Genomic DNA, 57,671 nt, shown 5'->3' on the forward strand with positions numbered 1-57,671 from the left:
CAATCCGCAGAATGAATTTCCCTCCCCGATGGCGGGCGTAAAGCCAGTTGAACACAGCGGTACGGGCAGTCCCAATGTGCAGATTTCCTGTCGGACTCGGTGCTAAACGAACACGAACTGTCACTGCTGACCTCGAATACAAAAATCGCCCTTTCAATCCTACCCCATTGGCTGAAAAGCTTCTAGGCAAGGGTATAGGGACGATTCAGCCGCTCCAACTGCTGCACCATCAGGCTGAGGAACAGTCCCACATCGGTGACCACGCCCACGGATTCCACAGAACCCCGATCCGCTAGTTTAGTGACGACCGCTGGGTTAATATCCACACAGACGAGCTTCACCCCAGCGGGGGTCATATTGCCGACACCAATGGAGTGCAGCATCGACGAGAGCATCAAAATCATGTTTGCGCCCTGAATCAGGCGGGCATACTCCCGCTGCGCCTCAATTAAATCCATGAGGGTATCGGGCAGTGGGCCATCATCACGGATTGACCCCGCTAGGACAAAGGGCACATTATTCTTCACACACTCATACATCACGCCACTGGTGAGGATGCCCTGAGCCACGGCGTTGGCAATGCTGCCACAGCGACGAATGGTATTGATCACTTTCAGGTGGTGACGGTGACCGCCCCGCACAGGAACGCCTCGCTGCATATCCACCCCCAAGGAGGTGCCCATGATGGCTTGCTCCATATCGTGCACCGCGATCGCGTTACCGCCGAGGAGTCCTTGGACATAGCCTTCACGGATCAGCTTGGCTAAATGCTCACCACCGCCGGTGTGGATAACCACTGGGCCGGCCACCACAATCACTTTGCCCCCCTGATCGCGGATGCGCCGCAGTTCCCAAGCAATTTGTTCCACCACCAGTTCGACGCGGCGTTCACTGGAGACCCCTGATCCCATGAAGGTGAACTCTTGGGTGCTGCGCTGGCTTTCCGTTTTCCGAATCGTGCGGATGCCTTCGACGCCCACGACCACGCGATCGCCCACCTCTAAATCCCGCAGAATGCGACACTCCGCCACCGTGCCTTCCGGGGTTGAGCGCACCACAATCGCCCCATCCATGCGTTGGTTTTGAACCCGAACCCACTCGCCGGCAACTCGTACCTCTGTGGGATAAATCGTGGTTACATAGAAGTCATCCGGGGCAACCCCCGCTTGGGTGACGGTTTCGAGGGTCGCATCACACACCTCTGAGGGCGGTAAAATCGCACCGAGGGTGATCAACTGCGCCATGATCGCATCCATGACCTCGGCATCGGGCGCCATGACCCGAATATCCGCTTGGGAGGGACTTTGCCGTTGTTCGCCAAGATTAAATTGCAGGACTTGGAAACTGCCGCCACTTTCCACAATTGTGTCTAGGACACGGTTCACAAGGCCAGAGTCGAGGAGGTGTCCCTCCAGATGAATGACCCGACTGGGAATTGTCGCCGTGGCATGGAGTTCTTCGCGCACGGGTTCGGTCACCCGCAAGGTCAAGCATTTAGCTGCACCCCCCGCTTTGAGAAATTCTGTCAGGGGCGTTTCCACCACCTCAAAGCCCACTTGGGCAAGGGCGGACTTCAATTCTTGGCTGGCACAGTTGAGAATCACCGTGCGATCGATATTGACGGCATTGCAAGCAAAGTTGACCGCATCAGCCTCTTTAACGGCAATTCGTTTATCCGCTGGTACCCGCAGTTCAATCAGGCGGTTGGAGTAGGCATCAAAGGCGGGAGGATAGTAAAGTAAGTAGCCATCCGTGAGCGGACAAAAACATGTGTCAAGGTGGTAGAAACGCTCATCCATGAGCCGCAGGGAGAGGACTTCAATATCCAGCCACTTCGCCAAATAGGCATGGGAATCCAATTCTGAACGGAAGCCATACCCTGCCCACAGCCAGCGACCCTCACGATCCAAGAGGGCATCTCCGGCTCCCTCAAAGGGCAGTTGCTTCGGTAGCTCAAAAACTTGATACCCCTGAGATTCAAACCACGCTTTGAAATAGGGTTCTTCCCCTTGACGTTCTGGATGATAAAAGCGACTGAGCACCACGCGATCGCCGAGCACCAAGCCCGCATTCGCCGTAAACACCATATCCGGCCAGCCCGGCTGCGGCTCAATCAGGTCAACCGTGGCCCGAGCATGGATAATTTCGTAGAGTTTTTGCCACTGCTCCTGTGCCCGATCGCGGGAGGACTTGTGGATATTTCCCTCCATCCAAGGATTGATCACATAGTCCACCTCATAATGGGTGGGAGGGCACATGAGGAATCGCAGGGTTGAACTCATAGGGGTTGTTTAGAAATCGTTGCAATTTGTGAAAATAGTTAGGTGTGGGCTACACGGCACCCATGACAAACTTTTATTCTATAGGCAGTGGGGATCCTGACGATTGGTTTTGTCATCAAACCTTGACATTACACCCATTGCCCTGTGTCTTTAAGCGCAACTCCATTTGCAAAGAGCAGGGGAAATCTGCGCTAAAATTATAATTTGTGCGATCGCGCACAGCCAACTGACACTACACTGACACCATTTGCGAAGGGGAATGACCTTGACTGACGTGACTGACCTCATTTCCATGACGACTGAACCCCGTGCCAATAGCCAACTCCTCGCCACGATTGAGGTTTCGGGGGCACACTCTCAACAGGTCTATAACCAAGTGGTCAATGATCTCCTTCGCCATACACAGGTACCCGGATTTCGCAAGGGCAAAGCCCCCCGGCAGCTTGTCTTGCAGCAAATTGGCAAAGAGCGGCTGCGCTATGTGGCCATAGAAAAACTGATTGAGGATACCGTCAAAGCCGCCGTCGAAAAGAACAACATCCCCTATCTAGGCAACCTCGAACTCCAAGGGGATATTACAGAGCTACTGAACCAATTTCAGCCGGGGGACAACTTTTCTTTCAGCGTCACGTTTGATGTCGAACCAGAAGTGACAGTCACAGCCTATAAAGGGCTAACCATTGAGTACACTCCCGTCACCTACAATCCCGAAACTGTCGAGAAGCTCTTGCAGCGGCACCAACGGGAGCACGCCACCCTCATTCCCGTCGAAGACCGACCCGCTCAGTGGGGCGATGATGTCACCCTAAAACTGGTGACCAAAGATGAAAATGGGGAGGTGGTGAAGGAACTCTCAGCAGATGAACTGCCCCTGTCCCTCGATGAAGAGCAACCCTTTTTGATTAAAGAAATTCCTGCTGCTGTTGTCGGCATGAGTGTCGGTGAAGCCAAAACGGTGACGGTGTCTGTTGCCGAGGAAGTCAAGGAAGGGAAAGCAGACATCCCCAAACAATTGACTGCTGAGATTGAACTTTTAGGGATTAAAGCACCGGAACTGCCCCCCCTAGACGATGCCTTTGCCGCTGAGCACAGTGAATTCAGTACGATGGCAGAATTGCGGGCCTATCTAGAGCAAAACCATCAGGAGCGAGCTGAAAATCAAGACAAGAAAGCGAAAGAAGCTGCCCTCATTGATACCCTCATTGCCCAAAATCCAGTTGAATTGCCAAAAACCCTGATCCGCAAAGAGGCAGATGTGAAGGTGCGGACGACGCTGATGCAAATTCAGTCCCAAGGCGTTGATCTCAACAAGATCATGACCGAGGAACTCTACGAAAAAATGCGTCAAGAGGCAGAGCCGGGGGCAGCGAAGGAGGTGCACTCCCGTTTATTGTTGAGGGCGATCGCTCGTCAAGAGGGCATTGAACCTAGTCCCGACGCAGTGGAGGAACGGCTGAACCGCTACAAAGAGGTGTTGGGCAACCAAACAGCCAAGGATCTAGAACGACTCCGCGAATTTGCCCACGATGAAGTGCAGCAGGAGGAAGCCCTCAACTGGCTCCTAGAGCAAAATACATTTCAGCCAGTGCAGTCCGACACAGCCACTGAGCAGCCCACAGCGACTGCTGAAGCGCCCAAAGATACCCAGACGGAGGCCGTTGCTGAAAAGCCATCTAAGCCGCAAAAACGCTCTGGGAAAAAAGCAAGTTCTGCCCCAGCCCAAGAATAGTTCGGCATAATGAAAGTGATGATCCCTACGGGGACAAACCGCTAGTTACAATTAATTACAAACGAACCGTCATTCTAGGCAACTATGCTGCAATCGCGTTACGACCATCCCCTCAGTGCCATTCTGCGCTCTCCAGCGCTCAACCTGCCGCCTACCCATGCCAATATTGTGCCGATGGTGGTTGAGCAGTCGGGGCGGGGTGAACGAGCCTTTGATATCTACTCGCGACTCCTGCGGGAGCGGATCATCTTCCTAGGGGGAGGTGCGGGCGATCGCCGCGGCATTGATGATGCGGTTGCTGACTCCATCGTGGCACAGCTTCTATTCCTTGATGCCGAGGATCCGGAAAAAGACATTTACCTGTACATCAACTCACCGGGTGGCTCGGTTACAGCCGGCATGGCCATCTACGACACCATGAAGCACATTCGCCCCGATGTGTGTACCCTCTGCTTTGGCTTGGCGGCGAGTATGGGTGCCTTCTTACTGTCTGGCGGTACCCCCGGCAAACGGATGGCGCTGCCCCATGCACGGATCATGATTCACCAGCCCCTCGGAGGTGCCCAGGGTCAGGCAGTGGATATTGAAATCCAAGCGCGGGAAATTCTTTACCACAAGCGCAAGCTCAATGAACTCTTGTCACAGCACACGGGGCAACCCATCGAGCGCATTGAAGCTGATACGGAGCGGGATTTCTTTATGTCCGCTGAAGAGGCCAAGGCCTACGGTCTGATTGATCAGGTGGTGACGCGGCAGACCCTCCCTAGCCACTAAGTACACCCTACGTGCAACCCTAGAGGTTCCCTATGGCCAAATATGATACCCACCTCAAGTGCTCCTTTTGTGGTAAGTCACAGGAACAGGTGCGTAAACTCATCGCCGGCCCTGGGGTCTATATCTGTGATGAATGCGTAGAACTGTGTAATGAAATCCTCGATGAGGAATTGGCCACCGTTCCCAATGCGGCGGCTCCCCGTCGAGACTCCACACCGTCGCGATCGCCCCGCAGCACACCCCGCAGTCGGCCCCTCAGCCAAGTGCCCAAGCCTCGGCAAATCAAGGAATTTCTTGATAAGCACGTGGTTGGCCAGCATGAAGCTAAGAAAATCCTCTCAGTTGCGGTCTATAACCACTACAAGCGCCTGAGTCTTTTGGATGGTGATCAGCGGGGCGATGACAACGTCGAACTGCAAAAGTCCAATATTCTCCTGATTGGCCCGACGGGTTCTGGCAAGACCCTCTTAGCTCAGACATTGGCGAAGCTCCTCGATGTTCCCTTTGCCGTTGCCGATGCCACTACCCTCACGGAAGCCGGCTATGTGGGGGAAGATGTGGAAAATATCCTGCTGCGCTTGCTGCAAACCGCCAATATGGATGTGGAGGAAGCACAACGGGGGATTATCTATATTGACGAGATTGATAAGATTGCCCGCAAAAGTGAAAATCCCTCAATTACCCGTGATGTGTCCGGGGAAGGGGTACAGCAGGCGCTGCTGAAGATGCTAGAGGGGACGATCGCCAATGTGCCGCCGCAGGGGGGGCGCAAGCATCCCTACCAAGACTGCATTCAAATTGACACGACGAATATCCTCTTTATCTGTGGGGGCGCCTTTGTTGGTTTAGAGAAAACCATTGAGCAGCGGGTGGGCAAGAAGGCAATGGGCTTTGTCCGCGATGGCGAACCCCTCCCCAAGGAAAAACGCTCTGCGGATATTCTCAAGCAACTGGAACCCCACGATCTGGTGAAGTACGGCATGATTCCAGAGTTCATTGGCCGTATTCCCGTGGTGGCCGTGCTAGAGCCGTTGGATGTGGCCGCCTTGGCAGAAATTCTTACCCAACCTCAAAACGCGCTCCTGAAGCAGTACCAAAAACTCATGCGCATGGACAGTGTGGAGTTGCGCTTTGAACCGGCGGCGGTAGAGGCGATCGCCCAAGAGGCCTACCGTCGTAAAACCGGTGCCCGTGCCCTGCGCGCCATTGTTGAAGAGATTATGCTGGACGTGATGTACGAACTGCCTTCCCGCAAAGACCTGCGCGAATGTACCATCACGCCCGAAATGGTGGAAAAACGCTCCACGGCTGAACTACTCCTGCATCCTTCTTCGCTGCCTACGCTTTCTGCTTAGAAGAAGACGTGGCTATCGGGCATCAAGCTCAACTCAAGGGGAACCGCATGGGGATCCGTTTCTAGGGTAGCGCGAATCAGACGGGCAACGGTGGCCGGTCGCAGCAGTTTCTGGCGATCGATTTTGAGGCTGACGGCATCCCAAAAGGGCGTATCCACACCGCCAAAGTAGAATAGACTAAAGCGAATACCATAGCGCTTGAGTTCTTCGGCCATACACTTGCTGAAGCCCACGACTCCAAATTTCGCAGCACAGTAGGCTGACCCCATCGCCATTGAATGTTTACCGAGGATACCGACAACGGTGCAGATGTGTCCCTGTTGTTGCTCTTTCATGAGTTCGGCAGCCTGTTGGCTGGTGTAAAAGCAACCCTTAAGGTTGAGATCCAACATCTGATCCAGTTCAGCCGCAGTAATTTTTTGATAGGGCTTGAGGAGGCCAGCCCCCGCCGCGTTGATCAATACATCGAGTCGTCCCTGCTCACTGCGGATGGCTTGCATTAATTCGCTCACTTGCGCCGGCTGGGTGATGTCACAGGGCTGAATTTGTACGGTGACTGAGGAGGGAAGCTGCTCTACCAAAGCTTGCAGGCGATCGCTCGAGCGAGCCGCTAAGACCAACTTGGCACCCGTTTCTTGGAGTTGCTCAACAACGGCTTGACCAATGCCACCTGTGGCACCCACCACTAACACCACACGATCTGCTAAGACACTCATTTTGTTACATTTCTTTACGTTCATCCTTTTATCCTAGCGTTTCTTGAATTGCCCAGAACCTACCCATCGCTTGGGCAATCAAATTTAGAAAGACGAGCCTTTGTTCTGCGTATTAGGATTGAGCTGTTAAGCGTCTTGCCTAGGTGTGACGGAGTTGGGATGAATGACGCAGCAACCACAACCCCCCTTTACCCTTTGGTCTCGTCAGTGGGGATGGAGAATGATTGCCTTGGTGGTGCTCGGTGGAACGCGGGCGTGGTGGTTTGTGCACTATGAATTGGCTCCTGAAATTGCCCAACAACTACAACAGCGTCTCAATCGGCCAGTGGAAATTGGCGACGTTGAGCACGTCGGGCTGAATGTTGTTCGTTTTGGCTCCTCAGCGGTTCCCAGCTACACGTCAGAAGATGGCACTCCCGAGTTGGACAACGCGCTAATCAATGGCATTGAAGTCGCCTTTAATCCATGGCAGCTTCTGACAGGTCAAAAACTAGATCTCGATGTGACTCTCCACCAACCCCAACTCACGGTGGTTCAGGATGCCCAAGGGCGGTGGTGGCGCACAGAAGTTCAGCTGCCAGAGGAGGAGCCGAGCTTTTTTCAACTGAATCAAATCAAGGTGAAGGTGCGGGATGGCTCTGTGCTGGTTCAACCCTTTCGGCGTCCTGCCTACCTGCTGTACCAAATTCATGGCGGATTGACCCTGACGCCCGATCGCCAGAATTTTGCCCTCGAAGGTCAAGCGGAGGGACAACTGGCCGGGGGTGGCCAATGGCGATTGCAGGGGGACTGGAACCAACCCCAAGAATCAGGACAACTGGATTTGCGCTTCAGTAAGATTCCCCTTGGGCTCGGGAATGAGATTCTGCCAGAGACCATTCGTGTCCAAGGCGGCCAATTGGAGGGGCAATTACGGGTTCGTCTGCCTTTACCAGAAACCCCCGAAGTCACGGGTCAAATTTGGTTGCGGGATGGTACTTTACGCACGGCCTTTGTGCCCCAAGACATCAAGGGATTACAAGCCCATGTGCAATTGCAGGGCAATCAGGCAAAGCTGCACTATTTGCGCGGGGCGATCGCCAATGTCCGCTGGCAGGCTCAAGGCACCGTCGGTCTCCGAAGCGGCTGGAACATTGAAGCGCAAGTGCCGAGGTTTGATCTCGCCCCTACCTTAACGGCCTTGCAGATTACGCCACCGGTTCCCCTGCGGGGTCAAGTGGAAGTTCCCACCCTTCGCGTGCAGGGGGATCTGGAGAATCCCCAAGTCATGGGTGAACTGCGCAGCCAAACGCCGCTCCAAGTGGATCAACTGCAACTGCAACAGGTACGGCTGCCGTTTATGGCGTCCCTTGAGCAAGGGGTTAGGCTGATGGAGGTTCGCGCCCAGTTGGTGGATGGCGGTGAGGTACAGGCAACGGTTGGGGTAGAACCCACGGGCGAGTTTCGTGGCCAAGCACAAGTGCAGCAGGTGAATCTGCAGGCGATCGCCCGCCGCTACGATGTGGCTCCGCCCGTGTCCCTAGGGGAGGGGTTTGCACAACTGGACTTTGGTGGTAATCTGCGTACCCCAGAGGCTTGGCAGGCCAATGCCGCCTTTCAACTACCGACGGCTCAGTATCCACTGCGGGGCACCGCCCGTCTGACGCAAACTCAACTGCTCGTTCCGGAGTTTCAAATGCAGTTTTTAGGGGGGCGTCTGCGGGGTCAAGTGCAAGCCGCCGCCGGTCAGTGGCAGTTGCAGGCTCAGGCTGAGAATATTCCCCTACGGCAGTTGAATCAAGAGTTACAAGGTCGTCTCAGTGGGCAGGCGATCGCCCAAGGACGGGTGGATCAACTAACGCTACCAGCGATTCGAGCTAGTGCCAATCTGCAAGTGGATCAAACCCCCACGGGTGATCCGCTGATTGCAGTTGTGAACTGGGATGGTCAGCAATTGCAAGTGCAAGAAGCCACCCTCGGTGCGATCCGCGCCCAAGGCACTATTGGTGTTGATTTAGCGGCCTTACAACCCACTGACATTCAATTGGGCATCCAAGCCAGAAATCTCCCCCTGAGTACCTTAAGCACTTTCTCGGAACCGAATCTCCCCGTTCCCCTCACCCTTGCAGGTACCACGTCCTTTCAAGGCCAACTCACAGGCCGCCTCGATAGGCTCCAGTTTCAGGGGGCACTGCTCACCCAAGGATTGGCGGTGAATGATTTGCGCTTTGCCCCTCAACTCACGGGCACGGTTACCTTGAGCCAACAACAGGGGGCAGCCCTCAATGTACAGGGGGGGGGCGATCGCTTGGCATTTCGTTTGGATGCCGATGGCTTACCCCGCTCACTGCTGGTTCAACGGCAACAGGCGCAACTGATCGGCCAGCGCCAAGGGGAGAGCTTTGATCTGCGTCTGCAGCAGTTTCCTGTGGAATCCCTGCGGTTACGGCTCCCGGAACTCCCCGAAAAAGCCATTCTCGCAGGAGTGGCCTCAGGCAATCTCCAGTTGCAAAATTGGACGAGGGGGCAGGGTAGTTTTACCGTAGAGCGACCGGGGTTAGGGGCATGGCGGGGCGATCGCCTGCAAGCGCAATTCCGTCTGAGTCGCGATCGCCTGACGATTCAATCCGGCCTTTTTACAAAAGGGGAAAGTCGCTATCAATTCACTGCCGATCTCCAGCCTCAACAATTGGGGGCGCAGTTGACGATTGCCCAAGGCAATTTAGCGGATTTAACGGGACTCGCCATCGTCCTCGGGATTGGCCAACCCACCGCTCGGGGGACTGCCGCAGATTTGGGCACACCCACCGCAGGGGAAGGTCTGCAAGTCTCACTGCTCACACAAATTCGCCGCCTTGCCGAAATTGAGATGCTACAAGCCCAAGCGGCTTTGGTGCGGCGGCCGGAGCTGCTGCCCCCCTTGGAGCAACTTCAGGGGACTTTTAATGGCCAAATCAATCTGAGTCAAACCCCGCAGTCGGGTCTGGTGGCCAGCTTTGATCTTAAGGGCGCCAATTGGCAGTGGGGAAATTACGCAGTTGATCAGTTTCTGAGTCGCGGTCGCTTTGCCCAAAATCAACTGGTGCTGACAACCCTCAATCTGCTTGTGAATGGTGGGCAATTAAACGTCAATGGCATTCTTGGCGGTAACCAGCAAAATGCCCAACTGCGGCTAGAGCAATTCCCTGTGAGTCTTGTGGCAAGTCTTTTACCGCCGGGGGTGGATGTGGAAGGTAAGGTGAATGCCCAAGCGGTGTTGACTGGCTCATGGCAGCAGCCCATTCTCGCCGGTGAGGCGACCCTTGCGGAGGGTCGGTTGAATCAACGTCCCTTGGAGGCAGCGAATGCCACATTCCGCTACGCCCAAAATCGTCTTGCCCTTCAGGCGATCGCCCGCTTGGATACGCCAGAACCGCTCATGGTGACAGGTTCGATTCCCTTGATCTATCCCCTTGACCCGCGACCCGTGGTGGATCCACAGTTAGCCCTAGATGTGAGTGTCAAGGATGAGGGATTGTCGTTGATCAACCTCTTTACCGATCAGGTGCAATGGCAACAAGGAAGGGGAGTTTTCCAAGCCCAACTGCGGGGAACGTGGGCGGAGCCGATGGTGAATGGCGTCCTGAGTGTGGATGATGCGGTGATTAAAACTCCTGCCTTTGAGGAACCGGTGACTAATCTCAGTGCACGGGTGCGCTTCGATCGCGATCGCCTGCGGGTGGATGGCATTCAAGGTCTCTTTAGCCAAGGGCAAATTACTATGGCAGGGGTGTTACCGATTCAGACGCCCTTGGTCCCCGATGATCCTGATGCTGCGACCCCCCTCACCGCGTCCTTGCGACGCTTGCAAGTGAATGCCGGCAATATCTATCGCGGCACCGTAGATGGCACCCTCGTGATTACGGATACGCTCCTGAGTCCTGATTTGGGGGGCAGTGTCCAACTCAGCCAAGGCCGCTTGGATTTAGGTGCCATCAATGGTTTGGTCAATGGCAATGGGTTAGCCACTCCTGCTGACAGTCCCTTTGAACCCCTAGCTTTTGATAACTTGGTAATTAATATCTCAGATGCCTTGCGGGTGACGCGATCGCCCGTTCTCAACCTAACGGCCACTGGCAGTTTAACCCTCAATGGGGGTCTCGATAGTCTCCAGCCTGACGGCAAAATTCGCCTCACAGGCGGGCAACTGAATCTGTTCACCACCCTCTTTTTGCTCCAGCGGCGAGCGGATAACTATGTGCTCTTTACCCCCGCCAATGGCTTAGATCCCGAACTCAACCTCACCCTTGCTGCCACTGCCACTGAAGTTTATACCCCCGGCACCGTGACGCGACTCTCCGATGCGGGTTCCCTCACAGCCACCAGTCTGGGAACATTGAACACCATTCGGATCACTGCCCGCATCAATGGTCGTGCCAGTCAATTGCAAACCAATTTGCCTGCGGTGCTTGAGCTATCCAGTACCCCTTCGCGCAGCACGACCGAACTCCTTGCCTTGATGGGCGGTGGTTCAATTGCGGATCTCAACCAAGTGGGGGGAGAAGCGGCGGTGGCCAGTCTTGCCGGATCAGCTCTTTTCAACAACCTACAGGCATTGATTGATCAGGCCACGGGTAACCGCACTTCCTTTCGGATGTTTCCAGCCGTCGTGCCCCCCGATCGCCAGGCCCAAAGCCAAGCCCCAACCCTTGCCCTAGGGGCTGAACTGGGTTTTCAAGTGAACAGTTTTACCTCGGTTTCCCTCTTGCAGTTGCTCACCGCTCCCAGTGATCCGACGCGCTTTAACCTTGGGTTTCAGGTGACAGAGCAGATTCGCCTTGGCGGACAGGTGAGCACCAGTGGTCAGGGCACAGGCTTTATTGAATTCCGTTACCGTTTTTAAGGTCGTCTAAGATCAATGTACTGCCAGCAACGCTCAAGCTTGGAAAGTAGCAATTGCGGCAGTTGCAGTAGCCTCGGTATCAATCTTGATGAAAAATTCCGCTAGAGCCTTATCTCAACGATTCTCGACCGCATGGCAGCGGTTAAGTCTGCGTTGGAAATTTACCTTGGCCTTGGCTCTTGTGGCGCTCTTTCCAGCCGTGATTATTACCGAAGCCCTGATTCAGGTCAGTAATCATAACTTCGATCGTCAACTTGAGCAGCAACTGCGCTCTAGCTTGCAGGATTTGCAGTGGGAAATTGATAACTTGGCCTATGAGTCTCGCATTCAAGCCCTCTTGATTGCCAATGGGATGTATGTGCAGCACGTGGGTCAACCCCTCACCCGTATGATGAATCCCTCCACTATCCGCGATCTGCTTGAGGAGGTGGATCCCACTGAGCGTCCCATGAATCTGATGCTGGTGAGCGATGCTAGTGGTCAGGTACTCGCCCAGCAAACAATGGTCTTGGCTAAAACGGGAGAGGCACTCCTCGACTTGACCCCCGAAACCCATTCCTACTATCGTCTCAGCTCACATCAAGCCAGCAGTATTGCTCACTTACCGATGTTTCAAGTGGCTCGCGATCGCCAGCAGATGATTAGCGGTCTGGTGCTCCTCAGTCGTGAGCAGTTACAAGAACTGGGCTTAGCCCAGCAGGCCAAGATCACATTGCGTCCTCAACCCATTGCAACTCTACCCGCCAAGCAACAGCCAGCCCCTGTGGGTACCTACCCCATTGCGGACGGCAATATTGGCTTACTGGCCTTTGCCGCAAAGCCTCTCTATGAAAACAACCAATTTCAGGGGCTAATTCTGACGGGCATTTTACTCAACAATATGCCGGATCTTGTGGATGCCACCACAGAATGGTCCACGGTAGATACGGTGGCAACAATTTTTGCCCAAGATTTGCGGATTGCCACCAATGTACCTTACACCGATGGTCAGACTCGCGCCCTTGGTACCCGCGTTGCTCGCGAAGTGGCCACTCAAGTGCTCAATCAGGGCAAAACGTTTTTCGGCACAACTGACATTTTGGGTTCTCCCTATGTAACGATCTACAGTCCATTGCAGGACTTTCGCCAGCAGCTCGATTTGCCGCATCCACCGCCCATTGGTATCGCCTTTGTGGGGAAGTCCCAAGCGTGGATTCATACCATGACCACCCAGAAACGGTTGGTGGCCTTTGCCATTACCCTTGGTGCCCTGTTGTTGGCCAGTGTTTGGGCCTATCTCACGGCCAATGCCATTGTCAAACCCATTCAATCCTTGGCGACTTCGACCCGCCGCGTGCAGGCAGGCGATTTGACGACACTGGTGCAGGTGCACTCCCTTGATGAGGTGGGGGAACTGGCCAATGCCTTTAATGCCATGATGCGCCAGTTGCGGATCTCTTTTGAGGAGTTAGCCCAGAAAAACCACTCCCTTGAGCAGATTCGTGATGAACTGCTTGAGGCCAATGAACAGTTTGAGGCGGTACTCAATGCTGTACCGGGTACGATCTCGTGGATTAATGCCGAGGGCATCTATAAGGGGGTGAATCGCAAGTTGGCAGAAACCTTGAATTTGCCACCAGAGGCGTTTATTGGTCGTCCCTTGGGCTTTTTGCGTGAGGATAGAGAGTTGGCAGCCTTTATGCAGGAGTTTGTGGATTCTCCCGATCAATTTGCCTCACGCGTGATCTCCGTTAAGCGCAATGGTCAAACCGCATTTTACCTCGTGGCTTTGCAAAAATACATGCAGGGTACCCATACGGTTGCCGTCGGTATTGATATTAGCGATCGCATTCGCGCCGAGGAAGCACTGCGCATTGCTGAGGAAAACTACCGCAGTATTTTTGAGAATGCCCTTGAGGGGATTTTTCAGGCGTCAACAGAAAATCGGTTTATTCGGGTCAATGCCGCCATGGCCAGAATTTTTGGCTTTGACTCTCCTGAAGAAATGGTGCAGAGCGTCACCAGTATTCCCGACCAAATCTATGTGGAAGCCAGCACCCGTGATGAGATTCTGAATCATTTTGCGACTGGAGGAACAACGGGACATTTTGAATTCAAGGCCTATCGGCGCGATCGCCAGATCATCTGGGTCGAATTGGATATGCGGGCGGTCTGGGATGCCGAGGGCAAGATTCTCTACTATGAAGGATTGGTGCAGGACATTACTGAGCGCAAACAGCGTGAGCAAGCGATGCAGCAGCAAATCGAAGAGCTAAGGGTGGAAATTGATCACGAAAAACGGCGGCAGCAGGTGGCAGAAATTACCGAAACGGAGTACTTTCAGCAATTACGCCGTGAGGCGAACTATTTGCGTCAGCGTCGCCAGCGCTAAGGCTAAACCATGACCGATATCCAAGCCCTGTTTGAGCGCATTGCCCCCCTCTACGATCGCCTCAATGATCAACTGAGCTTTGGCCTTCACCATGTCTGGAAGCAAATGGCCGTGGACTGGCTCGAACTGCCTGCAGGGGCAACGGCTTTGGATCTCTGCTGTGGCACGGGGGATTTGAGTCGTGTGCTGGCGCGGCGGGTGGGGCGGCAGGGGCGGGTGGTGGGGTTGGATTTTGCGGCGGCACCCTTGGCGATCGCCCGTCAACGCAGTTGCCATTACCCGCAAATTGAATGGCTTCAGGGGGATGCTTTGGCTGTGCCCTTTGCAGATCAAACCTTTCAAGGAATCACCATGGGCTATGGGCTGCGCAATGTCGTGGATATTCGCCAAGCTCTCAGGGAAATGTTTCGGCTGCTGATTCCCGCTGGGCGAGTCGCCATTCTTGACTTTAGCCATCCCCAAACCCCCGCACTCCAGCAATTTCAGCAATGGTACTTGCAACAGTGGGTGGTGCCCACCGCCCGTCAGTATGGCTTGGCCGCAGAGTATGACTATTTGTGGCCGAGTATTCAGGCTTTCCCCAGCCCAGCCACCCTCTGTGCTCTAATTCAAAACGTGGGTTTTCAGCACGTGAAACACTATCCCCTCTTGGGCGGGCTAATGGCGATTACTGTTGCGCAAAAGTAATCTATGTTACAAAATGTAGGTTTTAGCCCCGTGGGAATCCTCTAAGCTAGAGATAGAGCCTTTTTCTATTTTTTGATGAACAGTTGAGGAGTCAGGAGTGAGATTCGCTTTTAGGAATAGGAATGGGTTTGGGCAGTCTTGAGCAGGACTCCATGACTGTGAAAAAGGCGGTAGGCAAATTGGAGGGCAGGGCGTTATGTACAAAAAAATTCTCGTTGCCGTTGACGACAGTGAACTGGGAGAACAGGTCTTTCAAACGGCGCTGGATTTGGCACAGCACTACCAAGCCCGCATGATGCTCATTCATGTCCTTTCACCCACCAATGAATCCTATCCTGACCCCATCTTTACCACCCCCTTCGCTTCCGGGGTCTATGTGGGACTCCATGAGGAAGTGATGCGTACCTATGCCGAGCAGTGGGAAAACTTTGAGCAAAAAGGTTTGGATATGCTGCGCAATCTCACCCAAATTGCCACTGAAAAAGGGGTGCCCACAGAATTTACCCAAGCCTTAGGGGATGCGGGTCGAGCCATTTGTGATCTGGCCAAAGATTGGGAAAGTGATTTGATTGTGCTGGGGCGGCGGGGTCTCAAGGGCTTGAGCGAGTTCTTCCTTGGCAGTGTCAGCAACTATGTGCTCCACAATGCCCCCTGTTCTGTGCTCACCGTTCAGCGCCGCCGTGATTGAGACGCCCGTTCGCATTAAGTTTCTTGTGCAACCCACCCGTGCCGATTGGGTGGTGCAGGCGATCGCTCACTTGGATACGATTTTGCTCGATCACTCCCACTGTGAGCGCAAAGCGGCTGGCGTAGCTATCAATCTCATGTTTCGCTATCCTTCCCACAAGCGATTGGTAGATGCCCTCACCGATATTGCCCAAGAGGAACTCGATCACTTCCGTCAAGTCAATCAGCAACTGGAACGCCGCCACATTGCCCTTGCCCCCCTCAGTGCACCCCCCTACGCCTCTCGCTTGAATGCCGCTGTCCGCCCGCAGGAACCCGATCGCTTTCTCGATACCCTATTGGTTTGCGCGTTGATTGAAGCTCGCAGCCATGAGCGGTTGCAACTGTTGGCTCAGCATTGCCCAGATCGGGAGTTAGCAGAATTTTTTGCCAGCCTTGTGACCTCTGAGGCACGCCACTATGGCACCTATTGGTACTTGGCCTATGAGTCCTTTGGTCAAGAGGTGGTGGCAGAGCGATTGCAGCAGTTGGCTGTCCTTGAGAGTGAGATTCTCAGCACGCCCTACCCCTTGCCTCGTATGCACAGTTAGCCTTAGATAGTGGGTGGCGTTGCCTCTTGCGCAGTGGTGGGCTGACCGACCGTAAGGCGCACCGTTTGACCAAATTGCTCCAAAATAACTGCGGGTGTGGTGTCATAGGCATCAATGGCGCGCACAAGCACATTGCCAGCGATCGTATCCCCCACCTGCACCGTACGGGTGACATTCTCTTTGGGCGAGCGAATAATTGCCTGTAGGCGACCATTTACGGCAGCCACACCAAAAACCTTCACCGCTTGGGCATCCACTGGAGGCGGCAGGGGTGATGGGGTGGGTGGAATGGCGGCAGCGGGAGTACCTGTTCCATTAGCAGCTGTTTGAGGAGAACCGTTACCCGCATTACCCGTAGCGGCGGGCGCACCGTTTGGCGTTTCACCCTTGGGAGCTTCGTTCCTGTTGGGGGGAAGCAGCGGGGCGAAGGGATTGGCACGACCGACATCTGCCAGTTCCTCAAGGTAGGTTTTAGGGTTGGTAGGAGGAATTAATGCTGCAACCGCAGATGCGGTGACACTGGGAGGTTCGGGTTCAAGGTCTGGGGCAGCTGCTGCCGGTGGCGCCACCGCTTGATTGGGTTGATTGGTAGGGTCTATTTCGACTTCAGTGACGATAAAGCCACAGCCGCTCATGCCTGAGGCCAGCAACCCAATGGCAATGGTGATGATCGTGGCGCGCTGTTTCAACATTTGGTGTCTCACCTTTGGCTGATGATATTGGTGGTGCAGACGAACTCTATTGTTGCCTACTATAAAATGTACCGTTGGTCTGCAGTGGCTATGCATAGGCACTTGCCAAAGTGGTCTGGGTGGTGGAGAGTTGCTGTGGGGGCGATCGCTCGGTACACTGAAAAACAATTGTAACGTTATTTACGGAATGAATCGGTCATGAGTGCTAAGCCCGTCGTGATTGCTCCCTCCATTCTCTCTGCGGACTTCAGTCGTTTGGGTGAAGAAATCCAAGCGGTGGATCGGGCGGGAGCCGACTGGATCCATGTCGACGTCATGGATGGTCGTTTTGTTCCCAATATCACGATTGGGCCATTGGTTGTTGAGGCAATTCGCCCCTTGACCCAAAAGCCCCTCGATGTGCACTTAATGATCGTTGAGCCAGAAAAATACGTGGCGGATTTTGCCAAAGCGGGGGCGGATATTATCTCTGTCCATGCGGAACACAACGCCTCGCCTCACCTGCATCGCACCCTCTGTCAAATTCGGGAACTGGGTAAACAGGCGGGGGTAGTGCTCAACCCCTCTAGCCCTCTTGAACTCATTGAGTACGTCCTTGATGTCTGTGATCTCGTGCTGATTATGAGTGTCAACCCTGGCTTTGGCGGCCAGAAATTTATTCCAGCGGTTTTGCCAAAAATTCGGCGGCTACGGCAGCTGTGCGAAGAGCGCGGTTTAGACCCATGGATCGAAGTGGATGGCGGTCTCAAGGCGGACAATACGTGGCAAGTTCTCGAAGCCGGTGCCAATGCCATTGTGGCCGGTTCAGCGGTCTTCAAGGCACCGGATTACGCAGCAGCGATCGCGGGCATCCGCCATAGCAAACGTCCTAGTCCTGAGTTGGTGACGGCCTAGGCACTGGCTGCCGACGGAGTTTGAAATCGCTGCCACGAAAAGGCTTTCAGGTGGCGATCGCCCGTCCGATGCAAAATCAAGTTGGCCATCAGCTTCGCTGTAATCGGGGCAAGTAAAATGCCATTACGGTAATGCCCCGTGGCCAAGTAAAGATTCGCCGCTGGCCCTTCCCCCAAAATCGGTAAATCATCGGGGGTGGCTGGACGATAGCCCCACCACGTATCAATCACCTCGTAACTGGCCAACTCTGGAATAACGGCGGTGGCACGATTCAGCAGTGCTTGCAGGCCAGCAACCGTAGTTCCCTCTTGGAAACCCACATCCTCACTGGTGGCACCCACCACCACTTTGCCAGAGCGACGCGGCACGAGATAGAGTTGATCGCCAAAGATCACATGGTTCAGTAGGGGTTGCCCCGGCGGTTTTAGGGCTAACATTTGCCCCTTGCGGGGGGTGACGGGTAGGGGAAGTAGGCTTTGTGCCCATGCGCCTGTGGCCAGAATGTAAATCCCCGCAGACCAACGCCCGCGATCGCTCTCCAAGGCTGTAATTTCCCCTTGGGGGGTTTGCTGAAACCGCTGGACACTAATGCCCTCAATCACTTCGATTCCTAGAATGCGAGCGGCACTCACCAAGACCTTAGCCAAGTTGCGCGTATTCACCTGCCCATCTTGGGGAAACCACCAAGCCCCTAGCACACTCTCCGCAAAGCCCGGTTGATAGTTCCCAAGTTCAGATGCATCGAGCCAGCGGCTGTCGGGTTCCATAGGGTGGGCGCGATCGCGCTGCCGCTCATCGGTCACGGGTGCCAAAATACCACAGAGCCAGTAGCCCGCATCCATGCCCGTCAGTTGCTCAAGCTTATCAATCCAGCTGGGATAGAGATTGCGGCTCGCCGTACACAAATTCCACATGGCGCCTGCGGGCAAGCCTTCTGCTTGGGGGGCTAACATTCCCGCTGCGGCATGGAGCGCTGCTTCCCGAAACTGGCGGCTGAGAACGGTGGGTCGTGCCCCCCGCAATGCCAATTCGATGGCGATCGCCAGCCCCATGGTGCCGCCACCAATAATCAAAATGTCCCGCTGTTCATCCCCAAGGATCATTCTTGACGCTTCAATCCCAATTTACACATTTCTTTATCTTGGCATCTGCCACCCCTTAAGGGTAGCCCAAACCACCCACTTGAGGGGGAACGGCGCCTTGTTTTCCGCTCCTGAAGTCAACTCGTTATAATAAGGGCGATCGCGGTGGATTTGCTGCCGCTGTGTGGTAACTGTCCATGATCTCATCCGGCTCTCACTACCCGATCTTTGGTCCTGAAATTCGTTGTCCCCACTGTCGGCAAGTCATTCCCGCCCTGACCCTCACCGATACGTACCTGTGCCCGCGCCACGGTCCTTTTGAAGCTGATGCCAAAACGGGGGAATTAATGCACCTACAATCCGGCCGCATTTGGCGCCTCTGGAACGGCGAATGGTATCGCCAGCACACCCACCCCGACGGGATTCGCTTTGAAATTCACGATGCCCTCGATCGCCTCTACACCCAAGGCTACCGTGCCACCAAAGTCATTATTGCCGAACGCTATCGCGACCTCTTTTGTGCTTACCTAGAGCGGAACACACCTTGGCGTGGTGCCACCGATCCCCAAATGCTGCGCCTCTTTGGTTTGCCCGTTGAGTTTAGCCCCCCCGCTAGCCAAGAGGAGCGCTGGGATGTGATTAACTTTGATCTCGAAAAAGAACCCGGCGCCCCCATTCGCCCCCCCTATTTTCGGATGTTTGACTAGTGATGCTCACCCTCACCGACTGTGGCGAACTGGAATTGATTGAGCGCCTGCGCCCCTATTGCCACAGGGAATTGATTGGCGATGATGCCGCGGTTCTGTCGCTACCCCTTGGGGAGCAACTGATTGTCAGTACCGATGTCCTAGTGGAGGGGGTGCACTTTAGTTTAGGCATGGGCGATACCCCTGTGACCATGACGCCAGTGGATGTGGGCTGGCGATCGCTGGCCGCCAATTTATCCGACCTTGCAGCCATGGGGGCATTGCCCTTGGGGTTAACGGTGGGTCTCGCGGCACCGCGCAACTGTCCTGTGGCAACAATTGAGGAGATTTATCAAGGCATGGCCGCCTGTTGTCAGGCCTATGGCACCAGCATTATCGGTGGTGATACCTGTCGCTCTAGCGTTCTCAGTCTCAGCATCACCGTCTTGGGCAGTGCGCCGCCAGAACGGATTATTTATCGCGATCGCGCCCGGGTGGGGGATGTCATTGTCGTGACGGGGGTTCATGGTGCCTCCCGCGCTGGTCTCGAGTGCCTTTTGTATCCGCAGTGGGCCAGTACTGTGTCCGCAGAACTACGGCAAGCGTGGATCCAAGCCCATCAACGCCCTCAACCTCGATTGGATATTGTGCAATGGCTGCGCCAACAGGTGCCCCCGCCGCGTCTTGCTGGCATGGATAGCAGTGATGGCCTCGCGGCAGCTGTCTTGCAACTCTGTCAAGCCAGTGGGGTGGGTGCGATTCTTTGGGCAGAGCAAATTCCGATGGTGGGCTATAGCGATCGCCCGCAGGCCTTGAACTGGGCACTCTATGGCGGTGAAGATTTTGAACTGGTGTTGTGCCTTGCCCCAGACTTGGCTCAAGAACTTTGTAGGGCAGCGGGTGAGCAAGCCGCCATTGTTGGGGAAATGATTCCTGAAAAGAGAGTGCAACTCAAGCTCAATGGTGAATTATTGCCCCTGCAGCCCGATCAACTTTTTCAGCACTTTTAGGCGATCGGTTGAGTGGGCGAATTAGTTGCCTGAAGCAGGCATGGGTGTTGAGGTCGGGCACCGCCGTCAAGGAATATTACAAAAATTCATAAAGCTTAGGGGCGATCGCCGATAAATCCCCATAAATTTATACATTTCTTAAAAAAATACCGAGCTACCCCCGAATCGTTCTAATCTAAGTTAGCGCGTTAACTAAAAGTAAAGGGAGCCTCTTAGTAACCATGGTTGTCAAAGCAAGTGGTGGAAGCTCGGTTGCCCGCCCGCAACTTTATCAAACAGTCCCCGTTTCAACGATTATTCAAGCCGAACAGCAGGATCGCTTCCTGAATCGGGGTGAGCTGGATGAACTCGCTGTTTATCTGCGCTCTGGGGCAAAACGCCTTGAAATTGCCACCACCCTCACCCGCAACGCCGACATCATTGTTTCCCGTGCTGCCAACCGCATCTTTGTCGGTGGTTCCCCCATGGCCTTCCTCTCCCGTCCCCAAACTGCAGAAGCCCCCCAATTCACCACTGGGGCAAGGGGCGAAGCCATTGACATGAAAGAAGCCATGAAGTTGGGAACCGCAACCTATGTGGACACCCGTGGTGGATTCCTAGAGGGCTTGCGCTCCGTCTTTAGTGCCTCTGGTGGTGGTGCACCCGTGGGCTTCAAGCCGATCAACATTGCCCGCTATGGCCCTGCCCGCATGGAAAAATCCCTGCGCGACTTGGATTGGTTCCTGCGCTATACCACCTATGCCATTGTGGCTGGCGATCCCAACATTCTGGCGGTGAATACGCGCGGCTTGCGGGAAATTATTGAGGCTGCTTGCTCCACTGATGCCACCATTGCTGCCCTACAGGAAATGCGGCGGGCGGCTCTTAGCTACTTTGAAAAAGACGCCGAAGCCAAGGGCATTGTGGAAACCTACTTTGAAGTTCTGATCAACGAATTTATTGCCCCTGCCCCCTCCGATAAAGTGCGGCAGCGCAACTCCACGGATCTTCAAGGTCTGCAACTACCCCAGATTTACTTCAATGCCGCCGAACGCCGTCCCAAATTTGTGATGAAGCCGGGGCTATCCGCTGCCGAGAAAAACGAAGTGGTCAAAGCCGCCTATCGGCAAATCTTTGAACGCGACATCTCCCGTGCCTACGGCTTGGGCATCTCTGACCTAGAATCCAAGGTGAAAAATGGCTCCATCTCGATGAAGGAGTTCATCCGCCAACTGGCCAAATCGCCCCTCTATCGCAAAAACTTCTACGAACCCTATATCAACAGCCGTGCCCTCGAACTGGCCTTCCGCCATATTTTGGGTCGTGGGCCTTCGAGCCGTGAGGAAGTGCAAACCTACTTTGCCATTATTTCCAAAGGGGGTCTTCCAGCCTTAGTGGATGCCCTTGTGGATTCCAAGGAATACAGCGACTACTTTGGTGAAGAGACGGTGCCCTATCTGCGGGGTCTGGGTCAAGAGGCTCAAGAGTGCCGCAACTGGGGTGCCCAACAGGATCTCTTCAAGTACAGTGCTCCCTTCCGTAAAGTCCCGCAATTCATCACCACCTTTGCCGCTCAGGATCAGCCGCTGCCGGATCAACACCCCTACGGTGCGGGCAACGATCCCTTGGAAATTCAGTTTGGCGCCATCTTCCCGAAAGAGAAGAAAAATCCCAATGCTCGCCCCCAACCCTTCAACAAAGACACCCGCCGCATTCTCATTACGCGCGGGCCGGGGATCAACAATCAGGTGAGCAATCCCGCAGCGCGTGGGGTCGCCCCCGGCAGCCTAGGGCCAAAAGTCTTCAAACTGGATCAGCTTCCCAGCATCAATGCCCGCATTGGCAAACGCTCGATCGCCACGGGCGGCGACAGTGTCAAATTTGCTGAAAGTTCGACCCAGCGGGTGATTCGTGCCGCTTATCTGCAAGTCTTTGGCCGCGATGTCTATGAAGGGCAGCGCCAAAAAGTGGCCGAGATCAAACTGGAAAACGGTGAAATCTCTGTGCGTGAATTTGTGCGGATTTTGGCCAAGTCAAACCTCTTCCGCAGCCTCTACTGGACACCGCTATACGTTACGAAGGCGATTGAATATATTCACCGTCGCCTCTTGGGTCGTCCCACCTATGGTCGCCAAGAGATGAATGCCTACTTCGACATTGCCTCGAAGAAAGGTCTCTATGGCTTGGTGGATGCGATCATTGACAGCCAAGAGTACAGCGAAGCCTTTGGTGAAGATACGGTGCCCTACGAGCGCTACATTACGCCCCAAGGCTTGGCTCTGCGATCGCTCCGCGCTGGCACGATTGGTGAAACTGGCGTACCCCCTGAAAAAGAAGAAACACCTCGCTTTGTCGAACTGGGGGCGGTGACCGAACTGCGAACCGAGCCAGCAATTCAGTTCCGTGCCAATCAAGGGGTGAGCAAGCGCCGCGACCAAACCAAGGTCTTTAAGCTCACAGATCTCAATGACAAGCAAAATCTGCAACTAGTGATTCAGGCGGCCTATCGTCAGGTCTTTGAGCGGGATGTGGCGCCCTACATTGTCCGCGATGAATTTACTGCCCTTGAATCGAAGCTCAGCAACGGCGAGATCACCCTCAAGGAGTTTATCGAGGGCTTGGGTTGCTCGGAACTCTATCAGAAGGAGTTCTACACCCCCTACCCCAACACCAAGGTGATCGAACTGGGCACCAAGCACTTCTTGGGTCGGGCGCCCCTTGATCAAGCGGAAATTCGCCGCTACAACCAAATTCTGGCCACCCAAGGCTTAAAGGCCTTTGTCCAAGCCCTCGTCAGTAGTGCTGAATACGCTGAAGCCTTTGGTGAGGATACGGTGCCCTATCGTCGCTTCCCCACCCTGCCGGCGGCCAACTTCCCCAACACTGAGAAATTGCACAATCAACTCACGAAGCAAAGTGATGCGATTGTCGTGCCCAGCTTCGCACCCGTGAAACCTCGCCTCGATAACACGAAGCTGCCGCTCCTCAGTCGGGCGATCGCCGAGCAAGAGGCCAAAGCGCGTCAAGCGGATCCCAGCAAACCCCGCTTTATCGAATTGGGACGCTCCTTCCGCAATGGCGATGGTCAATCGGTGGAAGTGGGGGTCGGTACCAGCCGTCGCCGTCCTGCTCGCATTTTCCGCATGACCGTGGGTGCCCCTAGTGCTGAAGTGGAACTGCTGATCAATGCCATCTACTGCCAAGTGATGGATGTCTTCAGTGGCCAAGTGCCCAGCCAGTTCCGGCGCCCTGATCTCGAGAGCCGCCTGCGCAACGGTGAAATTACCGTCCGCGAGTTTGTGCGTACCTTGGCCAGCTCGGAGATCTATCGCAACCGCTTCTACACCCCCTATCCCAACACCAAGGTGATTGAATTCCTCTTCCGTCACCTCCTCGGTCGCGCCCCGGCCACCCAAGCGGAAATTCGCCAATACAACAAAATCTTGGCGGATCAAGGCCTCAAGGCTGCTGTCGAAACGATGGTGAATAGCCCTGAGTACAGCCGCTACTTTGGCGAAGATGTCGTGCCCTACAAACGCTTCCCCACCCTGCCAGCGGGCAACTACATTGGCAGTGTCAAGGCCGATGCCGACTTGGTGAAGCAGTCTTGGTCAAGCCTCTCGCCCTCGTTGGTGGGGATTCAGCCAAGCCACCGCGACTAGGGAACGCTGCCACTAACCACTGGTGAATCAATACACTAGCGGATGCTCTTGCAGGGGTGTCCGCTTTTTTTCTCGACAAGACCACATTAAAATATCTTAAAGATTCTCAATTCTGAAAAATCGGCAAAATCCTGTCCTAGTGAGGGCTGGGAGTCTTTCTATAGCCAGTAAAAAAATGATAGAGTACAAAAAATTCACATTTTAATTTCTTATCCATTACTGTTCTCATTGAGTAGGAGTGTCCGTTACTTTGGAGAGCCACAAAGAAAAGATACTCGTTGTTGATGATGAAGCGAGTATTCGCCGCATTTTAGAAACTCGGCTGTCAATGATTGGCTATACCGTCGTCACTGCTGCCGATGGCGAGGAAGCCCTGACCACATTTCGGCAGGAGCAGCCAGATTTAGTAGTGCTTGACGTGATGATGCCCAAACTCGATGGCTATGGCGTCTGTCAAGAACTGCGCAAAGAATCCGATGTCCCCATCATTATGCTCACTGCCCTTGGCGATGTCGCCGATCGCATTACAGGGCTGGAACTGGGCGCCGATGATTATGTGGTCAAGCCCTTTTCCCCCAAGGAGTTGGAAGCCCGCATTCGCTCGGTGCTGCGACGCATTGAAAAAACCAGCACCTCTGGTATCCCTAGCTCTGGGGTGATTCAGGTGGGCAATATTCGCATTGATACCAACAAGCGCCAAGTCTATAAGGGGGATGAGCGCATTCGCCTCACGGGTATGGAATTTATGCTCTTGGAATTGCTGGTGGGACGCTCGGGGGAACCCTTCTCACGGGGAGAAATTCTCGAGCAGGTGTGGGGCTACACGCCAGAACGCCATGTGGATACGCGGGTGGTGGATGTCCACATTTCCCGCTTGCGGGCTAAGCTAGAGGAAGACCCCAGTAATCCAGAATTAATTTTGACAGCACGGGGAACAGGCTATCTCTTTCAGCGGATTACTGAACCGGGAGAAGCAAGCAACAAAAATTCTTAACTGGCTTGAGGGTGGGCCATGCTTCAAAAACGCTGGCGCTGGTCAGAAGCTGTGGGTCTAGGTCTGACGGTTGTGGCCTTGAGCATTATTGCCTTTATGCAGCAGGATGCCCTGCGTCAGTTACAGGCTCAAACGGGAGAACAATTCACTGATGCTGAATATGAGCGCCAGAATGCCCAGACCATTACACAGATGCGGCTTTTGGCAAATCTCCCTTCCTTTGGTTTTGACAATTTAGTTGCCGATTGGGCGTTTTTGCAATTTTTGCAGTTTTTTGGTGATTCCGCTGCCCGCCAAGTCACGGGTTACGACGATGCACCTGCTTTCTTTGAGGTGATTATCGCTAAAGACCCCCGCTTTGCCCCAACCTATCCCTATCTTTCAACGGCAATTACGGTGTATGCAGGACAGCCGCAAACCTCTGTGGCCTTGATGGATCGGGGTCTGGCAGCGATGGATCCTGCCTATCAACCGACAGCTTACTTGGCATGGGTATTTCGGGCGATGGATGAATTGCTCTTTTTGGGCAAGGGGCAAGCGGCAGCAGAGTCCTACGATCGCGCGGCGGCTTGGGCAGAAATGAATCCAGATCCACAAGTCCGCGCCGCAGCAGAGTATTATCGCTCGTTGGCACAAACCCTACGGCGGGATCCCGATAGTCGGATGGCACAGATCAATGCCTGGATTTGGGCACTGGTGAATGCGGTCAGCGATCGCTCGCGACAAACGGCCATCGAGAATATTGAACGTCTAGGAGGTAAGGTCTCACGGCTGCCTGACGGCACTTGGCAAATCCGCCATCCTGAAGATCTGCGGTAACGCCTGTGGAACGCACGATTGCCGAAATCAATGAAAAGATTACAGCAGGCAAAGCCACCGTTTGGACATTGGCAGAACTCAAAGCCCGCCTTGAAAGCTTGAGCATTGCGGAAGCAACGCGCCAAGTGGATGTGATCACGACGGGCACGTTTGAACCCATGGAATCGTCTGGGGCGATGATTAACTTGGGGCCGACGGATCCACCGATTAAACTGCGGCAGTGTTGGCTCGATGGCATTCCTGCCTACAGTGGTTTTGGCGCCGTCGATCTGTACTTGGGGGCAGCCCAATCGCTGGATCCCAATTCCGAAGCGGGCGAAGCCGACAGTCTGCGGGAGCGCGGGGGGGGCCATGTCATTGCCGATTTGATTGCGGGTAAAGCCATTCCCCTACGGGCAGTGGGCTATGTCACGGATTGTTATCCCCGCGCCAGTTTAGAAACGGTGATTAGCAAAGAGACGATCAATCAGTTCTATCTCTATAACCCCCGCAATCTTTATCAAAATTTTATTGTCGGTGTCAATGGGGGCGATCGCCCGCTCTATACCTACCTTGGTCCGCTGCAACCGCAACTGGGGAATGCTGTCTATGCCTGTGGCGGTGCCCTTTCACCTCTATTGAATGATCCCTACTTGCGACTGGTGGGGATTGGCACGCGCATTTTTCTCGGCGGCGGCATTGGTTATGTGGCGTGGGAAGGCACTCAACACTTCCCCTTGCAAAAACGGTTGGCTAACGACACCCCCATTGGTCCAGCGGCCACCCTTGCCCTGATTGGTGATGCCAAACAGATGGATCCCTTTTGGGTGCGCGGTTGCTATTTCAAGCACTATGGAGCGTCCCTGATGCTGGGGGTGGGGGTTCCGCTGCCGGTGCTGGATCAAGAGGTCATTGCCCGCTGTGCCATTCGCGATGAGGAAGTGGTGGCGCCGATTATTGACTTTTCAATTCCCCGCCGCGTGCGTCCCACCTTTGGCATGGTCAACTATGCTCAACTCAAGTCAGGCAAAATCAAGATTGAAGGCAAAACTGTGCGCACCGCTCCCCTAACGAGTCTTTACTTTAGTCAGCGCATTGCCGAAGTCCTCAAAGACTGGATCCACAGTGGTCGTTTTACCCTCACAGAACCCGTTGCCCCCCTGCCGCGCGATCGCGCCTTTCTGCCACAGCAACCTTGGATGCCCGCTGCCAGTGATGATTAATGACTTTTGGCGGGTAGCAACCCTCCTTTCGCTATAATGACCAATAGTTCAACTACCTTGGCCTTGGCAATTCTCCAGTCCCCGACCGAGTGATTCAGGCCACTGCTGAACACTTGCCGATGGGTGTTTAATAAAAATATAGGGTTCTGGATTCCAGCGATCGCGGACAGACGAAAAGTTGCATCCTTCACTCACTTAATTTCGTCATGCGTATTATTACGGTTGTTGTATGTTCTAGTTGTGTGTCAGTCTCAGCGTTAGGGTAGAGGTCAAGGGCTGTGCAGTATCTCGCCGAGGTGATTAAAAAAACGGGTTTCATGGGGACGAAATCCGAGTTGAAGTTGTTGATGCGTGAGCAGTCGGGCTACTGGCACCCTGTCCCCCAAAACGAAGAAACGATTCCCTTTGACAACAGTCGTGACTACGGCAATGGTGTGTTGGTCTTTGTCGAAATGGCCGCCAACCGCCAGATTCAAAACGTGGATGAAGCAACGCGCCGTCTCACCGGTATCTTGCACGGCTTCACACGGATGCGTGAGCGGTTCCAAAGTCAAGAGGAAGAAATTGAGGGCTGGAAGCAATCCCTCTCCTATCAGGCGGAAGCTCTCAATCAGCGGGAACAGGAATTTGAGCAGCGCAGAGAAGAACTCCAAGAACTAGAGGCGCAACTGGCCGGCGCTGAAGAGCAACTAGCACAACTCAACAAATTGCGAGAAGAATTGACCGCCGAGGAACAGCGGATTCAAGCAGAGCGCCAAGCCCTTGAAAATTTACGCCACCAAGTGCACCAAGAGCAGCAGCGCTGGGAACAACTTAAATCAAGCCACAGCGTTGGCCTATCCCCAGAGCAAATTCGCCAAGTGGACTCGATTTTGCAGCAGTTGGCAGAGACCCTCAACAGTGGTGGGCGTCCTCAAATCGCGGAATGTTTTCAAATTTTAGACCAGCAGCAGGCCTTGCTGAGTCAATACTGGCAGCAACTGGAGCAACTGGAGCAGGAGCTGAGTCAACGGCAAGCTGCCCTAGAGGAACAACTGCAAGCCTTCCATGCAAAGGAGGAGACGTGGCGCACCGCCCAAGAACAATTTTGGCAAGACAGTCGGGCGATCGCCCTGCAGGAGGAACTCTGCCGCTACAAACAGTCCGTGCTTGAAAAAGAACGTCACCTCCTTGCCCAACAGGAAGAAATGATTCAGCAAATGCGCCAAGCCATGGTCAGTGATCTCACAGAGGCCGTGGATGTGAATGCCCTGATGAAAATGCCCATGGAGGAACTCGAAAAAGAAGTCGCCAACCGCGGTAATGACCTCAAACGTGCCTCTGCCTTTGTCAACGATCAAGAAGAAGAGCTAAAAATGGCTCTGGAGTCCTTAGCAGAACTGGAGCAAAAAGTCAAAGACGCCAGTGATTTCGATCGCCTGCAACTGGCAGGAGAACTGGAGGACGAACGCCAGCGCTGTAATCTGCTCAATCAGGCGCTTGAAGGACAGCGGCAAAATATCCGTGAAAAAGAAGCGATCTACAAAATCCACAAACAAGTGCTAGAGGCGCGCAAAGATCCCGCCTCCCAACAGGGCATTAGCCTCATTCCCATCCTCAGTGAACTGGAGCGCCAGTTTCAAGAGTACAGTGTGGCTGTCAATCAACTCGCGGAAGAATTGCAGCAGGCCTATACTGATCTCGAAAGTCTGCGCCACGACCTTGAAGAGCGCCGCAAACTGCAACAGCAGCAAAAAGATCAACTCAGTCAAGAAGAACAGGCACTGATTGAAGAGCAACGGTTACTCGCTGCCAAGCGCGGCCAAGCGAATCTGCTGCGGGAGATTTTACAGCCCGTTCAAGATCGCCTCAATCACCTGCGCCAAGGCCTAGAGGGACTAAACCAAAATATCCTCAATGGCCGTCCCAGTGCTCTCATTTCTGAATTGCAGCAGGTCGTCATGAATCTAGGGCAGGGGGCTTAGTCGCTAATTGCGCTGCCGCATCGCGTCTCGGACTTTGGTTTCGCCTGCGCGGTTATTTTGCTCACGGTACAGTTTCAAAGCCATTTGATAGGCACTGCGAGCCTCCTGCCGCCGCCCTTGCGCTGCCAAGGCTTTGCCCAAGCGATAAAATCCCTCGGGATCTCTAGGGTTGATCTGCGTAGCTTGACGATAAATTGCCGCCGCTTCAAGGGGGTTGTTCTGCTGCATTAACAACTCGCCAAAGCTAAAGTAGGTGGCTAGCCGTTCCGGTTGCAAAGTGATTAGGCGGCGATAGGTTTGAATGGCTCGCTCGGGTTGATTCGCCGCAACGGCCAGTTCAGCCACCTGTTGTAGCAGATCCGCATCCCGCTGACCCAAGTTAGCGGCGCGATCAATCGCTTGCCAGCCATTGCTAGGATCGCCGGCGGCCAGAAGTGCCATCCCCAAGTTGAGTTGAATCGAGGCATTGCCGGGGGCAAGGCTTGCCGCCTGTTGCAGACTACTGAGGGCTTCAGGAATATTGCGTTGTTGGAGCAGCAAAACGCCTAATCCCTTTTGAGCCGTCCAATTGCGGGGGTCAAGACTGAGGGCGGAGCGGTAGGCCTGTATAGCGCCTTGGGGATCCCCCATGCGGGCGAGAATCACCGCCAGTCCTTCGTAGGATTGGGCATTACGGTTATTCAGGCGAATGGCTTGGCGGTAGGCGGCAGCAGCCCCGTGGTTTTCCCCCATCATCCCCAGACTGTAGCCGAGGGCATAGTAAAAATCAGCGTTTTGTTGATCCAGCTCAATAGCGCGTTGGTAGGCACGGGCGGCTTCGGCAAATTGTCCCTGCTGGGCATAGATGTAGCCAATGGCAGAATGCACGCGGGGATTACGGCTCTCGCTCTGGAGCAGTTGCTGATAAATGGCCAAGGCTTGGGCATAGTTTCCTGCTTCCACTAGCCGTCGCCCTTCTTGCATCAGCGTGCTGACTTGGCTATTGGCGTGTACTGGCGATGCCATCCAAAGGCCAAGACTGGCAATACTAGCCCACAAAAGGGAATTGAAGCGCATCGTGAGTGAGTCCTCCTCGCAAACATTAACCCCAACTTAACGGTTGTTTACAGCTCTCTTAAGAGATACTGCAAATTCCGCCAAGGGCGATCGCCAAGGGTTAAGAGATCTAGTTAAGGCAAACTAAGGCTCTATTCTGGACAATTTTGACCCGAATGGCAAATCAAAAGGTAGGTGTGCGATGGCGAGACGATGCAACATTGCCCTTGTGGGCAGCTACAACAGTGGCAAAACAACCCTTGCAGAAAGCATTTTGCGCCTTACCCACGCCACGAGCAGTAAGGCCAGTAGTCTTCTAGATACCAGCCCTGAGGCTCGCGATCGCCAAATGGGGGTAGAACTGAATGTCGTTCATACCCAGTATGGAGACTTGGAGCTGACGCTTCTCGACTGTCCCGGCTCGGTGGAATTGCTGCAAGAAACCCTCAATGCCCTCGTGGGGGTGGATATGGCGATCGTTGTCTGTGAACCCCTGAGCGATCGCGCCTTTACCCTAACCCCCCTGTTCAAATTCCTCGATGACTGGCAGATTCCCCATATTCTTTTTGTCAACAAGATGGAGCGCGCCCATGACCCCTACATGGAGATCCTCGCGGCCTATCGCCAAGTTTCCAGTCGCCCCTTGGTACCCCACCAGTACCCCATTTGGCAGGGGGATGATCTCTTGGGCTACATTGACTTGGTGACGGAGCAGGCCTATCACTATCATGCGGGGGCAGCGGCGGATTTAGTTCCCTTTCCTTCGGAATTACAAGCCGTTGAACAGGCGGCGCGGGCGGAGCTACTGGAGGCTCTAGCCAACTATGATGACCACCTTTTGGAAGAACTCCTTGAGGATATTGCGCCGCCAGAAAGTGAAATCATGGCGGATCTGCGCTGGGAGTTGGGAGCCGATTTAATTGTGCCCGTCTTTTTTGGCAGTGCGCAAACGGACTACGGTGTGCGCCCCCTATTGGCAGCCCTTGATCGCGAAGCACCCGATGCCACAGAAACTGCTGCCCATCGCCAGATCAATGGTGAAGAACCCCTCGCCCAAGTGCTGAAGACCTTCTATCTACCCCAAGGAGGCGGCAAGCTCTCCCTCGTTCGGGTCTGGCAGGGTACCTTGACCGATGGTATGAGCTTGAATGGGGTGCGCGTGGGGGGTATCTACCGTGCCCAAGGTACACAACTGGAATCCTTGGGACAAGCCACAGCGGGGGACATCGTTCTCTTGGCGCGGCTAGAGGGCATTCGTACGGGTGAGACCCTCAGTATCAATGGTCAGGCGGTGCCTTTGCCCTGTGCCCCCCAACTAGAACCCGTCTATGCCTTGGCCATTACCCCCAGTAAACGCAGTGATGAGGTGAAGCTCACCAGCGCGCTGCAAAAACTCCTTGAGGAAGATCCGGCGCTGCGCTGGGAACAGCATGGCGATACCCATGAAATTATTCTCTGGGGACAGGGTGACATTCACTTGCAGATTGCCCTTGATCGCCTGCGCCGCAAATATAACCTACCGATGCAAACCCATCTCCCCCAAGTCCCCTACAAGGAAACCATTCGCCGCAGCACGAAAAACAGTCATGGCCGCTATAAACATCAAACCGGTGGCCACGGCCAGTTTGGCGATGTCTACCTCGATATTGCTCCCCTAGAACGCGGCAGCGGCTTTCAATTTAGTGAAACCATTGTCGGCGGCGTTGTGCCCAAGCAATATATCCCCGGTGTCGAGCAAGGGGTGCGGGAATTTCTCAACCAAGGACCGTTGGGATTTCCGATCGTGGATGTGGCGGTGACCCTCACCAATGGCTCCTATCACTCCGTGGATAGCTCTGAGCAGGCCTTTCGCCAAGCGGCTCGCCTCGCCATGCAAGCGGGAATTCCCCAGTGTGAACCGCAACTCCTAGAACCCATCATGGCAGTCCAAGTGTGGATGCCCCAAGCTTTTACGGCTAAGGTGATGCAGGCGTTGACGGGGCGGCGCGGTCAGGTTTTGGGCTACAGCAATAAGGAGGGTTGGCCCGGCTGGGAACAGATTGAGGCTTATTTACCCCAAGCAGAAATGCATGACTTTGTGGTGGAGTTGCGATCGCTGACAATGGGCACAGGTGGCTTCCATTGGCAATTTGACCATCTTCAAGAAGTACCGGAGAAACTGGCCGCGACGATTGTCCAGCGCCACAAAAAAGCCTAGGCTACCAGTTGAGCCGCCTTGGCCTGCAATTCCTGAAGTCGTGTGGCCATAATCTGCTGAATCTGCGCCTCCTGCTGGCGATCGCTCGCATCCAGATCATCAGCCACGGTGCCGGGAGCCGCTTGGAATTTCTTGAGTTGACGGTCAAAGAAACTATTGGGAAAGCGGCGGTACTCAACGGTCTGCTGCTGGAGGTGGGCAGTGTGGCAAAACTGGTGCAGCCAATGGGCATAGGCCACATCCTCAGCCCCATAGCGAAATTGGCGAAACACCTCCTCTTCGGGAAAGCCGCCAATAAACTCATGGACTTCGCGGCGCACGGCGAGATTGAGCACCAGCGTTTGCTCGAGGCTTTTGTGCCAGTAGGGATGCAGGCGATCGCGACAATAGACCCCCGTGCGTACCGCCCCAAAATACGCTGGGGCATAGGGTGCGGGTAAAGGCTGATTCAACACCGATAGGGCTAAAAACAGATGCTCAGGGCGGTAGAGATCATCGGCATCACAGAAAAAAATCACCTCCCCTTTGGCCAAGCGCACCCCCATGTTCCGCGCTGCCGCAATCCCAATATTCGTCGGCAAGCCCACCAATTGTAGGGGCACGGCATTCGGCCATCCTGCCGTCGCCACATCACAGGTGTGATCCGTTGAACCATCGCTAATCAGGATGAATTCCCCCGCAGTGGCGTAGGGGAAGTGCTGTTGGAGGTAGCGGCAACTGGCGGCAATGCTCTCAAGGGTTTCCCGAAAGACCGTTTCTCCCCGTTGGGTCACCACATTGTAGGCGGGCATCACAATCGAGAAGGAACGTAGGCCAGCAAGTTCCACAGCAAGTCCCTCAGTCACTCGCCCTCATTTTCTCCCTAGGAGCGGCTGCGATGCAAAAATTTCCCGAGGGGTTGACAAACGCTCAGGGCATTCGCTACATTAACTAATGCTGAGTCTTGCCCCCATCGTCTAGAGGCCTAGGACACCTCCCTTTCACGGAGGCGACGGGGATTCGAATTCCCCTGGGGGTATCCTCCATTGGCAACCTCAACGTGAACGGTCGATATTTGATTCGCCGCTCCCCTGCCAAAGTGCCACAATACGGAAAGTAGTGCAGGAGACAAAGGATGGACTGGGCAACGCGGGTGATGCGGGTCACGCCGTCGGTAACGCTGGCGATTGATGCCAAAGCCAAGGCAATGCGCGCAGCGGGAGAGGATATCTGTAGCTTTAGTGCGGGCGAACCCGACTTTGACACCCCTGCCCACATTCGTGAGGCGGCAAAAGCAGCGCTCGATCAAGGCAAAACCCGCTATGGTCCGGCGGCAGGGGAACCGGCCTTGCGGCAGGCGATCGCCACCAAGCTCAACAACGACAACCACCTGCCCTATCGCGCCGAAAATATCCTAGTGACCAATGGCGGCAAGCAAGCCCTCTTTAACCTGATGCTAGCCCTAATCAATCCCGGCGATGAGGTGATTATTCCTGCCCCCTACTGGGTGAGCTATCCAGAAATGGTGCACTTGGCCAGTGGCACGCCGGTGATTGTGACAACCACTGCGGAAACCGGCTATCGGATTACCCCTGCCCAGCTAGAGGATGCCATTACCCCCAAAACACGGCTCTTTGTCCTCAACTCCCCCAGCAACCCCACGGGCATGGTCTATACCCCCGAGGAAATTCGCGAACTAGCGGCAGTCATTGTGCGGCATCAACTGTGGGTGATCTCCGATGAGATTTACGAGAAGATTCTCTACGATGGGGCTGAACACCTGAGCATCGGTGCTGTCAGTGAGGCGGCCTTTGAGCGAACCATTGTCTGTAGTGGCTTTGCCAAGGCCTATGCGATGACAGGTTGGCGTGTGGGCTATCTGGCAGGGGCAACCGATGTCATTAAAGTCGCCACGAAAATTCAGAGCCACAGCACCTCAAATGTCTGTACCTTTGCCCAATACGGTGCCCTTGCGGCTCTAGAGGGAAGTCAAGCCTGTGTGGCCGAAATGGTGGCCGCCTTCCGCGATCGCCGTGCCTGTATCTATGAACGCATTTCTGAGATTCCTCGCCTGCGCTGTCTCAAACCCCAAGGCGCCTTTTATCTCTTTGTGGATATTAGCGAAACGGGTTTAAGTTCCGTAGAGTTTTGCGATCGTCTGCTGGAGGAAGAAAGAGTGGCCACGATTCCCGGTAAAGCCTTTGGCATGGATGATCACATTCGCCTCTCCTACGCCACAGATTTGGCCACCATTGAAAAAGGCCTGACGCGACTGGCAAAATTTGTCGAGCGGCTCTAAATCCACAACTGCGCCATCGGTAGGAGAAACCCCGGCATCACCTCACTGCAATCAACCACCTCAGGGGAGTCCAAAACCACCACTTCCGCTTGGGGACGATAGAGTTCCACTTGACGGTCTTGGGAATTGATCAGCAGCCCCAAGCGCACCCCCAGTCGCCGATACTCCTGCATTTTGGCGCGTAAGCGGTCAATCGCATCCGAGGGCGATCGCAACTCAGCAACGAAATCCGGCACGATGGGGATAAAGCCCGTCAGATCAACGCCCTCTAGGCGGGGGCTAGCAATCCAGGAGACATCTGGGGAGAGTTTGCCGCCCCCCAAAGCTGTAAAGTCATAGCCCGTTGAGGAATCAAAGGCACGCCCCAGTTGCGTTTGCCGGTTCCAAAGCCCCACTTCCACAATCAGCTCAAAATTTTGGGCACCCGTTTGCCCCCCCGTTGGCGGCATGACAATCAATTCTCCAGCCTTGGTCAATTCTAGGCGCAGATCAGGATTATCGCGGCAGAGCTGATCAAACTGCTCTGGGGTCACCTGCACCGTTGCATTGCGGACATTGAGCAGCAGCGGCGAGCTGTCCACGGCTGTCGTAGAAGTCATAACAGTTGGTTCAAGCCGAATAACTTGATCCTAGCGAAGGCGACTTAGAGATGGTCTTTGACGTATTTCCACGCTAGTTTGGCTGCACCGACGATGCCCGCGTGATTGCCAAGGGTGGCTCGCAAACAGTGGAGGTTATTGCGGGAGGTGGGCAGCACCCGCTCTTCCAATTCAGCAATCATCGAGGGAAAAAAGAGGTCACTGGCGGCACTAATCCCCCCACCAATAATCACTGCTTCGGGGGTGAGGACATACACAAGGCTCGCAATGCCAGCGGCTAATTCACGGCCATAGCTTTGCCAGAGGGCGATCGCCTCAGGGTCACCATTGTTGGCTCGCTCTGCCATCTCATGGGGTTCACAGCCCCAGCGCCGCCGCAGGGCTTGGGCAGAAACATGTTGCTCAAGGGAACCGCGATTGCCACTGTTGCAGGGAGGCCCTGTGTAGTCGAGGGTAATCAGCCCCAACTCGCCGGCGGCGCCATCCCGACCGACAAAGAGATCGCCATTGAGGATGATCGCACCGCCGACCCCCGTCCCCAAGGTCAGCAAAATTAGATCCTTAAACTGACTCCCTGCCCCTAGCCATGCTTCTCCGAGGCCGGCACAGTTGGCATCGTTACCAATCACGGTGGGCTTGCCCGTCAACTGTTCGAGGCTGTCGCTAATGGGCACTTCGTACCAGTCAAGGTTAATCGCACGGCGGGCAATACGACCAGTGGCATCCACAGGCCCCGGTATCCCCATCCCGATCGCCAGCGCCCGATCCTCCCCATCCAGTTCTTTAATCCCCTGCACAATGGCTTTAATCACCCGTTCTGGAAAGGGGGGCTGAGGGGTCGGCAACGTCAGGGCATTGAGGCAATCTCCCTTGGGACTAAAGCGCCCCATTTTGATGGCAGTGCCACCAAGATCAACACCAATCACGTAGGGTTCACTCACAGAGATTTTGTGGGTCTCAATTGCAGGCGATCGCGGGCATCGTCGCCCAGTTGAATCGTCACATCCGATGCTAACACACCTGTACTCTCCACCCGCACTTCACCAAATCCCAGCAATAGCTGCACCCGCCGCGCTGCCGCCAAATCCCCCTGCTGAGCAATGATCCGTGTCATCGGGAGCGGTTGGGGCAATGGCTCTGCCAGCAAAGGATCAGGGTAACCGGCGGTTTGCAGTTGCTGACTCAGACGCATGACCAATGATTCTGGCAGGGTGGTATTTTGAATCGCAATGCGCACCTGGGCAGGGGGGGTCAAACCCGTCTCGCGCGGATCAGCCGTGGGAGTATCGCGGAAATAGTGATCCGTCAGCCAAGCAATCCGTTGGTAATCGGGCAACCAATAGCTCACTTCCACTTCATCGGTGCTGCCATTAAAGTTCCCCGGCAGCATCAGAAACTCCACCCGCGATCGCGGCAAGCTAGTGAGGAATTGCCCCAAGCTCATCAGTTCCTCAACCGTTAAATTGGTATCCAAGTTTTCGCGAATAATACTGAGAAGCTGGGGGGTACGGGCAAGGGTTTCGGGGCGAGCCGTTTGCTCCATTAGTGTCCGCAAAAACATCTGTTGTCGCTGCACGCGGCCAATATCGCCAAGGGCATCGTAGCGAAAGCGCAGAAATTGTAGGGCTTGGTTGCCATTCAGGTGTTGTCGTCCGGGCTGCAAATCAATGTAGAGGCGCTGACTGTCATCCCGATAGCGCATGGCTGTGGGTACATCCACTGTCACCCCCCCAAGGGCATCAATGAGTTTCTCAATGCCTTGAACGTTAATGCGCAAATAGCGATCGATGGGCACATCCCCCAGCAAATCACTCACGGTTTCCGCCGCCAGTGCGGGTCCACCGAGGGCATTGGCTTCGTTAATTTTGGCGTCGCCTCGGCCGGGGATAAAGGTCAGCGTATCGCGGGGAATTGACAACACCACTAACCGTTGCTGCACTGGGTCAAAACGCACGAGTAGCAGTGAGTCCGATAGCCCTTCAACGGAATTCACTAGGGCATGGTAGGTAAGGTTGGGGTCAGGCGGTTCATCTAAGTCGGAGGTTAAAACCTTGGAGCCAATGAGCAGTAAATTCAAGGGTTGATGGAGCCTTGCCCCTGTCCAGCGATCGCCCCGTTGAAACACCTGCCACTCCCGACTGCTGAGCGATCGCTGCATAAGCGGTGTACTCTGACTCAATAGCCCCCAGAGTGCCCCCAAGCTGCCGGAGATTAAGGCAACCCCTAGCCACAACACCAGTCGCCAAAATAAACCCCCTTCTTCAGGCGGAGCGGGTCGTCGTCGGTGTTGCCATCGAATAAACACTATTGCCTCGGCACACTAAAATTCCCTTAAGCCTACCATATAGCCCTTTTCTCCTATGACGTACATGAAGCGTCTTCGATACGGAGTTTCACCCTTTGGAGCCGGTGTCATCCCTGTAAAAAGAACTGTCAACAAGGTGGCAGGATACAATACTCAGATACCCAACCTATACGCAACCGATTGCGGCCAAAATGCAATTTATTGACCTTGCCGAAATTCATGTCAAAGCTGGAAAGGGGGGCGACGGCATTATTGCCTTTCGCCGTGAAAAATACGTGCCTGCGGGAGGCCCCTCAGGGGGGAATGGTGGCAATGGTGGGTCAGTCATTCTCAAAGCGGTACCCCATTTACAAACGCTGCTGGACTTTCGCTATGCCCATGTCTTCAAAGCGGACAATGGCCAACGGGGCGGGCCGAATAACCGTACGGGTGCCTGTGGTGCAGATTTAGTGATTGAAGTGCCCTGTGGCACCATGGTTTGGGATGCCGAAACCGAGGAATTGCTGGGAGACCTCACCACCCCCGGTCAAACGCTGCTGGTGGCTAAGGGGGGCAAAGGGGGTTTAGGGAATAAGCACTTCCTGAGTAATCATCAACGGGCACCAGACTATGCCCTACCGGGGCTAGAGGGGGAAGAACGGCATCTCCGACTAGAACTCAAACTACTGGCGGAAGTGGGCATTATTGGCCTGCCCAATGCCGGTAAATCCACCCTAATTTCGGTGTTGTCGGCAGCGCGACCGAAAATTGCCGATTATCCCTTTACAACCTTGGTGCCCAATTTAGGTGTGGTGCGCCAACCCAATGGTGATGGAACCGTGTTTGCTGATATTCCCGGTCTCATTGCCGGTGCCCATGCGGGGTTGGGGTTGGGGCATGAGTTTCTCCGCCATATTGAGCGTACCCGTCTGCTGCTGCACTTGATTGATGCCACGGCTGAGGATGTGGTGGCTGCTTACCAAACCATTCGCGATGAGCTAGTGGCTTATGGTCACGGCTTGGCCGATCGCCCGCAAATTATTGCCCTCAACAAAATTGATGCCCTAGAACCTTCCCAAATTGCTGCAGTTCAAGACACCCTTACTGCCTATGCCGGTCAACGGGTTTTTGCCATCTCTGCGGTGGCGCGTCAGGGGTTAGAGCCTCTCTTAGATGCCATTTGGCAGGAACTGGGGGTGAGCGTTTCCCATCAGTATTCTTGATTGTGACGGGTGCTGTTGAGGAACCACCGAGGAAAAAATGAACACCAGAAGATGCCTTGTCCGGGGCGCGATCGCCCTTGGAAGTAGTCTGATTCTTGGTCTGTGTTCGCCAACTCTAGCCCAGCCATCCCCCCAGCAATTTCAGGAACTCGCCAATCAAATTGATCAACTGCGGGAACAAGGTAATATGCAGGCTGCTATTCCCCTAGCAGAGCGCTTTGTGACCTTAGTGGAAAATACACTGGACAGCAACCATCCCCTTTTGGCAGCCAGTCTCAACGAATTGGCAAAGCTCCATGTTGAGCAGGGAAATTATGCAGCAGCCCTCCCCCTCTATCAGCGGGCATTGACTATCTACGAGCGTGCTGGCGGGTCAGATCAACCAGAGGTGTCTGCAACACTCAATAACTTGGCCAATCTTTACCGTGCGCAAGGGAACTATGATACTGCGTTGCCAGTGTTTCAGCGGGCATTGGCGATCGCCACCAAAAACCTAGGGTCAAATCATCCCGAAGTGGCGGTCATTCTCAATAACATCGGTCTCCTCTACACTGAGCAAAAAAAGAGGGCAGCCGCCCTGCCCTTGTATCAACGCGCCCTCAGAATCTTTGAGCAAACCCTTGGGGAGAAGAGTCCCTACGTGGCAACAACGCTGAACAACCTCGCAGCCCTGTATCGGGAACAAAAGAATTATGCTGACGCCTTGCCCTTGTACCAACGTGCCCTTCAGATTCGCGAACAAACGTTGCCCGCAGGTCACCCCGATATTGCTGCCAGCCTGAATAATTTAGCCACGCTCTATTTTGATCAGCGCAACTACGCAGCGGCACTGCCTCTCTATCAACGGGCGCTGGCGATCGCCCAATCCCGCCTTGGGGAAAGCCATCCCCATACCGCTGCTGCGCTAGGAAACCTTGCTGCGGTCTATTGGCAACAGGGAGATTTGAGGCAGGCCCTTGCCCTACTGAACAATGTTCAAGAAATCGAAGAAAAGAACCTCACTCAAAATCTGGTCGTTGGCGCCGAGGATTACAAGCGTAGGTATCTGGCTACCTTTGAAGACACGACGAATGCCATTCTCACGCTGCACCTGCAGAGCCTGCCCCAAGATCCTGAGGCCACTGCCTTGGCTCTGACAACACTTTTGCGCCGCAAAGGGCGACTACTGGATTTTCTCAGCCAAAATCAGGCGCGGCTCCAACAGGAACTGTCTGCTGCAGACCAATCAAAGCTGCAGCAATTGATAACCCTGCGAACCACCCTTGCAAGGATGGCCTTTGCGGCAGCAGAACCCGTTGCTGCTTCCCAACTGCAGCAACTGCAGGCGCAGGCCGATGCCCTAGAGTCGGAGTTGAGTCTGCGCAGTCCTGCCTTTCGCGAACTCACTGAACCAGTGACAATTGCTGCTGTGCAACGGGCCATTCCTGCCAATGGGGTGCTAATTGAGTTTGTGCGCTATCGCCCCTATGACTTTAGCAAGCGGCAGTTTAGTGAGCCGCGCTATGGGGTCTATGTGTTGCCGGCTAGCGGCTCACCCAAAGGCAAAGACATTGGTTCTGCAGCCGAAATTGATGCCCAAATACGCCAGATCCGTTTGCGGTTGGCTGACCCCCGTTTGCCCAAATCCGAAGTTCAACGGGCAGCTCAGACTTTGGCAGCGCAGTTAATCACACCCATTCTGCCATGGATTGGGGCGGCCAGCCATTTGCTCATTGCCCCCGATAGTGAGCTCAACACCATTCCCTTTCAGGCGCTTGTGGATGCCCAAGGGCGCTACTTGGTGGAATCCTATCTCATTACCTTGCTCACCTCAGGACGAGAACTGTTGCGTTTGCAATCCGAATCAGAGTCTACCGCTGTGCCTTTGATTGTGGCTGACCCCAGTTTTGATCATTCCTTTGGCAATGCCGTCGCTTCCCCGCCGCTGCGCTCCCTTGACTTGCGGGGGTTGGCCTTTGCTCCTTTGCCGGGGACAGCCCAAGAAGCCCAAGCCCTCAGGGCACTCCTACCCCAAGCACGGCTATTGGTTCAAGGGGCGGCCACCGAAGCAGCGGTTAAGGCGGCGAAGTCCCCAAAAATTCTCCACTTGGCTACCCATGGCTTCTTTCTAGCCCCATCAGGAAACAGGGATATTCTGGAAAACCCCCTCTTGCGATCCGGGTTGGCCTTAGCGGGATTTAACCAACGCCAGAGTGGTTCAGACGTGGATGATGGTGTCCTTACTGCTTTGGAAGTGACCGGCATGAACCTCAGCGGCACAGAATTAGTGGTGTTATCGGCCTGTGATACGGGACGGGGGGAGGTGGTCAACGGTGAAGGGGTCTATGGTCTGCGCCGCGCCTTTACCATAGCCGGGGCGCGATCGCAGGTGAGTACCCTATGGAAAGTGGATGATCAAGTAACCCGCGATATGATGGTGGCCTTTTACCAAAATCTGCGCCGAGGCATGGGGCGCACAGAAGCCCTGCGGCAAGTCCAGCTTCAGCGACTCAAGGATGAATCCCCCTACTATTGGGCGGCGTTTGTTTCCAGTGGTGATTGGTCTCCCTTAGCATTGCCCCGATGACGATGGTTCGTGCCATTCAATACCGTCTTGCACTGTGGTATGTGGGGGTAACGGCACTCCTGCTCCTCATCTTTGCCACGGGGTTCTTTTTCTATGTGCGGGGAACCCTGATCGAGCGCATTGATGACACCCTCAGCCACGTTGTTGAGGTGGTGAGTCGTTCCCTGATTATTGACACGGCCACGGCGGAAGCCATTGATTGGCAAACCAGTTTAGGCAGTAGTCCCCTTGCGGCACTGGAGGAGGATCACATTGACCTAGAGGGGTTTACTCCGGATCAGCAGTTGGCTTGGAGCACGTTTTCAGAACCCCTTGATCTGCCCTTGCATCTGAATCGGACAGCAGAAACGGTGCAGGTGGGGGAGGATCGCTGGCTACGGCAGATGACGGTGGCCTTAGTGGTGGGCGATCGCCTACTGGGCTATTTGCGGGTCAGCCATCCTTGGTTCGAGGTGACCCAACCGAGTCAAGCCCTACTCTGGGATCTCTTGGTTGGTATGACCATCACGCTGACACTGGTGAGTATTAGTGGCTGGTTTTTGTCACGGCTGGCGATCGCCCCCCTGCAGCAGTCCTATGCTTATTTGAAGCAATTTACCGCTGATGCTTCCCATGAATTGCGCAACCCCGTGGCCCTCATTCAAACCAATGTCCAGGTTGCCTTAGCCACTGCGGATCCGGAAACCCAGCGCCAACAACTCCTAGTCATTGAACGCCTTAGTCGTCGCCTCAGTCGCTTAGTGGATGATTTGCTCTTTCTAACTCGTCAAGATAGCGGCATGATTCCCCTGCAAGCCCAGCCCTGTCACCTTGATGCCCTGCTTTTGGGGGTGATTGAGGAGCAAACGCCCTTGATTGAGCAAAAACACCTTCAACTGGCGTTGGAGCTTGCGGATCCCCAGACCTCAGAGACAGAGGCCTATCGTCTGTGGGGCAACCCCGATCACCTGAGTCGTTTGTTAACGAATATCCTCAGTAATGCCGTGCAATATACCCCTGCCGGTGGTCAGATTCAAGTGAGGTTGGATCAGCAGGGCAAATTCTACCGCCTGGTGATTGCCGATAATGGACCGGGGATTCCCGCCAGTGAACTGCCCCGCCTGTTTGATCGCTTTTATCGCCTTCAGGGCACAAAGTCTGAAGGGACGGGTTTAGGGCTGGCGATCGCCCAATCCATTGTCAAAGCCCACCGCGGTCAGATTCAGGTGACTAGCGAAGTCGGTCAAGGCACCTGCTTTACGATTCTGCTGCCAGCGGAAATAAAAGAGATCTAGATCACTGGTACGATCATCGCCAGAGTTATCCCCAAATCCGCCAGTTTTATTAGGATTGCCACCACTGTGGAAAAGAAATCGCGTTCGCTTGCCCATGTTGCCACCATTGTTGCCGTTGCAACGCTGTTGAGTAAAGTCGCGGGACTGGTTCGCCAGCAGGCGATCGCCGCCGAATTTGGTGTTGGCGCCGCAGTGGATGCCTACAGTTATGCCTATGTGATTCCGGGGTTTCTCTTTGTGCTCTTGGGGGGGATCAATGGCCCGTTCCACAGTTCGATCATCAGTGTGGTTCTCAAGCAACCGCCCGAAAAAGCCGCGCCCCTCGTGGAAACCATTACCACCGTTGTGGGTGCCCTATTACTGGTGCTGACCGCCATTTTGATAGTGCTGGCTGACCCCTTAATTCAACTCATTGCCCCCGGTGCCAGTCCAGAGATTCAAGCCTTAGCCGCAGAGCAGTTTCGGATTATGGCACCCTTGGCCGTGCTCTCGGGTTTGATTGGCATTGGCTTTGGTACCCTCAATGCTGCCGATCAGTACTGGTTGCCCTCGATGAGTCCCTTGCTGTCTAGTTTGGCAGTGATTATTGGCATTTGGTTCTTTGCCGATCAATTTGGCCCAGCAGTGCTCGCTTGGGGAACCCTAGCGGGAGGGGTGCTGCAATGGCTTGTACAAATTCCTGCCCAATGGCAAGCCGGCATGGGTACATTGCGATTACGTTTTGATCTCAATCGTCCTGAGGTGCGGGAGTTAATTCAACTCATGGGGCCTGCTACCCTATCCTCGGGAATGCTCTTGATCAGCGTCTATATCAGTCTCTTCTTTGCCTCCCAGTTGCCTGTGGGGGCTGCGTCGGCCTTGAGTTACTCCCAACTGCTCTTTCTAACGCCCTTAGGGATTCTCTCCAATGTGATCCTTGTGCCCTATATGCCCATTTTTTCAAAGTTGGCACAACCAGAACATTGGCCGGATCTCAAGGAACGCATTCGCCAGAGTTTGGTACTCACTGCCTTGAGTATGATGCCCCTCGGTGGCATGATGGCAGCTTTGGCATTGCCGGCAGTGCGGGTGGTCTATGAGCGGCGTGCCTTTGATTTTCAGGCCTCCCAACTGGTGGCGGCGCTACTATTGGTTTATGCCATTGGTATGTTTTTCTACCTTGCCCGCGATGTTATTGTGCGGGTCTTTTATGCCCTAGAGGATGGCCGCACACCCCTCTACATCACCCTCTGGGGATTGGGATTTAATGCCCTGTTTTGCTTTTTCTTTACCCAAGCCTTTGGCGCTGTTGGGTTGGCAATGGCCACGGTTGGGGTGAATACCGTATCGTTTATTGCCCTGACTTGGATTTTGCACCGTCGTTTGGGGGGGCTACCTTGGGGGGAGCTAATTGTGCCCTTGGTGGGAATTGCCCTAGCCAGTGTGCTCAGTGGTGGGGCAGGTTGGGGTGCCCTCAAAGGACTGGAATTGCTCTGGGGGCGGGAAGGCTTGGGGGTGCAACTGTTGCAGTTGGCGATCGCCGGCAGTGTCAGCCTAATTGTTTTTGCAGCGGCTATCTCGCCCCTAAATCTACCGGAGCTAGAGTTTTTCCTGAGCAAAGTACGGCGGTTTTTGCCCAAGCGATACCAGTCATAGATTGCATAGTATGCTAGTAGATTGGCCAATAACGAGCCGCGTTTTTTCTTCTCTCCGTTGCCTCTCATCCCATCTGCCTCTGCCGTGGAGTACACCATGAAAGTTGTTTGTTCACAATCAGTTCTCAGTAGTAAGCTTGCCCCCCTGAGTCGCGTTGCGCCGAGCAATCCGTCGCACCCGATTTTGGCGAATATTCTCCTGCAAGCTGAAGGTGGCCGCCTCGGACTCTCCGTCTTTGATCTCAGTTTGGGGATGCAAATCTGGCTGGATGCAGAGGTGAAGGTGCCGGGGGCAATTACTGTTTCTGCCAAGCTCTTTACTGAGATGGTGTCGCGGATGCCCAATCGCGATATTGAGATTACGGCGGAAGATACGCGGGTGATCCTCGACTATGGCAGCGGTTTCTTTGAGATTCAGGGGATGAGTGCCGAGGAATTTCCTGCTCTGCCCACGTTAGAGGATGTGACACCTGTAACCTTGACCGCAGAGGCATTGCGGCGGGGACTTCAGGGGAGTTTGTTTGCGGCGAGCACCGATGAAACCAAGCAAATTCTCACCGGGTTGCATGTGACGTTTGAGATCGATCGCCTTGAGTTTGCAGCAACCGATGGTCACCGCCTCGCCGTTACGCTGACTGAACAGCCTGTGCCGGAAGCCCTCTCGCCGATTACAATTCCGGCAAAATCCCTCAAGGATCTAGAGCGGCTGATGGCAAAACAAGACGGGGATGTAGCGCTGCGCTGTGACCCGACTCAAGTGGTGTTTGATATTGGCAACGATGCTCGCATTACCAGCCGTCTGTTGGAGGGGCAGTATCCCAATTACCGCCAACTCATTCCCAAAACCTTTGCGCGCCAAGTCACGGTGGAGCGATCGACCCTAGCAGATGCCCTAGAACGGGTGGCAATTCTTGCGGCTCAAAAGAATAACGTCGTCAAAATCAACATTGATGCCGAGGCTCAAGAACTCAAACTCTCGGCTGAGGCGCCGCAATTGGGCAGTGGCGAAGAGAATGTACCGGCTCAGATTTCTGGGGAGTCGATGGAGGTGGCCTTCAATGTCAAATATCTTCTCGAAGGACTGAAGGTGATGAATAGTTCAGAGGTGCAACTGCAACTCAACGGCGAAACCCAGCCTGCGATCCTCCTCCCCCTTGGGGAAGCCCAGATGAAATACTTGGTGATGCCGATTCAAATTCGCAGTTAGCGCAGGAAATTGCTGGTGAGCCAAAAGGTGACGAAAACGCCAATGCCCACCAGTTGATCCACATTGAGGAAGACCCCCGGCAGACCAAGCTGGTAAATGCCCATGGCGATCACTGCGCCCAATATCAAGGCAAGGAGGGTGATCAAAAAGGCACGGCCAAGGCGTTGTTCCTTGCGTTGCAGCCACACGAGGTTAAAGCCAACCCCCAGTGACAGCACCAATGCCAAGGTATCGGGATTGGCCTGAGACAGCCCGATCGCCATCAGAACGGCATAGACCGTTGAGGTAATGGCAATGCCCCGCAGGTTGGGGGTGTCTAACTGTTGCTGCCACCACTGAAGGGCGGGATGATTCGCAATGCGATTGGGCTTAGCTGGCGCCGGTTCATTGAGTTGCTCAGCATAGCGAATGCGCTCAGGCACTTTGATTTTGCCCTCTTGGCGTTGCCGCAGCCGATCCATCAAAATGGCATCGTAGGCTGCTTCAATTTCGGTACGCTGCCGTTCATCCCCCGGATGAGCCGCTAATAGCGCATCCCGTGCTTCCTTGATTTGCTCGAAAGAAGCGTCTTCCGGCACTTGCAGCTTTTCGTAGGGGTTGTCACTCATGGCAAATTGATCTTTGTTCATTGGCCATTCTTACGGGCGGTATCAACAGCGGACTGAAGGCTACCCTACAGCTTAACGATGCCGCACCTTTCCAAGGAGCTAATTTTGCTCGTCCAGAGAGATGGCAGAGAAAAACGCTGTAGCACAATCGCCTTCCCTCAAATTCTAACCACTTCCTAGGGAAAACGAGAGAAAGTAGCGCTCAAAGGGATACAACCGCCTAAATTGTAACAAATCATTTACTTTCGAGATTTTTAATAATTCTTTACAACGATGCGGGCGATCGCCCCCTAGGAGAAACGTTTCTTTTTTCAAATGTTTTTTGGCGCGATCGCTGGGCAGGTCAATTTTAGCCTTGGGTGCAATCGGTCAGGGAATGACTTGGCGGGGGGAGTTTTTGTATTTTTGTTTAATTTAACTAAAAAACTAACAGCAAAAAAATTAAAGATAACTTCTCAAAGAACCGCCAGTTTCCTGAGAGACTTCCAAAACTTGAAAAAGCGTTTGCTCATCCTCAAATCAGCTGAAATTTTATTACAAAAAGATTATTTTTCTAACCACTGCCGCTTCTAGCGATCGCTGGCCGAGAATAGCAGTTAGGTCATCGTGTCGCTCCATTACTTAGGAGGCAAGGTCAACGTGAAACTCGCAGTGTACGGTAAAGGCGGAATTGGCAAATCCACCACCAGTTGCAACATCTCAGTGGCGCTGGCGCGGCGGGGTAAGAAAGTCCTGCAAATTGGCTGTGACCCCAAACACGACAGCACATTTACCCTGACAGGCTTTCTGATTCCCACCATCATTGACACGCTCCAAGCCAAGGACTACCACTACGAGGATGTCTGGCCAGAGGATGTGATCTACAAAGGCTATGGCGGTGTGGATTGCGTCGAAGCGGGTGGCCCCCCGGCTGGGGCAGGCTGTGGTGGCTATGTCGTCGGTGAAACGGTCAAGCTCCTCAAGGAACTCAATGCCTTCGATGAATACGATGTCATCCTCTTTGACGTTCTGGGGGATGTGGTCTGTGGTGGCTTTGCGGCCCCCCTTAACTATGCCGATTATTGCCTGATTGTCACCGATAATGGTTTTGATGCCCTCTTTGCGGCGAATCGCATTGCCGCCTCCGTCCGTGAAAAAGCGCGCACGCACCCCCTGCGCCTCGCGGGTCTCATTGGTAATCGCACCAGTAAGCGGGATCTCATTGAAAAATATGTGGAAGCCGTGCCCATGCCCATCCTTGAGGTGCTGCCGTTGATTGAGGATATTCGCGTGTCACGGGTCAAGGGCAAAACCCTCTTTGAGATGGCCGAAAGCGATCCCAGTCTCAACTATGTCTGTGACTACTACTTGAACATTGCCGATCAAATTTTGGCGCGGCCTGAGGGGGTGGTGCCCAAGGATGCCCCCGATCGCGACCTTTTTGCCCTGCTCTCCGACTTCTACTTGAATCCCCAAGGGTCAGAACGGTCACTCGCAGCGGTCTAAAACTCCCCTAGAATACTCCACGGATCCCCTTCGCTGGAGTGAGTATGAACCCTGAGCAATTACGGCAAAGCGCACGCAGTAAGTGGCTGGCCTACTACCAAGAAAACCGCCATTGGATTGTCCGCTTGGCGATTTGGAGTACCTATCGCGGTCAACGGCGCCCCTCCTCAAGTTTTATTTTGGGGGTGCTGACGGCTTTGGAACCGCGCTTACTGGATGCTCTACCCGTCATTGTCGAACTCAGCAACGATCCCGATCGCATTATTTCTGCCTTGGGCTTGAACTTCAACCCCGACGAAGAACTGACCAACGGCGATAACCCTGCTCAACTGCTCCCCGAACCTCGCTTACTACCCCCTAAGCCCTTTGTCAGTAATCGGGCTGAAGAACACGGTGAGGAGGCTGCTCAAAGTCATCAAACCTAGTTCCAATCGTTTCTAAATTTGGAGGCTCTCCCTATGACTGCGACTGCTCCCAATGCCCTCAACTTTGAGTGTGAAACGGGCAATTACCACACCTTTTGTCCCATCAGCTGTGTGGCTTGGCTGTACCAAAAAATTGAAGACAGTTTCTTTTTGGTCATTGGCACCAAGACCTGTGGCTACTTTTTGCAGAATGCGATGGGGGTGATGATTTTTGCGGAACCCCGCTATGCCATGGCGGAGCTAGAAGAGGGGGATATTTCGGCGCAACTCAATGATTATGAAGAGCTAAAGCGCCTCTGCCTCCAAATCAAGCGCGATCGCAACCCCAGTGTCATTGTCTGGATTGGCACCTGCACCACGGAAATTATCAAAATGGACTTGGAGGGACTGGCGCCCAAGCTCGAAGCCGAAATTGGCATTCCCATTGTTGTGGCTCGCGCCAATGGTCTCGACTACGCCTTTACCCAAGGGGAAGATACGGTGCTAGCAGCCATGGCCGCCCGTTGTCCCACGCCCACAGCGGTGAGCGATCCAGAGGAACGCAACCCCATCCAGCGCCTTCTCAACTTTGGCAAGAAAAAAGAGGATCTCCAAGCTGAATCCCACCAGTACCACGACCACCCACCCCTTATTCTCTTTGGCTCTCTGCCCGATCCCGTGGTGACCCAACTCACCTTGGAATTAAAAAAACAGGGCATCAAGGTGTCAGGATGGCTGCCTGCCAAACGCTATACCGAATTGCCAGTGATTGATGAGGGCTACTACGTTGCTGGTGTGAATCCCTTCCTCAGTCGGACGGCTACGACCCTGATCCGCCGCCGTAAATGCAAACTGATCACCGCCCCATTTCCCATTGGTTCGGATGGCACCCGCGCTTGGATTGAGCAGATTTGTACCACTTTTGGGATTCAGCCCCAAGGCCTAGCAGAGCGGGAAGCCGAAACTTGGGAAAAACTGAGCGACTACCTTGAATTGGTGCGAGGCAAATCGGTCTTTTTCATGGGGGATAATCTCCTAGAGATCTCCCTAGCGCGGTTTTTGATTCGCTGTGGTATGCGGGTACTAGAAATTGGCATCCCCTACATGGATAAACGTTACCAAGCAGCCGAGCTAGAACTCTTGACGAAGACTTGTGCCGAAATGGGGCATCCCCTCCCCACCATTGTTGAAAAACCCGATAACTACAATCAACTTCAGCGGATTAAGGCGCTCCAGCCCGACCTTGTGATTACGGGTATGGCTCATGCCAATCCCCTCGAAGCCCGTGGCATCAGCACCAAGTGGTCTGTGGAATTCACCTTTGCCCAAATTCACGGCTTTGGCAATGCCCGTGACATTCTAGAACTCGTTACCCGTCCGCTGCGGCGCAATCAAGCCCTTGCAGGGTTAGGTTGGCAAAAAATGGTGACCCACTAAAGAATGAACCCCCTCTGAACAGACTCGGAGGGGGCAATCCCTACTTAGAGGCCTTAGCGTCGCCGTGGGGGTTGGAGAATCTGGTTTTGCAGGTTAGGCGGCATACTCCCCGGTGTTGGCGAGTACTGATAGCCGAACCCCGCATTCTGGGTATCATCAACAATCTTCGGCGTCACCATCACCACCAGTTCATTGCGTTGACGCTGGTTGCTCTCGCGGCGGAACAACCGCCCCAACAGGGGAATGTCTCCTAGGATTGGAATCTTAGTCACCAACGAGCGATCTTGATCTTGGATGATGCCCGCCAGCATCAAGGTTTGGCCATCCCGCAAGCGAATCCGCCCCGACTCCATCCGCCGTTGCGAGATCAGTGTCCCCGTGGAACCACCCGTCCCTGGGAAAATCACATCATAGGTACCGCTGGGAGCACTTACCTCTGGAGACAATTGCAGCGTTATAAAACCATTATCGTCAATTTGCTCTACGGTGACATTAAAAATCACCCCCACAGGTCGCAGGATTGGGCGAATCTGTTGAGTCGCGATCGCCCCGCCGCCACCAGTGGCTTGTTGAGCAGCAGTGGATTCAATGCCAGAGAAAATTTCTTGGGTCAAGTTGACTTGCGCAGCGCTGCCTTCCTGAATGACAAGGGTGGGGTTGGTTAGAATTGTGGCATTGCCAGTTTCAATAGAAAGTCGAAGCTGCGCAAAAAAGTCGCTCAGTAGATTCCCCACGGGTGTACTGCCAAGTGCGCCAGTGAGGGGGGCAGGGGCAGGCACCCCAGGTACAGGTGGCGTGGTGCCGCGAATCACCGTTAAACCATTTGGATCTAAAATGGCTCCCCACAGGCTGCTGCCAAAATTAGTAATTAAGTCTGCATTGGCTGTGCGTCCTCGCAACAGGTTCACATCAATAAACTTGACATTGACCATTACCTGCCGCTTACGGATGTCAAATTGCTGAATCAGTTGGGTGGCAATTTCTACCTTGCGGGGGGAGCCGATGAGGGTGACTGTGTTGGTGCGGGGGTCACCCACCACCTCTAGCCCCTTTAGCAGGGAGCTACGGCAAATTTGACCGACGACCCCGCTCGCTGCTGCTGGTACTTGCAGCTGCTCACAGCCGGTTGGCGCTTGGGATGGACCTGTATCTGGCAAGTTTGCACCATACATTTCCAACAGCTGCACTGCCCCTAGTTGCAGGTCACCCTCACGGGTACGGGTTTCGCGGTTGAGAGCAGTTTGGGCGGTTGTTGCAGCCTGGGCACCCCCAGCTCCGCTCCCGATGGTGCCCCCCGTTTGAGCCAGAGAGCTGATTTCCCGTGTCGTTGAACCCGCCCCAAAGACGCGCATCTGATTAAGGCGAATGGTGCGGACAATGCGGTTTTGGGCATCGGGGGGTAAGGCTTGACCCACAAAGATAGTGCGGCCTTGGCGATTGGCTTTGAGGTTAGTGACCCGCAGCACATAGTTGAATACGTCTTGAACGGATTCATTCTCGATATCGAGGGAGATGGTGACGCCGCCCCCTTCCCCATTGCCTTCCGGAAAGACAACGTTCATATTGGCGGCACGAGCCAGTAGGGAAAGAACCTCCCGCACTGGAGCCTCCCGCAGCAGTAGGCGGGGAATCCGTTCATTGGTGCCCAGTTGGATGACATCCGCATCCGCATTGAGGGGGCTAATCAGCATATCGCCAACAGGGGGTGGCACTGGGCGCGGCAGAAAAGGCGGCACCGCACTAGGGCCGGGGGGCATGGCCATGGGTTGACCCGTGGGGGCAACTTGGGGGCCAGCAGAGCCTTGAGCGGTGATGAAGTTAATTTGCAGGCCATCGCGTCCTTCGCGGATGACTTCACCAATGGGAGCAGCACTAATGCCATTCACGGTGACGCGGATGGTTTTGGCGTCCAGTTGCACCACCTCGACGGAGGAGATACCGGGGGCGGGGTTGTCTTGGCGGAAGGCACCCCCTTGGGGCAGGCGCAGTTGGCTATTGGGAATATCAGCAATGGAGGCATTGCCGCGATTGACTGTGAAAACCGCTGGCCGTAGATTCCCCTGCACGTTGAAGAGGAGTTGAATGCCGTTGGGCGCTGTTACCAGACGAACTCCCGTGATTTCCGTTGCTGTGGCCCAAGTGGGGGTTTGACTGGCAGCAACAAGGGCGGTTGTGGCCACCCCTAAGCCGAGACGATGTAAAAGCTGACTCACGATGCTTGACTCCTCACGAATGCCACCAAATGTATGAAAAGAGAATGCAACTCGCTCCCAAGACACTCTACGCTGCTTTTTGGCTTGCCATGCGCTATTGCTGCTGTTGTTGTTGCGGTTGTCCTTGCTGCTCACCTCCTTGGGGTGGGGGGGCCAAAGCGGCAATTTCCTCAGGGGTTAGGGGTACATAGGCCATGAGCTTAAATGTGGTAATCACTTCGCCGGGCTTATCAGCAACGAGTTCCATCGTCAGGTTGTTAATCACGAGGAAGTTCTGCTGCTGGTCAATTTTTTGCATGATCTGCAAAATGCTGGGAAATGACCCTTGAATCGTAACGTTGGTTACCTGTTGTTTTAGTTTGGCATTTAATTCGGGGCCAAGGGAGCCATCTTGGACAATTCCTGAAGCTGCACTATCGGGTTCAAATGTGGTCAGTTGGGCGCCGCTGGTCAAGATCAGGCGGTTAATGTCAAGGAGGAGGGTGTCTAGGGCTTCCTGTGTCGCAAAGAGCGATCGCACGTCACGATTTTGCCGCTTGGCGCGCTCTAGCCCCGCTACCACATCATTGAGTTGCTTCAGGATCACTTCCCGCTGGGAGAGGTCATTTTCCTGCTGGGCAATTTCCTCCTGTAACTTAGCCGCTTCCTCCAGTTTGGGGGCAATGAGAAGACTCCCCAAGTAAACCGCTGCTCCCAAACCTACCAAGGCAATAAGGACACCACTGACGACGGGTGTCAGGGTAATGCCAAAGACCGTCGGATAATTGGGTGCGGGTTCCTCAATCGGCGGGCCGCCAAAATCGCCAGTTAGGGTCATTCCTGTACCACTCCTTTTTCTTTGAGAAATTGAATGCGCGCCACCAGTCCTTCAACGCCATTGGCCGCGAGTTCTTCAAGGAGTTCCGATGCTGGCACGCTGGCGATCGCCGTCTTGATATTGAAGGAAACCCTTGCGGTTGTCTCTTCCTCACCCTGTTGATTTGCCCGTTCCGCCTTCACCAACTGAGTGGCCTTGCCATCAAAGAAGGGAGAGCGATTTTGCAAGAGCAAAAGAAAGTCACTGACTGCATCAAAGGAGACGGCTGTGCCTTCAATCGTTAGCTCTTGGCCTGTTTGTCCGCCTTGGGTAATCCGTCGAATTTGTACTTCCCCTGGCGTTTGAGTTGCCATATTGCGTATCACCGCCGACCAAGGTTTGACCTGATTAAACACCGTGGCTAGGGCTTTGGTTTCTGCGGCAATCTGTTCCTGCTCTTTTTTAATTTCATCCATGCGTTGCAGGTCTGGAGAAATGGCTGCGAGGCGATCCTGAATGCTTTTTTGTTTACTCGTCAGTTGTTGCAGCCAGAGGTTGGCACCCACCGAGCCGAGGAGAGCTAGCCCCACAAAGAAGAGGGCAGCGACACCACCGATAATAATCGGCACATTACTCATTCCTGCCGCTGCGGTTGTGGTAGCAGCCATGCCCCCCACTTCGGGACGTTCTTTAAGGAGGTTAATCTCAATTGAGTACATCGGGGATGCTCCTAAGCGCCACGCAGACCAAGACCAATCACCGTGCCGAGGGCAGGGCGTTTTTCGAGGGGAATCTCTTCCGGGGTTTGCAGTCCCAGCAAACTAATGGGGTCAACCAAAGTGGTGGCATAGTTGAGCCGCTGACTAAAAAACTCATCCACTTGACCAATACTGGCACCGGGACCGGCAAGCAGCAACTGCGAGACCTCTAGACTTTCCCCTTGGTTGAGGTAAAAGTCAATGGAGCGGCGGATTTCGTCTGCCAGATCGGAGAGCACTCGCAAAATAGCGGCACCACTGGGGTTGAGTGCTCCGGTCACATCCATCGGCTCTAGGGGAACGGTCAGATTCTCAATCAGGTCAACGCCCATCGAAGGCGGCAAGTTCATGGCGCGGCTAATGGCTTCTTGCATCCGTTCTTTGCCAATGGGCACTTTGCGGTTGAACTGGGGAATGCCATCTTTGACGATGCTAATTTCTGTGCCCTCGTCGCCTATATCAATAATCGCTGCTGCTTCGCCCACAAACTGCTGTAGTGAATCCCGCAGGGTACGCATGAGGGCAAAATTGGTCACTTCAAGGGCGGTGAGTTGTAAACCGGCTTGGGTAAAGGCATTGATATAGGCATCGGTCACTTCGCGGGGCGTGCCCACGAGCAAAATTTCTACCCGCTCAATGCCATCTTCATCAAGGGAGGTTCCCAGCTTTTGATAGTCAACATCGGCCTCTTCACGGGGAAAGGGCAGGTACAGTGGGGCTTCCTGCATGAGAACCACTTCCCGCAATTCGTAGTCGGGTAATTCCGCAGGCAGGCGAATCAGGCGAATCACGGCTTCATTCATGGGAATGGCACTGATCACCTCTTTTTGTTTGATGCGCTTATCCTCAATCCCTTGACGGATGGCATCGGCGACGGCGGTGGTGTCAATGATGCGGCCTTCTTCAATGGCGCCTTCACTCAAGGGCACTGAGGCCATAGCGGTCATTTTCAGACCCTGCTTTTGCCGCTGAAGCTGTACGATATTGACCCGCTCTGGGGTGAGTTCAATCCCCAAGCCCTGCTTTGGTTTTGCAAATAGATTTCCCAGCACAATATCACCCACCAGTGAACGGTCAAGTTTGCATTAGCGAGATGGTGTGAAGAGTGAATTTCAGAACGAGGCCACACCCTAATCTGACAGGGTTATGGAAACACCTGTGTTGCTAAGGCGATCATAACCAATGTGCATCGGCTCTTTCCAATGCATTGGTATGGTTTGCAAAGTGGCTTTATGCAAAACTTGAGCGATCGCTCTTGGGGAAAGTCACCAGCGATCGCCAAATAATGATAAATGATGATATTAGTTTTTCTTGATTAAAATCAATTAAGGCCGAACGATCACTCGTGTGCCCACCTCAATTTTTTCAAAGAGGGCGCGAATATCATCGTTGCGCATCCGCACACAGCCATGGGAAACGGCTTGGCCAATCAAAGATTCATTCGTTGTGCCGTGGAAGCCAGCATAGTTGTTATTTCCCATGGGGGCAAAGACAATCAGGCGATCGCCCAAAGGGTTGCGACCCCCCGGCGGAACCAAAACCCCCGTAAAGGGATTACGCCATTGGGGATTGACGACTTTGTGCAGCACTCTGAAATTACCTTGGGGCGTTTCCCAGCCCGGCTTGCCCACGGCCACGGGATAGCTGGCTAATACTTGATCACCTTCATAGAGAAAGACGCGGCGCTCCCGCAAGCGCAAGACAATTTTGCGTTCCAAAGCGGGTAGAAACGGAGTTGCCTCACCAACGGGGGGAAGTGCCAAGGGCGCTAAGGTGGTCGGCAAGTACGGCTCTGACTCAGAAGCACGGCTCACCTTCAATTCTTCAGCACCCACAGCAGCCATAGGCAGGATAGCGATCGCCCCCAGTGCTAAACCCAAGGTTTTTCCTCTGACCCAGCCCAACATGAGAACAACTCCGATCTCTCTCAGGATGTTTAGAACAGAATTTGTGTTGGCGGTGCCGGCGCTGGTGCTGCGGGGGGAATGGCAGCCGGACGCGGAGCCGGTGCTGAGCCACCCACTTGAGGCACTCGAATGGGGGTTACCGCGACATACTCAGGGGCAGGCACGATGGCGGCACAGATGATTTTGGCGGTGGGCACACTGGCCTTTGGATCCAAAATCACTGCCACATCCAGACCTTCAACAATTTCCTTGCGGAAGGGGCGCTGACGGTGCTTGCGATCAAACACCACCACAATCTCTTCACCCCAAGGTTGCCGCAGGGTGACATTATCCCCATCAATGTTGGTGACAACGCCCCGCACAGCCTTCACCTGCTTGGCTTCGGCGGGAGAAAGTAAAACAGTGGTACAGGTTGCCATTGCGGCCAAGGCAACAAGAGCGGTACGACGCAGATTCAACACAGTTCAACTCCTGATGTTTTTTTTGTCTTTGGACGATTTAAAGATTGAATACTGAAAACTGAATACTGAGGAGTGAATAATTACCCGCATTCTACGTACGCCAACCTTGGGGCGTCAAGGCTAGAGCATAAATCTTGATGTTTTCTTATGTTTTCTTCAGCAAATTCAGCTTACAGAAGCTGTATGCAGGCGCGAGCGATCGCCCAATCCTCTTGGGTCTGAACCACGAGAACCCGTACGGGAGCAGTCAGCAGCGCAATGTCGCGATCGCCTTTACCCTCTTCGTTAGCTGCGCTATCTAACTCAATTCCCAACCAACCTAGCCCTCGGCAGACATCGCGGCGCACACCGGCGGCATTTTCACCAATTCCTGCTGTGAATACCAACGCATCGAGACCACCAAGAGCCGGCAGAAGGCTCGCAGTGCCCCGTTGCAGGGAGTAGATAAAACAGTCATAGGCCAACTGCGCTTGGGTATTTCCCTGATCAATCGCTGCCAAGATCTGGCGTAAATCGTTACTCACCCCAGAGATCCCCAACAGTCCCGATTGCTGATTTACCAAGCGATCGAGTTCTTCAACTGTCTTGCCCCGCCGCAGCAGATAGAGCAAAATCCCCGGATCAATGTCGCCACAGCGCGTCCCCATCATCACTCCCGCCGTGGGGGTAAAGCCCATTGTGGTCTCAACGGAAACGCCGCCCTTGACCGCCGTCAGGGAACAGCCATTGCCGAGGTGACAGGTAATTAGGCGCAACGCTGCTAAGGGACGCTGCAATAGGGTGGCCGCCCGTTCACTGACGTATTGATGGCTAATGCCATGGAAGCCATAGCGTTGAATTCCCGCGGTGGTCAATTCATAGGGAATAGGGTAGGTGCGCGCCACTGCCGGCAATTGCCCATGGAAAGCGGTGTCAAACACAGCAACTTGGGGTGTTTGGGGACAAATGTCGGCCATTAATTCCATTCCCAGCAAGTTGGCTGGATTATGGAGCGGCGCATATTCACTAAATTCGGTAATTGTTGCTTTCACCTGCGCATCCACGCGCACCGCTGCTTGGTAATGGCTACCCCCATGAACCACGCGATGACCAATGATCGTAATCTCTGCAAGGCTTTCTAGGAGCGTTGTCGAGCCATTGGTGAGGGTGTCTAGGAGCGTTTTGAGCCAGTCCTGTAGGCCTGCAATTCCCCCCTCTGGATGGGTTAGGCTGGCTTCGTAGCGCTGGTCGGCAGTTGTGATCTTGAGCCGCGCCACCGTTGGGTCTTGTCCCCAATCGAGCAGGCCTTGCCAAAGGGGAGCGGGGGGTGTGGCAGCCATTGCCGCCATTTCAGGTGCTAACCGATACAAACAGGCTTTGAGGCTACTAGAGCCAGCATTTAACACCAGCACCGTGATCATGGCAGGCCTGCAAAAGCATCGCCTCTATCCTAGCCAAGCGCCCGTGGCAACCGATGCAGCGCAGAACACCTTGAGGCGAAAAAGAGAGCCCTAGAATTGGGACAAGCATTGGGGAAGTCAGCGTGTTTTGGCAAAAGCTTAAATGGCGGCGACACGGTGTGTATCTGCTGTTGTTTCTATTGGGGCTGTTGATTGCGGCTGTGGTGCTCACTCAATTGCGATCGCACCCAATTCTCCGCCCTGCCCTAGACCCGCTGCCTCAACATCCGCAAATCGCGGTACACATGAATCACTCCCAAGCCCACAGTTATCAAGAACCCTATCGCCCCTATACCCGTGAAGGGGAAGACCTTGAGGCAATCATGATTGAGCAGATTGCCAAGGCACAAAAGACGATTGATGTGGCGGTGCAGGAGTTTCGCCTACCCAATCTGGCCAAGGCCCTAGTAGCACGGCAGCAGGCGGGAGTGCGGGTACGAGTGGTGATGGAAAATACCTACACTGCGCCTTGGGCAACCTACAGCCCTGCGCAAGTGAGCGCCATGGATCCGAGAATGCGGGAGCGCTACAACGCCTGGAAAGCCCTCGTGGATACCAATGGCGATGGCCAACTCAGTGCAGCGGAACTCAGCGATCGCGATGTGCAGACGATTCTCAACGAGGCCAAGATTCCTTGGATTGATGACACTGCCGATGGCTCTAAAGGCAGTATGCTCATGCACCACAAGTTTATCGTTATTGATAATCGCCAAGTCATTGCCACTACTGCCAACTTTACCCTCAGTGATGTCCATGGCGACTTGGGACGACCCGATACCCGTGGCAATGCCAACTCCCTCTTGGTGATTGATAGCCCCGCCGTGGCACGC

The 57,671-nt window shown here is 54.3% G+C and carries 46 protein-coding genes and 1 tRNA gene (2 of these 47 running past the window's edge); 29 read left to right on the forward strand and 18 right to left on the reverse strand.

The annotated features are described in order from the left end of the window. Together gltX and RHI63_RS10725 are read right to left on the reverse strand one after the other, a co-directional pair. A protein-coding gene (gltX, locus tag RHI63_RS10720; protein ID WP_206200143.1) for a glutamate--tRNA ligase crosses the window boundary here: on the reverse strand, positions 1-124 show its start. The gene continues 1,334 nt to the left of window position 1, outside the view; 124 of the gene's 1,458 nt are visible here — the first part of the coding sequence; the start codon lies at positions 122-124; the stop codon falls past the left edge of the window. A 58-nt stretch (positions 125-182) separates the two neighbouring features. Beyond that, entirely contained in the window at positions 183-2,282 is a 2,100-nt protein-coding gene (locus RHI63_RS10725; protein WP_149819303.1) for a TIGR00300 family protein, read from the reverse strand. A 259-nt stretch (positions 2,283-2,541) separates the two neighbouring features. Here RHI63_RS10725 and tig point away from each other — a divergent pair, with 259 nt between their 5' ends. The 3 genes from tig to clpX all read left to right on the forward strand — a co-directional run bounded on the left by tig (position 2,542) and on the right by clpX (position 6,140). Further along, positions 2,542-4,011: a trigger factor gene (gene tig, locus RHI63_RS10730; RefSeq protein WP_310743034.1), complete on the forward strand. Its 1,470-nt coding sequence runs from the start codon at positions 2,542-2,544 to the stop codon at positions 4,009-4,011. Positions 4,012-4,095: 84 nt separating this feature from the next. Continuing rightward, positions 4,096-4,785 (forward strand): ATP-dependent Clp endopeptidase proteolytic subunit ClpP, encoded by a 690-nt coding sequence (gene clpP / locus RHI63_RS10735; protein ID WP_149819305.1) that lies wholly within the window; start codon positions 4,096-4,098, stop codon positions 4,783-4,785. Positions 4,786-4,817: 32 nt separating this feature from the next. Next, positions 4,818-6,140 (forward strand): ATP-dependent protease ATP-binding subunit ClpX, encoded by a 1,323-nt coding sequence (gene clpX, locus RHI63_RS10740; RefSeq protein WP_149819308.1) that lies wholly within the window; start codon positions 4,818-4,820, stop codon positions 6,138-6,140. On the opposite strand, the gene RHI63_RS10745 is transcribed toward clpX, so the two are convergent. Next, entirely contained in the window at positions 6,137-6,856 is a 720-nt protein-coding gene (locus RHI63_RS10745; protein ID WP_310743035.1) for an SDR family oxidoreductase, read from the reverse strand. The genes clpX and RHI63_RS10745 overlap by 4 nt on opposite strands. A gap of 163 nt (positions 6,857-7,019) precedes the next feature. On the opposite strand from RHI63_RS10745, the gene RHI63_RS10750 reads away from it, so the two are divergent. The 5 genes from RHI63_RS10750 to RHI63_RS10770 all read left to right on the forward strand — a co-directional run bounded on the left by RHI63_RS10750 (position 7,020) and on the right by RHI63_RS10770 (position 16,052). Further along, entirely contained in the window at positions 7,020-11,717 is a 4,698-nt protein-coding gene (locus RHI63_RS10750) for a translocation/assembly module TamB domain-containing protein (protein ID WP_310821576.1), read from the forward strand. Positions 11,718-11,805: 88 nt separating this feature from the next. After that, a complete protein-coding gene (locus tag RHI63_RS10755; RefSeq protein WP_206200148.1) occupies positions 11,806-14,088 on the forward strand; it encodes a cache domain-containing protein in 2,283 nt (760 codons plus the stop codon). A gap of 9 nt (positions 14,089-14,097) precedes the next feature. After that, positions 14,098-14,775 (forward strand): bifunctional demethylmenaquinone methyltransferase/2-methoxy-6-polyprenyl-1,4-benzoquinol methylase UbiE, encoded by a 678-nt coding sequence (gene ubiE / locus RHI63_RS10760; RefSeq protein WP_206200149.1) that lies wholly within the window; start codon positions 14,098-14,100, stop codon positions 14,773-14,775. Positions 14,776-14,971: 196 nt separating this feature from the next. Then, positions 14,972-15,463: a universal stress protein gene (locus RHI63_RS10765; RefSeq protein ID WP_206200150.1), complete on the forward strand. Its 492-nt coding sequence runs from the start codon at positions 14,972-14,974 to the stop codon at positions 15,461-15,463. Next, entirely contained in the window at positions 15,420-16,052 is a 633-nt protein-coding gene (locus RHI63_RS10770; RefSeq protein WP_206200151.1) for a tRNA-(ms[2]io[6]A)-hydroxylase, read from the forward strand. The genes RHI63_RS10765 and RHI63_RS10770 overlap by 44 nt, the downstream gene beginning before the upstream one ends. 2 nt (positions 16,053-16,054) lie before the next feature. On the opposite strand, the gene RHI63_RS10775 is transcribed toward RHI63_RS10770, so the two are convergent. Further along, positions 16,055-16,744 (reverse strand): hypothetical protein, encoded by a 690-nt coding sequence (locus RHI63_RS10775; RefSeq protein WP_206200152.1) that lies wholly within the window; start codon positions 16,742-16,744, stop codon positions 16,055-16,057. Between the two features lie 198 nt (positions 16,745-16,942). Between RHI63_RS10775 and rpe the strand changes: the two genes are divergently transcribed. Then, entirely contained in the window at positions 16,943-17,638 is a 696-nt protein-coding gene (gene rpe, locus RHI63_RS10780; RefSeq protein ID WP_206200153.1) for a ribulose-phosphate 3-epimerase, read from the forward strand. Here rpe and thiO read toward each other — a convergent pair. Then, positions 17,635-18,741, reverse strand: coding sequence for a glycine oxidase ThiO (gene thiO, locus RHI63_RS10785; RefSeq protein WP_206200154.1), 1,107 nt, complete (start codon positions 18,739-18,741; stop codon positions 17,635-17,637). The genes rpe and thiO overlap by 4 nt on opposite strands. 176 nt (positions 18,742-18,917) lie before the next feature. Here thiO and RHI63_RS10790 point away from each other — a divergent pair, with 176 nt between their 5' ends. The 7 genes from RHI63_RS10790 (at position 18,918) to hmpF (ending at position 29,036) form a co-directional block, all read left to right on the forward strand. After that, positions 18,918-19,427, forward strand: coding sequence for a TIGR02652 family protein (locus RHI63_RS10790; protein ID WP_310821577.1), 510 nt, complete (start codon positions 18,918-18,920; stop codon positions 19,425-19,427). A 2-nt stretch (positions 19,428-19,429) separates the two neighbouring features. Further along, positions 19,430-20,416, forward strand: a complete 987-nt coding sequence (thiL, locus tag RHI63_RS10795; protein WP_206201692.1) for a thiamine-phosphate kinase — start codon at positions 19,430-19,432, stop codon at positions 20,414-20,416. Positions 20,417-20,637: 221 nt separating this feature from the next. Next, the gene (locus RHI63_RS10800; protein WP_310821578.1) at positions 20,638-24,057 is read left to right on the forward strand and encodes a phycobilisome rod-core linker polypeptide; all 3,420 of its coding nucleotides are present in this window, start codon (positions 20,638-20,640) and stop codon (positions 24,055-24,057) included. A gap of 250 nt (positions 24,058-24,307) precedes the next feature. After that, positions 24,308-25,051 carry a response regulator transcription factor RpaB gene (gene rpaB, locus RHI63_RS10805; RefSeq protein ID WP_149821735.1) on the forward strand — a complete coding sequence of 248 codons (744 nt, stop codon included), beginning with the start codon at positions 24,308-24,310 and terminating at the stop codon, positions 25,049-25,051. 18 nt (positions 25,052-25,069) lie between these two features. Then, the gene (locus tag RHI63_RS10810) at positions 25,070-25,870 is read left to right on the forward strand and encodes a hypothetical protein (RefSeq protein ID WP_310821579.1); all 801 of its coding nucleotides are present in this window, start codon (positions 25,070-25,072) and stop codon (positions 25,868-25,870) included. A 5-nt stretch (positions 25,871-25,875) separates the two neighbouring features. Next, positions 25,876-27,072, forward strand: a complete 1,197-nt coding sequence (locus tag RHI63_RS10815) for a homocysteine biosynthesis protein (RefSeq protein ID WP_310821580.1) — start codon at positions 25,876-25,878, stop codon at positions 27,070-27,072. 317 nt (positions 27,073-27,389) lie between these two features. Then, the gene (gene hmpF, locus RHI63_RS10820; protein WP_310822023.1) at positions 27,390-29,036 is read left to right on the forward strand and encodes a pilus motility taxis protein HmpF; all 1,647 of its coding nucleotides are present in this window, start codon (positions 27,390-27,392) and stop codon (positions 29,034-29,036) included. Between the two features lie 3 nt (positions 29,037-29,039). Here hmpF and RHI63_RS10825 read toward each other — a convergent pair whose 3' ends face one another. Beyond that, complete coding sequence (locus tag RHI63_RS10825) at positions 29,040-30,092, reverse strand: tetratricopeptide repeat protein (RefSeq protein ID WP_310821581.1); 1,053 nt, start codon at positions 30,090-30,092, stop codon at positions 29,040-29,042. Between the two features lie 181 nt (positions 30,093-30,273). Here RHI63_RS10825 and RHI63_RS10830 point away from each other — a divergent pair, with 181 nt between their 5' ends. Beyond that, positions 30,274-32,268, forward strand: coding sequence for an elongation factor G (locus tag RHI63_RS10830; protein ID WP_286625052.1), 1,995 nt, complete (start codon positions 30,274-30,276; stop codon positions 32,266-32,268). On the opposite strand, the gene RHI63_RS10835 is transcribed toward RHI63_RS10830, so the two are convergent. Next, on the reverse strand, positions 32,265-33,113 hold the full coding sequence (locus tag RHI63_RS10835) for a glycosyltransferase family A protein (RefSeq protein ID WP_206200162.1): 849 nt from the start codon (positions 33,111-33,113) through the stop codon (positions 32,265-32,267). The two genes, RHI63_RS10830 and RHI63_RS10835, sit on opposite strands and share 4 nt — an antisense overlap. Before the next feature lie 100 nt (positions 33,114-33,213). On the opposite strand from RHI63_RS10835, the gene RHI63_RS10840 reads away from it, so the two are divergent. Together RHI63_RS10840 and RHI63_RS10845 are read left to right on the forward strand one after the other, a co-directional pair. After that, a tRNA-Glu gene (locus RHI63_RS10840) sits at positions 33,214-33,286 on the forward strand. Positions 33,287-33,382: 96 nt separating this feature from the next. Then, positions 33,383-34,546 carry a pyridoxal phosphate-dependent aminotransferase gene (locus RHI63_RS10845; protein WP_310743043.1) on the forward strand — a complete coding sequence of 388 codons (1,164 nt, stop codon included), beginning with the start codon at positions 33,383-33,385 and terminating at the stop codon, positions 34,544-34,546. Here the strand turns inward: RHI63_RS10845 and RHI63_RS10850 are convergent. From RHI63_RS10850 to RHI63_RS10860, 3 genes are read right to left on the reverse strand one after another with little or no spacing between them, the layout of a single operon-like run. Continuing rightward, complete coding sequence (locus RHI63_RS10850; RefSeq protein ID WP_206200164.1) at positions 34,543-35,145, reverse strand: Uma2 family endonuclease; 603 nt, start codon at positions 35,143-35,145, stop codon at positions 34,543-34,545. The two genes, RHI63_RS10845 and RHI63_RS10850, sit on opposite strands and share 4 nt — an antisense overlap. A gap of 44 nt (positions 35,146-35,189) precedes the next feature. Beyond that, positions 35,190-36,086: an ROK family protein gene (locus tag RHI63_RS10855; protein WP_302678291.1), complete on the reverse strand. Its 897-nt coding sequence runs from the start codon at positions 36,084-36,086 to the stop codon at positions 35,190-35,192. Next, positions 36,083-37,450, reverse strand: a complete 1,368-nt coding sequence (locus RHI63_RS10860; RefSeq protein ID WP_206200166.1) for an LCP family protein — start codon at positions 37,448-37,450, stop codon at positions 36,083-36,085. The genes RHI63_RS10855 and RHI63_RS10860 overlap by 4 nt, the downstream gene beginning before the upstream one ends. A gap of 191 nt (positions 37,451-37,641) precedes the next feature. On the opposite strand from RHI63_RS10860, the gene obgE reads away from it, so the two are divergent. The 5 genes from obgE to dnaN all read left to right on the forward strand — a co-directional run bounded on the left by obgE (position 37,642) and on the right by dnaN (position 45,333). Continuing rightward, a complete protein-coding gene (gene obgE, locus RHI63_RS10865; RefSeq protein ID WP_310821582.1) occupies positions 37,642-38,652 on the forward strand; it encodes a GTPase ObgE in 1,011 nt (336 codons plus the stop codon). A gap of 37 nt (positions 38,653-38,689) precedes the next feature. Further along, positions 38,690-41,218: a CHAT domain-containing protein gene (locus RHI63_RS10870; protein WP_206200168.1), complete on the forward strand. Its 2,529-nt coding sequence runs from the start codon at positions 38,690-38,692 to the stop codon at positions 41,216-41,218. Between the two features lie 2 nt (positions 41,219-41,220). Further along, the gene (locus RHI63_RS10875) at positions 41,221-42,492 is read left to right on the forward strand and encodes a cell wall metabolism sensor histidine kinase WalK (protein ID WP_225901719.1); all 1,272 of its coding nucleotides are present in this window, start codon (positions 41,221-41,223) and stop codon (positions 42,490-42,492) included. Positions 42,493-42,558: 66 nt separating this feature from the next. Continuing rightward, positions 42,559-44,127 carry a murein biosynthesis integral membrane protein MurJ gene (murJ, locus tag RHI63_RS10880; protein WP_310821583.1) on the forward strand — a complete coding sequence of 523 codons (1,569 nt, stop codon included), beginning with the start codon at positions 42,559-42,561 and terminating at the stop codon, positions 44,125-44,127. A 96-nt stretch (positions 44,128-44,223) separates the two neighbouring features. Further along, on the forward strand, positions 44,224-45,333 hold the full coding sequence (dnaN, locus tag RHI63_RS10885) for a DNA polymerase III subunit beta (protein WP_310821584.1): 1,110 nt from the start codon (positions 44,224-44,226) through the stop codon (positions 45,331-45,333). Here the strand turns inward: dnaN and RHI63_RS10890 are convergent. Continuing rightward, positions 45,330-45,962 carry a CPP1-like family protein gene (locus RHI63_RS10890; protein ID WP_310821586.1) on the reverse strand — a complete coding sequence of 211 codons (633 nt, stop codon included), beginning with the start codon at positions 45,960-45,962 and terminating at the stop codon, positions 45,330-45,332. The genes dnaN and RHI63_RS10890 overlap by 4 nt on opposite strands. Before the next feature lie 294 nt (positions 45,963-46,256). Between RHI63_RS10890 and RHI63_RS10895 the strand changes: the two genes are divergently transcribed. The 4 genes from RHI63_RS10895 (at position 46,257) to RHI63_RS10910 (ending at position 49,267) form a co-directional block, all read left to right on the forward strand. Continuing rightward, positions 46,257-46,514, forward strand: coding sequence for a hypothetical protein (locus RHI63_RS10895; protein WP_302678296.1), 258 nt, complete (start codon positions 46,257-46,259; stop codon positions 46,512-46,514). A gap of 66 nt (positions 46,515-46,580) precedes the next feature. After that, on the forward strand, positions 46,581-47,426 hold the full coding sequence (bchL, locus tag RHI63_RS10900; RefSeq protein ID WP_149819367.1) for a ferredoxin:protochlorophyllide reductase (ATP-dependent) iron-sulfur ATP-binding protein: 846 nt from the start codon (positions 46,581-46,583) through the stop codon (positions 47,424-47,426). 44 nt (positions 47,427-47,470) lie between these two features. After that, positions 47,471-47,851 carry a DUF5331 domain-containing protein gene (locus RHI63_RS10905; protein ID WP_206200172.1) on the forward strand — a complete coding sequence of 127 codons (381 nt, stop codon included), beginning with the start codon at positions 47,471-47,473 and terminating at the stop codon, positions 47,849-47,851. A 33-nt stretch (positions 47,852-47,884) separates the two neighbouring features. After that, complete coding sequence (locus RHI63_RS10910; RefSeq protein ID WP_206200173.1) at positions 47,885-49,267, forward strand: ferredoxin:protochlorophyllide reductase (ATP-dependent) subunit N; 1,383 nt, start codon at positions 47,885-47,887, stop codon at positions 49,265-49,267. A 53-nt stretch (positions 49,268-49,320) separates the two neighbouring features. On the opposite strand, the gene RHI63_RS10915 is transcribed toward RHI63_RS10910, so the two are convergent. From RHI63_RS10915 to RHI63_RS10945, 7 genes are all read right to left on the reverse strand, one after another. Then, a complete protein-coding gene (locus RHI63_RS10915; protein ID WP_310821588.1) occupies positions 49,321-51,480 on the reverse strand; it encodes an AMIN domain-containing protein in 2,160 nt (719 codons plus the stop codon). A 94-nt stretch (positions 51,481-51,574) separates the two neighbouring features. Next, complete coding sequence (locus RHI63_RS10920) at positions 51,575-52,297, reverse strand: pilus assembly protein PilO (RefSeq protein WP_310743048.1); 723 nt, start codon at positions 52,295-52,297, stop codon at positions 51,575-51,577. After that, entirely contained in the window at positions 52,294-52,995 is a 702-nt protein-coding gene (locus RHI63_RS10925; protein WP_206200176.1) for a PilN domain-containing protein, read from the reverse strand. The genes RHI63_RS10920 and RHI63_RS10925 overlap by 4 nt, the downstream gene beginning before the upstream one ends. Before the next feature lie 11 nt (positions 52,996-53,006). After that, positions 53,007-54,086: a type IV pilus biogenesis protein PilM gene (gene pilM, locus RHI63_RS10930; protein WP_225901572.1), complete on the reverse strand. Its 1,080-nt coding sequence runs from the start codon at positions 54,084-54,086 to the stop codon at positions 53,007-53,009. A 273-nt stretch (positions 54,087-54,359) separates the two neighbouring features. Beyond that, a complete protein-coding gene (locus tag RHI63_RS10935; RefSeq protein ID WP_310821589.1) occupies positions 54,360-54,941 on the reverse strand; it encodes a L,D-transpeptidase in 582 nt (193 codons plus the stop codon). Between the two features lie 29 nt (positions 54,942-54,970). After that, positions 54,971-55,402, reverse strand: a complete 432-nt coding sequence (locus RHI63_RS10940; RefSeq protein WP_206200179.1) for a hypothetical protein — start codon at positions 55,400-55,402, stop codon at positions 54,971-54,973. 170 nt (positions 55,403-55,572) lie between these two features. Further along, the gene (locus RHI63_RS10945; RefSeq protein WP_310821590.1) at positions 55,573-56,802 is read right to left on the reverse strand and encodes an acetate kinase; all 1,230 of its coding nucleotides are present in this window, start codon (positions 56,800-56,802) and stop codon (positions 55,573-55,575) included. Positions 56,803-56,924: 122 nt separating this feature from the next. On the opposite strand from RHI63_RS10945, the gene RHI63_RS10950 reads away from it, so the two are divergent. Further along, positions 56,925-57,671, forward strand: the 5' end (the start) of a protein-coding gene (locus RHI63_RS10950; protein WP_310821591.1) for a phospholipase D-like domain-containing protein. The gene runs 951 nt beyond the window's last position; only the first 747 of its 1,698 coding nucleotides appear in the window; it begins with the start codon at positions 56,925-56,927; the stop codon falls past the right edge of the window.

Source organism: Thermosynechococcus sp. GLH187 (assembly GCF_031583395.1).
GTDB lineage: Bacteria > Cyanobacteriota > Cyanobacteriia > Thermosynechococcales > Thermosynechococcaceae > Thermosynechococcus.

Coding starts and splice junctions, on each gene's coding strand:
- RHI63_RS10775 (WP_206200152.1), bottom strand. CDS start 16,744: ATGTTGAAACAGCGCGCCACGATCATCACCATTGCCATTGGGTTGCTG.
- RHI63_RS10875 (WP_225901719.1), top strand. CDS start 41,221: ATGGTTCGTGCCATTCAATACCGTCTTGCACTGTGGTATGTGGGGGTA.
- RHI63_RS10935 (WP_310821589.1), bottom strand. CDS start 54,941: ATGTTGGGCTGGGTCAGAGGAAAAACCTTGGGTTTAGCACTGGGGGCG.
- tig (WP_310743034.1), top strand. CDS start 2,542: ATGACCTTGACTGACGTGACTGACCTCATTTCCATGACGACTGAACCC.
- RHI63_RS10790 (WP_310821577.1), top strand. CDS start 18,918: ATGATCTCATCCGGCTCTCACTACCCGATCTTTGGTCCTGAAATTCGT.
- RHI63_RS10910 (WP_206200173.1), top strand. CDS start 47,885: ATGACTGCGACTGCTCCCAATGCCCTCAACTTTGAGTGTGAAACGGGC.
- obgE (WP_310821582.1), top strand. CDS start 37,642: ATGCAATTTATTGACCTTGCCGAAATTCATGTCAAAGCTGGAAAGGGG.
- RHI63_RS10905 (WP_206200172.1), top strand. CDS start 47,471: ATGAACCCTGAGCAATTACGGCAAAGCGCACGCAGTAAGTGGCTGGCC.
- RHI63_RS10870 (WP_206200168.1), top strand. CDS start 38,690: ATGAACACCAGAAGATGCCTTGTCCGGGGCGCGATCGCCCTTGGAAGT.
- dnaN (WP_310821584.1), top strand. CDS start 44,224: ATGAAAGTTGTTTGTTCACAATCAGTTCTCAGTAGTAAGCTTGCCCCC.
- RHI63_RS10845 (WP_310743043.1), top strand. CDS start 33,383: ATGGACTGGGCAACGCGGGTGATGCGGGTCACGCCGTCGGTAACGCTG.
- RHI63_RS10920 (WP_310743048.1), bottom strand. CDS start 52,297: ATGACCCTAACTGGCGATTTTGGCGGCCCGCCGATTGAGGAACCCGCA.
- RHI63_RS10800 (WP_310821578.1), top strand. CDS start 20,638: ATGGTTGTCAAAGCAAGTGGTGGAAGCTCGGTTGCCCGCCCGCAACTT.
- RHI63_RS10850 (WP_206200164.1), bottom strand. CDS start 35,145: ATGACTTCTACGACAGCCGTGGACAGCTCGCCGCTGCTGCTCAATGTC.
- RHI63_RS10745 (WP_310743035.1), bottom strand. CDS start 6,856: ATGAGTGTCTTAGCAGATCGTGTGGTGTTAGTGGTGGGTGCCACAGGT.
- clpX (WP_149819308.1), top strand. CDS start 4,818: ATGGCCAAATATGATACCCACCTCAAGTGCTCCTTTTGTGGTAAGTCA.
- ubiE (WP_206200149.1), top strand. CDS start 14,098: ATGACCGATATCCAAGCCCTGTTTGAGCGCATTGCCCCCCTCTACGAT.
- clpP (WP_149819305.1), top strand. CDS start 4,096: ATGCTGCAATCGCGTTACGACCATCCCCTCAGTGCCATTCTGCGCTCT.
- hmpF (WP_310822023.1), top strand. CDS start 27,390: ATGGGGACGAAATCCGAGTTGAAGTTGTTGATGCGTGAGCAGTCGGGC.
- RHI63_RS10750 (WP_310821576.1), top strand. CDS start 7,020: ATGACGCAGCAACCACAACCCCCCTTTACCCTTTGGTCTCGTCAGTGG.
- RHI63_RS10925 (WP_206200176.1), bottom strand. CDS start 52,995: ATGTACTCAATTGAGATTAACCTCCTTAAAGAACGTCCCGAAGTGGGG.
- RHI63_RS10725 (WP_149819303.1), bottom strand. CDS start 2,282: ATGAGTTCAACCCTGCGATTCCTCATGTGCCCTCCCACCCATTATGAG.
- RHI63_RS10830 (WP_286625052.1), top strand. CDS start 30,274: ATGGCGAGACGATGCAACATTGCCCTTGTGGGCAGCTACAACAGTGGC.
- RHI63_RS10755 (WP_206200148.1), top strand. CDS start 11,806: ATGAAAAATTCCGCTAGAGCCTTATCTCAACGATTCTCGACCGCATGG.
- RHI63_RS10945 (WP_310821590.1), bottom strand. CDS start 56,802: ATGATCACGGTGCTGGTGTTAAATGCTGGCTCTAGTAGCCTCAAAGCC.
- RHI63_RS10890 (WP_310821586.1), bottom strand. CDS start 45,962: ATGAACAAAGATCAATTTGCCATGAGTGACAACCCCTACGAAAAGCTG.
- rpe (WP_206200153.1), top strand. CDS start 16,943: ATGAGTGCTAAGCCCGTCGTGATTGCTCCCTCCATTCTCTCTGCGGAC.
- RHI63_RS10810 (WP_310821579.1), top strand. CDS start 25,070: ATGCTTCAAAAACGCTGGCGCTGGTCAGAAGCTGTGGGTCTAGGTCTG.
- RHI63_RS10770 (WP_206200151.1), top strand. CDS start 15,420: ATGCCCCCTGTTCTGTGCTCACCGTTCAGCGCCGCCGTGATTGAGACG.
- RHI63_RS10895 (WP_302678296.1), top strand. CDS start 46,257: ATGTTTTTTGGCGCGATCGCTGGGCAGGTCAATTTTAGCCTTGGGTGC.
- thiL (WP_206201692.1), top strand. CDS start 19,430: ATGCTCACCCTCACCGACTGTGGCGAACTGGAATTGATTGAGCGCCTG.
- thiO (WP_206200154.1), bottom strand. CDS start 18,741: ATGATCCTTGGGGATGAACAGCGGGACATTTTGATTATTGGTGGCGGC.
- RHI63_RS10765 (WP_206200150.1), top strand. CDS start 14,972: ATGTACAAAAAAATTCTCGTTGCCGTTGACGACAGTGAACTGGGAGAA.
- RHI63_RS10825 (WP_310821581.1), bottom strand. CDS start 30,092: ATGCGCTTCAATTCCCTTTTGTGGGCTAGTATTGCCAGTCTTGGCCTT.